The sequence below is a fragment of the Yoonia maritima genome, assembly GCF_043641945.1.
In the GTDB taxonomy this organism is placed as follows: domain Bacteria; phylum Pseudomonadota; class Alphaproteobacteria; order Rhodobacterales; family Rhodobacteraceae; genus Yoonia; species Yoonia maritima_B.
Map to the genome: position 1 here is coordinate 1 of NZ_JBHZRX010000003.1, position 57671 is coordinate 57671.

General features: G+C 52.9%; 49 protein-coding genes and 1 tRNA gene. 29 read left to right on the top strand and 21 right to left on the bottom strand.

Annotated features, from left to right (window positions below; translation table 11 throughout):
• Nucleotides 1–84 precede the first annotated feature (84 nt).
• Nucleotides 85–606, top strand: coding sequence for a hypothetical protein (locus ACHUEV_RS06630; RefSeq protein ID WP_394178279.1), 522 nt, complete (start codon nt 85–87; stop codon nt 604–606).
• A 275-nt stretch (nt 607–881) separates the two neighbouring features.
• Here ACHUEV_RS06630 and ACHUEV_RS06635 read toward each other — a convergent pair whose 3' ends face one another.
• The 4 genes from ACHUEV_RS06635 to ACHUEV_RS06650 all read right to left on the bottom strand — a co-directional run bounded on the left by ACHUEV_RS06635 (nt 882) and on the right by ACHUEV_RS06650 (nt 5753).
• Nucleotides 882–2291, bottom strand: coding sequence for an RtcB family protein (locus ACHUEV_RS06635; RefSeq protein WP_394178280.1), 1410 nt, complete (start codon nt 2289–2291; stop codon nt 882–884).
• 41 nt (nt 2292–2332) lie between these two features.
• On the bottom strand, nt 2333–2890 hold the full coding sequence (locus ACHUEV_RS06640; protein ID WP_394178281.1) for an RNA 2'-phosphotransferase: 558 nt from the start codon (nt 2888–2890) through the stop codon (nt 2333–2335).
• 254 nt (nt 2891–3144) lie between these two features.
• Nucleotides 3145–3220, bottom strand: a tRNA-Gln gene (locus ACHUEV_RS06645).
• 976 nt (nt 3221–4196) lie between these two features.
• Nucleotides 4197–5753 carry a vWA domain-containing protein gene (locus ACHUEV_RS06650; RefSeq protein WP_394178282.1) on the bottom strand — a complete coding sequence of 519 codons (1557 nt, stop codon included), beginning with the start codon at nt 5751–5753 and terminating at the stop codon, nt 4197–4199.
• A gap of 175 nt (nt 5754–5928) precedes the next feature.
• On the opposite strand from ACHUEV_RS06650, the gene rtcR reads away from it, so the two are divergent.
• Both rtcR and ACHUEV_RS06660 read left to right on the top strand, forming a co-directional pair.
• Nucleotides 5929–7503, top strand: coding sequence for an RNA repair transcriptional activator RtcR (gene rtcR, locus ACHUEV_RS06655; protein ID WP_394178283.1), 1575 nt, complete (start codon nt 5929–5931; stop codon nt 7501–7503).
• 299 nt (nt 7504–7802) lie between these two features.
• Entirely contained in the window at nt 7803–8036 is a 234-nt protein-coding gene (locus ACHUEV_RS06660) for a hypothetical protein (RefSeq protein WP_394178284.1), read from the top strand.
• A gap of 728 nt (nt 8037–8764) precedes the next feature.
• Here the strand turns inward: ACHUEV_RS06660 and arsB are convergent.
• The 4 genes from arsB to ACHUEV_RS06680 are packed head-to-tail and all read right to left on the bottom strand — an operon-like array spanning nt 8765 to nt 12937.
• Nucleotides 8765–9823: an ACR3 family arsenite efflux transporter gene (arsB, locus tag ACHUEV_RS06665; RefSeq protein ID WP_394178285.1), complete on the bottom strand. Its 1059-nt coding sequence runs from the start codon at nt 9821–9823 to the stop codon at nt 8765–8767.
• Nucleotides 9820–11097, bottom strand: coding sequence for an organoarsenical effux MFS transporter ArsJ (arsJ, locus tag ACHUEV_RS06670; protein WP_394178286.1), 1278 nt, complete (start codon nt 11095–11097; stop codon nt 9820–9822). The genes arsB and arsJ overlap by 4 nt, the downstream gene beginning before the upstream one ends.
• Nucleotides 11094–12092, bottom strand: coding sequence for an ArsJ-associated glyceraldehyde-3-phosphate dehydrogenase (locus ACHUEV_RS06675; RefSeq protein ID WP_394178287.1), 999 nt, complete (start codon nt 12090–12092; stop codon nt 11094–11096). The genes arsJ and ACHUEV_RS06675 overlap by 4 nt, the downstream gene beginning before the upstream one ends.
• On the bottom strand, nt 12089–12937 hold the full coding sequence (locus ACHUEV_RS06680; RefSeq protein ID WP_394178288.1) for an arsenate reductase/protein-tyrosine-phosphatase family protein: 849 nt from the start codon (nt 12935–12937) through the stop codon (nt 12089–12091). Before ACHUEV_RS06680 ends, ACHUEV_RS06675 begins: the two co-directional genes overlap by 4 nt.
• 714 nt (nt 12938–13651) lie before the next feature.
• Between ACHUEV_RS06680 and ACHUEV_RS06685 the strand changes: the two genes are divergently transcribed.
• A complete protein-coding gene (locus tag ACHUEV_RS06685) occupies nt 13652–13912 on the top strand; it encodes a DUF1963 domain-containing protein (RefSeq protein ID WP_394178289.1) in 261 nt (86 codons plus the stop codon).
• 187 nt (nt 13913–14099) lie between these two features.
• On the opposite strand, the gene ACHUEV_RS06690 is transcribed toward ACHUEV_RS06685, so the two are convergent.
• The 3 genes from ACHUEV_RS06690 to ACHUEV_RS06700 are packed head-to-tail and all read right to left on the bottom strand — an operon-like array spanning nt 14100 to nt 18488.
• On the bottom strand, nt 14100–16154 hold the full coding sequence (locus tag ACHUEV_RS06690) for an oxidoreductase (protein ID WP_394178290.1): 2055 nt from the start codon (nt 16152–16154) through the stop codon (nt 14100–14102).
• A gap of 16 nt (nt 16155–16170) precedes the next feature.
• Entirely contained in the window at nt 16171–17223 is a 1053-nt protein-coding gene (locus ACHUEV_RS06695; protein ID WP_394178291.1) for a flavin reductase family protein, read from the bottom strand.
• Nucleotides 17220–18488 (bottom strand): aromatic ring-hydroxylating oxygenase subunit alpha, encoded by a 1269-nt coding sequence (locus ACHUEV_RS06700; protein ID WP_394178292.1) that lies wholly within the window; start codon nt 18486–18488, stop codon nt 17220–17222. Before ACHUEV_RS06700 ends, ACHUEV_RS06695 begins: the two co-directional genes overlap by 4 nt.
• 144 nt (nt 18489–18632) lie before the next feature.
• Here ACHUEV_RS06700 and ACHUEV_RS06705 point away from each other — a divergent pair, with 144 nt between their 5' ends.
• The 14 genes from ACHUEV_RS06705 to ACHUEV_RS06770 all read left to right on the top strand — a co-directional run bounded on the left by ACHUEV_RS06705 (nt 18633) and on the right by ACHUEV_RS06770 (nt 34635).
• Complete coding sequence (locus ACHUEV_RS06705; protein WP_394178293.1) at nt 18633–19547, top strand: LysR substrate-binding domain-containing protein; 915 nt, start codon at nt 18633–18635, stop codon at nt 19545–19547.
• 329 nt (nt 19548–19876) lie between these two features.
• On the top strand, nt 19877–20431 hold the full coding sequence (locus tag ACHUEV_RS06710; RefSeq protein ID WP_394178294.1) for a Hint domain-containing protein: 555 nt from the start codon (nt 19877–19879) through the stop codon (nt 20429–20431).
• Complete coding sequence (locus tag ACHUEV_RS06715) at nt 20407–20751, top strand: Hint domain-containing protein (RefSeq protein ID WP_394178295.1); 345 nt, start codon at nt 20407–20409, stop codon at nt 20749–20751. The genes ACHUEV_RS06710 and ACHUEV_RS06715 overlap by 25 nt, the downstream gene beginning before the upstream one ends.
• A gap of 246 nt (nt 20752–20997) precedes the next feature.
• Nucleotides 20998–22422 (top strand): circularly permuted type 2 ATP-grasp protein, encoded by a 1425-nt coding sequence (locus ACHUEV_RS06720; RefSeq protein WP_394178296.1) that lies wholly within the window; start codon nt 20998–21000, stop codon nt 22420–22422.
• 2 nt (nt 22423–22424) lie between these two features.
• Nucleotides 22425–23366 carry an alpha-E domain-containing protein gene (locus ACHUEV_RS06725; RefSeq protein WP_394178297.1) on the top strand — a complete coding sequence of 314 codons (942 nt, stop codon included), beginning with the start codon at nt 22425–22427 and terminating at the stop codon, nt 23364–23366.
• 12 nt (nt 23367–23378) lie between these two features.
• A complete protein-coding gene (locus tag ACHUEV_RS06730) occupies nt 23379–24176 on the top strand; it encodes a transglutaminase family protein (RefSeq protein WP_106359303.1) in 798 nt (265 codons plus the stop codon).
• Between the two features lie 52 nt (nt 24177–24228).
• Nucleotides 24229–24963, top strand: coding sequence for a proteasome-type protease (locus ACHUEV_RS06735; protein ID WP_394178298.1), 735 nt, complete (start codon nt 24229–24231; stop codon nt 24961–24963).
• A gap of 1671 nt (nt 24964–26634) precedes the next feature.
• Nucleotides 26635–27345 (top strand): DUF1194 domain-containing protein, encoded by a 711-nt coding sequence (locus ACHUEV_RS06740; RefSeq protein ID WP_394178299.1) that lies wholly within the window; start codon nt 26635–26637, stop codon nt 27343–27345.
• 339 nt (nt 27346–27684) lie between these two features.
• Entirely contained in the window at nt 27685–28608 is a 924-nt protein-coding gene (locus tag ACHUEV_RS06745) for a LysR family transcriptional regulator (protein WP_394178300.1), read from the top strand.
• Between the two features lie 120 nt (nt 28609–28728).
• Nucleotides 28729–29733 carry a Bug family tripartite tricarboxylate transporter substrate binding protein gene (locus ACHUEV_RS06750; protein WP_394178301.1) on the top strand — a complete coding sequence of 335 codons (1005 nt, stop codon included), beginning with the start codon at nt 28729–28731 and terminating at the stop codon, nt 29731–29733.
• 108 nt (nt 29734–29841) lie between these two features.
• The gene (locus ACHUEV_RS06755) at nt 29842–30405 is read left to right on the top strand and encodes a tripartite tricarboxylate transporter TctB family protein (RefSeq protein WP_394178302.1); all 564 of its coding nucleotides are present in this window, start codon (nt 29842–29844) and stop codon (nt 30403–30405) included.
• A complete protein-coding gene (locus ACHUEV_RS06760; protein WP_394178303.1) occupies nt 30405–31910 on the top strand; it encodes a tripartite tricarboxylate transporter permease in 1506 nt (501 codons plus the stop codon). Before ACHUEV_RS06755 ends, ACHUEV_RS06760 begins: the two co-directional genes overlap by 1 nt.
• Nucleotides 31910–32740, top strand: coding sequence for a shikimate dehydrogenase family protein (locus tag ACHUEV_RS06765; protein WP_394178304.1), 831 nt, complete (start codon nt 31910–31912; stop codon nt 32738–32740). The genes ACHUEV_RS06760 and ACHUEV_RS06765 overlap by 1 nt, the downstream gene beginning before the upstream one ends.
• An 8-nt stretch (nt 32741–32748) precedes the next feature.
• On the top strand, nt 32749–34635 hold the full coding sequence (locus ACHUEV_RS06770; RefSeq protein WP_394178305.1) for a bifunctional sugar phosphate isomerase/epimerase/4-hydroxyphenylpyruvate dioxygenase family protein: 1887 nt from the start codon (nt 32749–32751) through the stop codon (nt 34633–34635).
• A 100-nt stretch (nt 34636–34735) separates the two neighbouring features.
• Here the strand turns inward: ACHUEV_RS06770 and ACHUEV_RS06775 are convergent, their stop codons facing one another.
• Nucleotides 34736–35494 (bottom strand): hypothetical protein, encoded by a 759-nt coding sequence (locus tag ACHUEV_RS06775; protein WP_394178306.1) that lies wholly within the window; start codon nt 35492–35494, stop codon nt 34736–34738.
• Between the two features lie 599 nt (nt 35495–36093).
• Between ACHUEV_RS06775 and ACHUEV_RS06780 the strand changes: the two genes are divergently transcribed.
• Nucleotides 36094–38196 carry a dynamin family protein gene (locus ACHUEV_RS06780; RefSeq protein ID WP_394178307.1) on the top strand — a complete coding sequence of 701 codons (2103 nt, stop codon included), beginning with the start codon at nt 36094–36096 and terminating at the stop codon, nt 38194–38196.
• Nucleotides 38197–38318: 122 nt separating this feature from the next.
• The gene (locus tag ACHUEV_RS06785) at nt 38319–38675 is read left to right on the top strand and encodes a roadblock/LC7 domain-containing protein (RefSeq protein ID WP_394178308.1); all 357 of its coding nucleotides are present in this window, start codon (nt 38319–38321) and stop codon (nt 38673–38675) included.
• A 114-nt stretch (nt 38676–38789) separates the two neighbouring features.
• Here the strand turns inward: ACHUEV_RS06785 and ACHUEV_RS06790 are convergent, their stop codons facing one another.
• The 4 genes from ACHUEV_RS06790 to ACHUEV_RS06805 all read right to left on the bottom strand — a co-directional run bounded on the left by ACHUEV_RS06790 (nt 38790) and on the right by ACHUEV_RS06805 (nt 43331).
• Complete coding sequence (locus tag ACHUEV_RS06790; RefSeq protein ID WP_394178309.1) at nt 38790–41681, bottom strand: ATP-binding protein; 2892 nt, start codon at nt 41679–41681, stop codon at nt 38790–38792.
• Nucleotides 41682–42212: 531 nt separating this feature from the next.
• Entirely contained in the window at nt 42213–42425 is a 213-nt protein-coding gene (locus ACHUEV_RS06795) for a hypothetical protein (RefSeq protein WP_394178310.1), read from the bottom strand.
• A gap of 98 nt (nt 42426–42523) precedes the next feature.
• Nucleotides 42524–42892 (bottom strand): response regulator, encoded by a 369-nt coding sequence (locus ACHUEV_RS06800; RefSeq protein ID WP_394178311.1) that lies wholly within the window; start codon nt 42890–42892, stop codon nt 42524–42526.
• Nucleotides 42870–43331 (bottom strand): MarR family winged helix-turn-helix transcriptional regulator, encoded by a 462-nt coding sequence (locus ACHUEV_RS06805; protein ID WP_394178312.1) that lies wholly within the window; start codon nt 43329–43331, stop codon nt 42870–42872. The genes ACHUEV_RS06800 and ACHUEV_RS06805 overlap by 23 nt, the downstream gene beginning before the upstream one ends.
• 215 nt (nt 43332–43546) lie before the next feature.
• Between ACHUEV_RS06805 and ACHUEV_RS06810 the strand changes: the two genes are divergently transcribed.
• Nucleotides 43547–46105: an ATP-binding protein gene (locus ACHUEV_RS06810; protein WP_394178313.1), complete on the top strand. Its 2559-nt coding sequence runs from the start codon at nt 43547–43549 to the stop codon at nt 46103–46105.
• 168 nt (nt 46106–46273) lie between these two features.
• Here the strand turns inward: ACHUEV_RS06810 and ACHUEV_RS06815 are convergent, their stop codons facing one another.
• Nucleotides 46274–48823, bottom strand: a complete 2550-nt coding sequence (locus tag ACHUEV_RS06815; protein ID WP_394178314.1) for a PAS domain-containing protein — start codon at nt 48821–48823, stop codon at nt 46274–46276.
• Between the two features lie 491 nt (nt 48824–49314).
• Here ACHUEV_RS06815 and ACHUEV_RS06820 point away from each other — a divergent pair, with 491 nt between their 5' ends.
• The 4 genes from ACHUEV_RS06820 to ACHUEV_RS06835 all read left to right on the top strand — a co-directional run bounded on the left by ACHUEV_RS06820 (nt 49315) and on the right by ACHUEV_RS06835 (nt 51604).
• Nucleotides 49315–49506 carry a PLDc N-terminal domain-containing protein gene (locus tag ACHUEV_RS06820; protein ID WP_394178315.1) on the top strand — a complete coding sequence of 64 codons (192 nt, stop codon included), beginning with the start codon at nt 49315–49317 and terminating at the stop codon, nt 49504–49506.
• A gap of 89 nt (nt 49507–49595) precedes the next feature.
• Entirely contained in the window at nt 49596–49793 is a 198-nt protein-coding gene (locus ACHUEV_RS06825; protein ID WP_394178316.1) for a CsbD family protein, read from the top strand.
• A 70-nt stretch (nt 49794–49863) separates the two neighbouring features.
• On the top strand, nt 49864–50361 hold the full coding sequence (locus ACHUEV_RS06830; RefSeq protein ID WP_394178317.1) for a Dps family protein: 498 nt from the start codon (nt 49864–49866) through the stop codon (nt 50359–50361).
• Between the two features lie 34 nt (nt 50362–50395).
• Entirely contained in the window at nt 50396–51604 is a 1209-nt protein-coding gene (locus ACHUEV_RS06835) for a DUF2254 domain-containing protein (RefSeq protein WP_394178318.1), read from the top strand.
• Between the two features lie 20 nt (nt 51605–51624).
• Here the strand turns inward: ACHUEV_RS06835 and ACHUEV_RS06840 are convergent, their stop codons facing one another.
• From ACHUEV_RS06840 to ACHUEV_RS06850, 3 genes are all read right to left on the bottom strand, one after another.
• Nucleotides 51625–51963, bottom strand: a complete 339-nt coding sequence (locus ACHUEV_RS06840) for a phage holin family protein (protein ID WP_394178319.1) — start codon at nt 51961–51963, stop codon at nt 51625–51627.
• Nucleotides 51963–52286 (bottom strand): ElaB/YgaM/YqjD family protein, encoded by a 324-nt coding sequence (locus tag ACHUEV_RS06845; protein ID WP_394178320.1) that lies wholly within the window; start codon nt 52284–52286, stop codon nt 51963–51965. The genes ACHUEV_RS06840 and ACHUEV_RS06845 overlap by 1 nt, the downstream gene beginning before the upstream one ends.
• 69 nt (nt 52287–52355) lie before the next feature.
• Entirely contained in the window at nt 52356–53171 is an 816-nt protein-coding gene (locus tag ACHUEV_RS06850; protein ID WP_394178321.1) for a response regulator, read from the bottom strand.
• A 127-nt stretch (nt 53172–53298) separates the two neighbouring features.
• On the opposite strand from ACHUEV_RS06850, the gene ACHUEV_RS06855 reads away from it, so the two are divergent.
• The 4 genes from ACHUEV_RS06855 to ACHUEV_RS06870 all read left to right on the top strand — a co-directional run bounded on the left by ACHUEV_RS06855 (nt 53299) and on the right by ACHUEV_RS06870 (nt 55855).
• Complete coding sequence (locus ACHUEV_RS06855) at nt 53299–53454, top strand: NepR family anti-sigma factor (protein WP_394178322.1); 156 nt, start codon at nt 53299–53301, stop codon at nt 53452–53454.
• Complete coding sequence (locus ACHUEV_RS06860; RefSeq protein WP_394178323.1) at nt 53441–54019, top strand: RNA polymerase sigma factor; 579 nt, start codon at nt 53441–53443, stop codon at nt 54017–54019. The genes ACHUEV_RS06855 and ACHUEV_RS06860 overlap by 14 nt, the downstream gene beginning before the upstream one ends.
• Before the next feature lies 1 nt (nt 54020).
• Nucleotides 54021–55577 carry a phospholipase D family protein gene (locus tag ACHUEV_RS06865; RefSeq protein ID WP_394178324.1) on the top strand — a complete coding sequence of 519 codons (1557 nt, stop codon included), beginning with the start codon at nt 54021–54023 and terminating at the stop codon, nt 55575–55577.
• 104 nt (nt 55578–55681) lie between these two features.
• Nucleotides 55682–55855, top strand: a complete 174-nt coding sequence (locus ACHUEV_RS06870) for a DUF1328 domain-containing protein (RefSeq protein ID WP_394178325.1) — start codon at nt 55682–55684, stop codon at nt 55853–55855.
• Nucleotides 55856–55916: 61 nt separating this feature from the next.
• On the opposite strand, the gene ACHUEV_RS06875 is transcribed toward ACHUEV_RS06870, so the two are convergent.
• The gene (locus tag ACHUEV_RS06875) at nt 55917–57641 is read right to left on the bottom strand and encodes a sensor histidine kinase (protein WP_394178326.1); all 1725 of its coding nucleotides are present in this window, start codon (nt 57639–57641) and stop codon (nt 55917–55919) included.
• Nucleotides 57642–57671: the final 30 nt, after the last annotated feature.

Below are 57671 nucleotides of genomic sequence, written 5' to 3' on the forward strand. Positions count from 1 at the left end.
TAGATTGGGTGCCGCACCACCGCAAAGGCTGCTTTGGAACCACTTTCCCTGCTGCGGCAGTTTGCATGAAAGTCGGCTATATCCATGCTTGATCAGGCGCACCCTAATGCGGTCGCGGAAGTAGTATCCTTGGAGGCACTGGCGCAATTGCAGCAACTTGCCGATATCGGGCAGGCCGAGATTTTTCATGATGTATTGTACCACGGAACGGCAAACATGAAGGATGCGGTAGCTACTCGCATCGCCCCTCGAATTGTAGACTTCCTTTCGGCTGAGCAGGCCGGTGCGAGGAACGCTCTAGAGTATGCAATCCGTATCATTGAGGAGGAAGGCGGGGCAGTATTTCGTCAGCAGGCAAAGGATGCGCTAGAAGAAACACTTAGGGACGGAAGCCTTTCGACGGGCTTCGCGCTGTCGCTTCTCGCAATAATCGACGCAGAGGCAGGTTGCCGACAACTTTTGCTGAAAACCGAAGATCTGGGTAGTGCCGAAAGCCGTCAAGGCGCGATTGATGTATTCGCATCGGTCTTTGGTGACCGTCACTCTGGACGTGTGCCTGACTTGGTGGGAGAACAGCAATGTGTGATGACGACAGGAAAAACCTAGCAAAGCTAATCACCCAGGTTTCTGAGAACCTTGGAGGCGAGGCAATGTTATTCGACGGAAGTGATGTGGCCCGCAGCGACACGCCCAAGAAAGAAACAGCTAAGTCGTAAAAACAATGGAGCGCCCCAGATCTTTGGGGCGCTCTGATTTCATTTTCCGCAAATATTATAGCAACTTATTGTCGTGCTATGCTTCATTTTGATGAAAACGTGGATCAGCCCATTCATGCTCAGACCTCAATCGATTGCCAACCTTCGGACTATCAAGGCGCCGCATTAGCGGCGCCCTTTCTTTTTCTTGTTCATCCAGAACGGCGGTACGTCACCTGCCATCATGCACCCGTAGGGATCGATGTAGTCGACGATTTCGGCCAGATCGAATTTATTGATCTGCCGCACAACGTTGGACGCGTTCTTGTAGGATGACGGCAGTTCCGATGCGTCGATACCGCCCGCTGGGAAGCGAATATCGAGACCCTTCGTTTCTGCCGCAAGCGCTTGTTCTGGTGTGACTTCACCCATCCGACGCTTGTGTTCAGAGCGCGAAAAATTGCGCCCTGCCCCATGTGGAGAAAACCCCAAGGCATGGTCAGCATCCTTGCCACGGACAACAAGCACGGGTTCAGACATGTTCAACGGTATCAACGTCAGCCCAGTGGCGTCAGTTGCATAACCATCCCACGCAGGAGTCGCCCCCTTGCCGTGGTAAAACAGATCACCCCGCTTGAAGACGAAGTTATGTTCGTTCCAGAACCGCTCGCCCGGTTGTGCGCCAGAGCCTTCGACTGTCGCCTGATGAAGGGCATTATGGTTCGCCTTGGTCCATTTGCGGATCAACTGCAACGCTGCCCAGTATTCCTGGCCGTCTTCCGTATCTGCCGGAATCCACGCGTTTTGCTTCATCGTCTTAGGCGACAGTTTACGGCGGTATTTCTCGGCCACTTCCAAGCCCAGCTTGTACAATATCGCCCCCGGACCACGAGACCCGTGGTGGGTAACAATCGCCGTTCGACCAGTGTTGCGCGAACGCCCAACAAACAAAAAGTGGTTCCCGTCACCTTGCGTTCCAAGGTGTTCAACGGCCATGCGGAGGATCTTGGGGTTATTCAAGAACCGGTTCGCCCGGAATTCATCCGTCAGCTTTTGCGACAGGGTAAAGCGCTTGCCATTCTGACGCCCACCAGGGCCGAAATGTGTGACCTTTTCTGCCGCATCCAAGACGGCCTTTGGATCAATTTCACCCAAATCCGTCATCATGACAGAGCAACAAATATCGGCCGAATGCATGCCAGGATGGATTGCGTTTTTAGCCGCAACAACACCACCCACTGGGATCGTTCCCAAGGGGCCAGCCGGACAGGCATCTGGCATTACCGCCGCCGCCGTAACCGTTGGCGTGCGTATCACAGCCATCATCGTTTCGCGCACCATCTCAAGGTTCTTTACTTCGTCCGCGTCATCAGACGCTTCGATGTTGAAATGGAACGGCACGTCCCCCGCCTTTTGTAGCGGTATCGTTGGCGGAGCAGGCGGTGGCTTCATACCGTCTAGCTTGGTTTGGATTTGCCCAATGTCGTATCCCGCCGCAGCAGCTGCCTGCGCGATTTCAAGCACCCGACCAAATTCTGGTCCGGGGATATGCCCCCACTCTTTAAGGTGCTCACCTGTGATTTCAACGTTCGTCATTTTCTTCTCAATTCATATTTTTGGCCGTGGGGCCGATAAGTCTATTCTGGTGGTCGAATAAATGTTGGGGGAACGTGATCCGTAAGCCAGACCCCATTGTCTGCTTGGTAAAACGCGTTCCCATTTGCATACATTCCGGCACTGTCGACCAGCAGCACAATCGGATCTCCATGTCGTGATCCGACCGTCCTTGCGGTGTCTTTATCCCGCGACAGATGAACATGCTGGCGACCATTTGGGACAAGCCCGTTACGCATTATGCTGACCACACTCTGCGTCGCAGTCCCGTGGTACAGGATTTCAGGCGGTTCACGCGATGGAACACCCAAGTCAACGCCGAGTGAATGCCCCTGAGCCGCACGAATGCGCGCGCCGTCAGCAGTCAGCGTAAACCGGCTTTTGTCGCTGGTTACGACAATAAGTTCGAGCTGCTCTTTACTGACTGGCAGCCCGTTAGCGTCAAGCGCGGTCAGCAACAGCTCTGTGTCGATCCATCCATTTGCGTCAAGTCTAAGACCCAGCATTTCAGGCGTATGTCGCAAAACCTGCGCCAAAAGGCGGCTTACTTTTTGCAGGTGTTTCTTTTCTTTATTCGTCATCGTTCCAATTCTCAAATCAATCCACGTCTGGAACAAGGTGTTTGCAGGATGAATTTCCGCCACCAGATCTCTCTGGGCTGGACTTGGACCAGCACGGCCCGAAGGCCACCCTTGCGGGCGCGTCTACCTGTAATCCTGCAGGCATTTCCGAACATGGGCCCGGAGGACAAGATTACGTGAGATAGATGCGTTGCCGCGACCGTTTTTAGACGATGTATTCCCACGGGCATTCCCCCGGATGTCTTCTCTCTATTTGGCTGGAAGGGCAGGATTCGAACCTGCAACCTACGGTACCAAAAACCGGTGCTCTACCAATTGAGCTACCTTCCAATACAAGCTCGACTGATAGGGATCGCCCCCCTGACCACCACGGTCCGCGTGGGGCACTCTAACCAGCCTACGCCAAGCTCTGCGTTGCTGTTCCCGGCGACAAGGAAAGGGTGAAACGTTACGCGCTCTCTCCATCTGAGCTATCCCGCCATGGTAGCAGGAGTGGGATTCGAACCCACGACCTCGACATTATGAATGTAGTTCCACCCAGCATTCGCCAGGGTATTCGGATCCGACAACAAGGGGGCGGTGAAACGTTAAAACTGCTCTACCAACTGAGCTACTTGGGAATGGACCCCCAAGGCGAGGTTCGAACCCGCGACCAATTGTAGTTCCACCAGCATTTGCCGGATATGCGTTGAATGCAGACACACGCAGTACGAGGTCCAGCCCATGCCAAAGAGCACCCGCAAGAGTGAGGGAGTCGAACCCTCAAGTTCCTCTGATTGTGCCTCCGCGTGTGTCAGCATTCAACGCAAAGTGTTTTGTCTTGGCGACAAGAGTAAAGAAACAGTCTCGGGGTCCCGCCCCCGTTCCAAACGGAACGGTTTGCCGTATGGGCGCACGCAAGGAGGGGAATTGAACCCGCTCGGATGATCCCGCATTTGGTGCGATGTAGTTCCTTTGGCATTCGCCAAGATAATTTCTAGGCCTTGGCAACAAGGATGGGATGAAACAGTCACATGCGCGTCATTTGCAAGCAAACCGCCTTCACGTCCCTCATGTAGTTCCATCAGCATTTGCCAAGGTATTTATCTATCGGTCCCGGCAACAAGGCGGGGTGAAACGATAATGAGCTACATCATTTGCATGATGGCGAGATTTGAACCCGCCCCTCCGGCATGTCAGCCGACGCTCTAACCTGTAGTTCCACCAGCATTCGCCGGGTTTTGTTCCTTTCAGTTCATTGTCATCAGTGGCGCACTCACGCCGGAATTATCTGGTTGGGTCAGGCTTATCCGCCTGCCCCACTATTTTAGACCTCAACAGCCTTGATCTGGCCGACCCAGTGGTCTGTGCCCATCTCGCCGCTCGCAAAAGCTGCAATTTGGTCAAAGACCGAGTCTGAGAACCCACCGATGTTCAGCACATCGTCGCGTTCGTTCGCCTGTGTCGTCCCGTATGGGGCGATGTCGATGCAGACCAATTTGGCCTTTGGGTTTTTGCGTTTCAGCTTTTCCCAAGCGCGCATCATCACCGTTCCGTTGTTTCCATACGCCGCATGCGCCCAAGACTGGTTGTCCGACACCATGATCACCAGATCAGGGGCACGCCCCTTGACCAGCAACCAATCAAGCGGTGCCGCACAGTTGGTCCCGCCGCCCCACTCATCCGCCAAACGGTTTGCGTTTGTTAGGATCGTATCGCGTGGTTCCATCCGCACTTCACGGACCCGCACTTCGAACGGCAACACGGTCGCCGATGGGTTTTGCCGCAAGATTGCAGCCGACACGAGGCCTGCTACATCCACAAAACGCGTCGCTGTGGTGGCGCCTTTACGGTAACCAGTCACAGCGCCAGACATCGACCCAGATACATCCGGGCAAACGACAACCTGACCACGCAAGCGTGGTACGTTGCGCACCGATAGTTCCATCGCGTCATGCAATGCATCACGGATTTCGATCGGCATGTCCGCTGACAGCGCTTTGTAGGCCGTCATCAGCTGGTACGGGAACACCCGCGCCTTTGCGATCCGGTCGGGATCACGCAGGACTGCCGCCACATGCTGACGCATCTTCGGCATCGCAAGCACCCCATGACGCAAAAACGTGTTCAGGTTCATACGGGTCATCTGCCATGATGCATTCTCGGCGATCTTTGCCCACTGTTTCGTAGACAAATCTAGCTGGGTCAGCATCTGGAACGGCACATCGGGAACAACCCCTTTGCCCGTATCTTTGAACCGCAGGAAATCCTGCACATTTTGCGGCAGCAAGGCCACGTCACACGGTTTCCCAATGATCCACGCAAACAGCGCTTCACGTGCCTTTGACGCAGGCTTTGGGTGCACCATCTTGATCACATCCCCGAACGACGGGTCATTTCCAACATTAGCCTGCAAGATCGCCCGGTCGGACGCATCATTCAGCCAGTTGGCAACCATCCGCTTTGGCGCAGATCCAAGCGATTTACGCCCCGTTTGCCCAGACCGCATGATCTGCACAAACGTCCGCAGCATTTTACCGTTGTCCACAACACGCCCAAAGACACGTTGAAACAAGATCGGGTCACGCCCAGCCAAGACCGCCAACAGCACAGCTGGCATGTCCTTCATATGCCCGTGTTTACGGATATAGACGGCTGTTTGCGCCAGAAATGACGGATCAACCTTGTTCGCCAATTCCAGCGTGCGGGTTAGTTCCTGCAACGGGTCTTGGTAATATGTTGCACCAAAGGTCCCAGTCATCGCGACTTGGGCCAGGGCATGTGCATCTGAATATCGGTAGGCCGGTGCGTTCGCTGCATTGGTTGCATCCGCAGCAGGAAGCAACCGACCCTTGATTGATGCAAACACGGATTTGTTTGCCATTTCATTCGTCCTTCACTTGTTTAGTGGGGACGTTTTGGCTGATATCTCGACCATTACGAAATAAAATCGAAACCAACATAAGTAATTGATAATAAATATTTTTTATATTCTAGGCAAAAATATCTCGCCCATCCACAATCCATATGTATAGTATTTTATAAATTTGGATATACGCATGAAGAAAAACGTTGTTATTGGCTTTCTCGGTACTAATCTTGACGCAGGCAAGCGGCGGCGATGGCGGCCCTCTGTTCAGATCGCCCAGCATTCGGACTTTCCGATTGCTCGGTTAGAGCTTCTCCACGGGCGGCGCTGGTCTGGCCTTGCTCAAAAGATCAAAGCTGAAGTCGAAGGCAACAATCCGCAAACAGAAGTATTGCTGCAAGAACTTGAAGTACGCGACCCATGGGATTTCGAAGAAGTATACGGCGCAATGTATGACTTTGCCCGCGACTACGGCTTTGATTATGAACGTGAAGACTACCATGTCCACCTGACCACCGGGACACATGTCGCACAGATTTGCTGGTTCCTGCTTACCGAAGCACGCCATATTCCAGCCAAGCTGGTGCAAACCGGACCACCGCGTGGCGAACTTGAAGGACCTGGCACACTTCAGGTCGTTGACCTCGACTTATCGAAATACAACGCCCTGCAGCAACGGTTCGACTTAGTCACCAAAGAATACAATACTTTGCTGAAGGGCGGGATCGACACTCGAAACGCTGCCTTTAACACCATGATCGACAGGATGGAGGTGGTGACTTCAAACTCCGACGCGCCTTTGCTGCTGATGGGGCCAACGGGCACTGGCAAATCGGATCTGGCTGCACGGCTCTACGAACTCAAGCTACAACGCCGCCGGATCAAGGGACGACTGGTGCATGTCAACTGCTCGACTCTCAAAGGTGAACGCGCGATGTCTACGCTGTTCGGCCATCGGCGTCATGCAATCCCCGGCGCAGGGGCAGACAGATCAGGCTTACTGCGCGAAGCAGACGGCGGCGTATTGTTCCTAGATGAAATCGACGAGCTAGGCCTAGACGAACAAGCAATGATCCTGCACGCGATCGAAACTGGCAAATACTTCCCGCTCGGTTCTGACTACGAAGTGACCAGCCGCTTTCACCTGATCGCTGGTGCAAGCCGGGATTTGGCTGAAATGGTCGCGGCAGGGCGCTTCCGAGCAGACCTATTTGCACGCCTTAACCTCTGGACGTTCACCCTACCCGCACTCCGGGATCGCCCCGAAGACATCCCGCCCAACATTGCCTTTGAAATGGACCGCGTCGAAAAACTGCTGGGCAACCGGATTACATTTAACGCCGACGCCCTGACTGCGTATCAGAAATTTGCGACTGACCCATCCACCTTGTGGGCGGGCAACTTTCGCGATCTTAGCGCATCCGTGCAACGTATGTGCACGTTAGCACCGCAAGGGCGGATTACCCTTTCGATGGTACACACCGAAATAGAGACAATCACCGCGATTTGGCACAACGCCAGCCGGGATCCTGACATGCAGCTGCTCAGATCACTTCTCGGATCAAAGGCGAATGACATCGACGAATTCGATCGGGTGCAACTCGCCGCGGTAATCCGCGCATGCCAGCAAAGCGCTAGCCTAAGCGCCGCTGGACGGCGGCTTTTTGCAGCCTCTCGTGCGACCAAAACCAGCCGTAATGATGCTGACCGACTGCGTAAATACCTTGATCGCTTTGGGTTGGAATGGGCCACCTGTAGAGAGTAATTGCTACGCGCCAATCGATCCCAGGCTGCAACAACTCTAAAGCCGTTGCCAAAACGCAAGATCTAACAGACTTGGGAAATTTAGGTTTGCTGGAATCAACAGTTGCCCTTAGGTGAGCCGAACTCGACGGTCTCTAAGACCCAAATCGTACCTCAAGCCAAGAAAGGGCACCACATGACTATTCATCGCAACGCCCTTCAGGGGCAGATCACAGCTTAAGCCAGCAACTGGCCTGACATGATCTAATACGCTGACCAGATGGTCGGCATATCTAAATTTCGATTATCGGGTACTAGTCTATGGGCAATTCTGTCGTGGATGGTGGCACGCCTGCTGTTTCCAGCGGTGCCACCGTCAAAAAATTCTATACATCTGCGGCCTGGATCGAGGGCCGCGCAGAACAACAACTTGATCATGTTGCAGGTTGGGCGGGCGTGCGCCGCGTTGAGGCCTTTCCTGATCTACACCCCGGAAAATACGGCCCATGGGCTGCGCTGTGCTGGCCGACCGTATCTAGGGCCGATAGTGACTGATTGACTGCCTGAGACGTAATCTTCTAGGTCTATCGCCTCGGGACCAAAGGAAAACCTTCGAGTCGCAAAAGGCAAAGCTAGTGCGTCGCAGTTCTAGAATTCTCTTTAAAATCAGACGGTCGTCCTCATAAGAAAGGTAAAACTATGTGTCGCCCCACACACATTGTGAAACGGCACATAGTTCTGCCCTTTGCGACAGACCCTTTCCTTTTTCGATACATAGCTTTGATGAGTTGAGATGCTTTCTGTCATTGTTTCGCTTTCAAAACTGGTTTTGAACAAGGCGTTTCAGCGCGCCTGCCTATAAAACTTGCTCCCGGCGAGGGTTGCATCAATTCGTTCTGGCACGAAATCTTCGATGCCGAAGCTGACCGGATTGAGATTGCCATACAAGGAGAGCATGCGCGGAATTCGCCTTTGAGCGAATGATCAGCTTTCGCGAATTGTGCTTTGAAGCGCGAATTTTCCCAACGAGAGCTTGTAGGAGGTCTCGAATTCAGGGCATCGAAGGCAACCATCCGACGCCGCCATATCAACCTCAACGCTACGCTGGCTGCGCGAGAGGCCGATGTTATCAATGCGATAGGCGAAGTTCTTTCCGGAGTGATCGCCAGTTGGGTCCCTAGTCAGCGCGTCTGGAAGCATCCTTCCGTAGCAGTCTCTATGGGTAGTAATAAACATATACCTCCGTGGCGCATCAGTCGGTTCTGTTTCCATCGCCGCCTAGCTTAGGTGCCTGGCCGATTTGCCGAAGGCATCTCAGCCATTGTTTCGGACACTGGTGCGAACCGTTCCCGTGTGCGATTTGCGAAGGCCACAAGCGAGAGCATCACAGGCACTTCGACAAGGACCCCGACGACGGTCGCGAGAGCCGCTCCGGAATTCAGCCCAAACAAGCTGATGGCGACGGCGACGGCCAGTTCGAAGAAGTTCGACGTGCCGATCAAGGCGCAAGGGGCCGCGATCCGGTGCGGCACCTTCAGCGCATAGGCAGCGCCGTAGGCCAGCGCAAAAATTCCGTAGGATTGCAGCAGGATCGGCACCGCGATCAGGGCAATGACCTGCGGTCGGTCGAGGATCACCTGCCCCTGCAAACCGAACAGGATCACCACGGTCGCGATCAGGCCGATCACCGACCAGGGCTTGACCCGCGCCTGAAAGGCGTCGATCCGCGCCTCGCTGCCCAGCTTTTTGCGGGTCAGGAACCCGGCAAGAAAGGGCAGCACAACAAAGAGAACCACAGACAGAACCAGCGTTTCCCACGGCACCACAATATCCGTGACACCCAGCAGGAAGGCGACAATCGGCGCAAAGGCAAAGACCATCACTACATCGTTCACCGATACCTGCAAAAGCGTATAGCTCTCGTCACCGCGGGTGAGCTGCGACCAGACAAACACCATCGCCGTGCAAGGTGCCGCGCCCAGCAGAATGAGCCCAGCGAGGTATTGTTGCGCGTCTTCGGGTGCGATCAGCTTGGCAAAGACAACCTCAAAAAACAGAACACCGAGGGCCGCCATCGTAAAGGGCTTGATCAGCCAATTGACGATCAGCGTGATCGCCAGCCCTTTTGGTTGCTTGACCACGTCGCGTAGGCTCGATGGATCGACGCCCACCATCATCGGATAGACCATTGCCCAGATCAGGATAGCTACGACGAGGTTCACGCTGGCCACTTCAGCAGCCGCAATGGCATTCACAAGGCCGGGCGCAGCGCTGCCAAGGGCGATCCCCGCGACCATGGCCAGTGCGATCCAAAGCGACAGATAACGTTCAAATGTACTCATGCAACAACACTCTCTTTTTGTTCACTGGTCAGGCGACCCGATACAAGTGCGGCAGCGGCAACCATGCCAGTCGCCGTCCCCAGCATAAGGCTCAGTCCGCCAACTTGATAGGTCACTCCCGATAGGACCGTGCCCGCCAATCGCCCGCCTGCGTTGGCCATGTAGTAAAACCCCACATCCATTGTGACACGGTCAGCCTTTGTGAAGGCCAGAATCAGATAGGAATGCAGCACTGAATTCACCGCAAACAGTACCCCGAATGCGAGCAGACCGACCACAAGTAACATGGTGAGCCATGTCTGCGGTCCTGAGGCGGCCAATGCGGCAACGGTCAGCAAGGCGGGAACAACTGTCAGACCCCATGCCCAGCCACGTGCGGCACCGATCAAGTCAGTCTCAGTCCGACTGCTGGCCCGCAGCAATCGCGGTGCGGCGGCTTGCACGGCCCCGTAGAGAATGACCCAAAGCGCCATGAATGTGCCGATCAGGAAGAACGCCGCGCGATTGCCCTCTGTCGTGCCGTCGGACAAGACGGCGTAGAAATAGATCGGAATGCCCACGACGAACCACACATCCCGCGCGCCGAACAGAAACACCCGCGCCAGCGACAGCCAGTTCACATTCGCCGATTTTGAAAAGACCTCCGAGAATTTTGCGCTCTTGCGCCCTTTCGGCAAACCCGCGGGCATCAGGATCAGCACCGCCACGAGGATGACGAAGAGAACAGCCGCCATGCCCAGCACGGCCGCCTGGAACCCAAGCGTTGCAAGGAGCGCGGCCCCGAGAAGAAACCCAAGACCTTTTACCGCGTTCTTCGAGCCTGTCAGGAGCGCCACCCACCGGAACAATCCGTCCCCTTCTTTGGGTGCCAGAATCTTGACTGCGGATTTAGAGGACATCTTGGCCAGATCCTTGGCCACGCCGCTTGCCCCTTGTACCACCATTACGAAGGCCACCGAGGCCCCGATCGCCCAGGTCGGGTCCAGTTGCGTCAGCGCCAGAAGAGCCAGCACCTGAATGCCCAGTCCCGCATAGAGGGTTGAGGTCAGTCCAAAGCGGGCTGCGATCCAGCCAGCGGTGAGATTTGTGATCATGCCGGCGATCTCATAGAGCACGAAGAGATAAGCCAGTTGCACAGGGCTAAACCCGAGCGTGTGGAAATGCAGCAGCACCAGCATCCTAAGCGCCCCGTCGGTAAGCATGAATGCCCAATAGGCCGCCGTGACGGCGATATAGGCTGACAGCCCCTCGGGGCGCGTCGCAGTATTGGTCACAGGCTGTCTCCGACCATTAACGCCACATCGACAAGGCGATGGGCATAGCCCATTTCGTTGTCATACCAAGCGTAGATTTTCACCTGCGTGCCATTTATGACCATCGTGGACGGTGCATCGACGATGCTGGAACGTTCGTCATTGGTGTAATCGGTCGAGACCAACGGGCGTTCCTCGTAGCCCAGAATGCCGCTCAACGGCCCTTCGGAGGCAGCGTTAAACAAGGCATTGACCTCTGCGGCCGTCGTCTCGCGCTCAACCTCAAAGACGCAATCGGTCAGCGATGCGTTCAGGAGCGGAACGCGGACCGCGTGGCCGTTCAGACGGCCCGTCAGTTCCGGGTAAATCAGCGTGATCGCCGTCGCACTACCCGTCGTTGTTGGAATCAGTGAGTTCAGCGCCGAGCGGGCACGGCGCAGGTCCTTGGCGGGCCGGTCCACGATGGTCTGGGTGTTCGTCACATCGTGAATCGTGGTGATCGAGCCGTGCTTGATGCCCAGATTTTCATGGATCACCTTTACCACCGGGGCGAGGCAGTTGGTTGTACAACTCGCGGCAGTCACGATGCGGTGCGCCGACGGGTCGTAGATATCGTGGTTCACACCATAGACGATGTTCGCCGCATCGCCATCTTTCACGGGGGCCGAGACGACAACCTTCTTCACGCCTGCCTCAAAATATGGTGCGAGCTTGGTTTCCGTCTTGAAGACGCCCGTGCAGTCGATCACCACATCCACACCTTCCAGCGGCAGGTCTGCAATGTCGCGCGTACCAATAAAAGGGATGCGGGTGCCATCAACGCTCACACTCTCCGCATCATGGGCGAAGTCCGCGTTCCAGCGTCCATGCACCGTGTCGAACTCCAGCAAATGCGCGTGCATCTCAGGATCGCCGACAGCATCGTTGATCCAGGCGATCTGCGCACCGCGTGCGAGCAATGGCTTCAGGGCAAGTTTGCCAATACGGCCAAGGCCATTCAGGGCATAGACAGTCATGTGGCGGGTCCTTCTTTTTGTGATTGGCCCAGATCATCGACAGCTTTTTGCAGGGACATACGGTCCAGCGATGCCATGGGCAGATTGGTGAAACCGGTCATTCGATTGCGCAACGCACCGTAGGCCTGATGGAAAGCAAGGTTCTTTTCCGCGTCAGAACCTTCGACCTTTACCGGATCGGGCAACCCCCAATGGGCAGTGACGGGCTGACCCTGCCATGACGGGCATTCCTCGTTTGCCGCCTGATTGCAGACGGTGAATACGAAGTCGAACTTCGGTGCACCGCTCCCCTGAAACTCGGAGATGTTTTTCGACCGAAGCACCGATACGTCGTGGCCCTTCTGTTCCAGCACTTGGAGCGAGAAAGGGTTCAACTCCGAGCGGGGTTTGGTGCCTGCCGAATAGGCCACAAACCGATCCCCCGCCATGTCGCGTAGGATGGATTCAGCAAAGATCGACCGGGCAGAATTTCCGGTGCAGATGAACAGGACGTTAAACTTGCGGGCGCTCATGGCAGTCTCTCCAAGAGGGGTTGGGTAAAGGTCGGGCGAACAGATTTCTGGGCGGCCCCGGCAGCAGTCGATGATGAGATAGTCAATGGTCTCGCGGGCCGCCTCCATGTGAATGGCGTAGCGCAGGGATGTCCCGACGCGCTCTTGCGTCAACAAACCGGCGTGCATCAGCGCGTTTACATAGGTGGACAGCGTATTGGGTTTCAGCCCCAGCGCCTGCGCCAGCTCGGTCGCCGGAACGCGGTCGGGGTAGCGGCGCATCAGCAGCCGGAACACAGCCAGCCGTTGCGGGTGGCCTAGGATCGAGAGGCGGTTGGGAATCAATATTTCCATAGTTCATGAATATATGAATTATTGACAGGTGCAAAGTGAAGCTTTTGTAAAAATAGCCCAGAGCATCTATTTTTGGCGGCTCAAGCGGCGCGTTTACTTCAGACCAGGACTACGCGCAGCAGGACTTGCCTTCTTGGATCGGCGGGCAAGGCATTCGAAGGGCGTCTGGCTTGCCCCCCTGAGCTAAATGATAAATATGACGCGGTTCAGCCGCGTCTCAATAGATGTATGAAAGCATCTGAAGACTGACATTGGTGCAGAGTGCAGCGAATGACCGGATTGACCCTAAACTCCCGGATTGCTGGATTGCAGCTAAAGTCCGCTTTCGAGAAGTGGCAGTTTTGTGAACAGCAAACCGGCCCTGAGCTGCCTTTCGACACTGGTCTGAGATGGTGTAGGCGCAGCCTGCATAGGGAATTTCAGACAATATCCAACTACATACAAAGGGCATGCTTCGGTTCTTTGCTGATATTGACAGTGAAATAATTTGGGGCAGCGGGTTTACCCCACCACGATGCGCCAGAAAACTTGCCCGCGAGCAACCACATGCCGGTGATTTGGGCTTTGCCCCCGTTTAGAAGATAACACTCCGTTCCGCGTTTATTGCCGATGGGTGATAGAGAGGCCTCAGATAGCCACATGGTCGCAGCGTGACGACATACCAGGTGATTACGCTTACAACTTCCCTACATAAAGCAGCGGTGGGATAGGATGATGAAAGAGATTGCGGATTTCAGCGCTGCGACACTCGCCTCTAAAGAGCCTAACCGTTTCTTGTGGCATTTCTTGTTGGGTGCTTATGATGGTAGGAAGAATGCAACAGGTGGCTATGGTATTCATCTTGCACAGTTCGCTTCCGATGGTGATATGGATTTTATGTCTTGCGATTGCGGCGTCATTGACTTTTCGATCAATCCCGAAAACTTGCGCGCCGGGCGACGGGATCGTGCATGGGCCGCAACAAAAGGCAACTAACATCCTGAAAACGTTCACCTTTAGTACGGCCTTAAAAGGGTCGTTGTGACGCTGCCAAATTCGCCGTTTTTGTAGGGGAATTCAATCAGTCAAAGGCCTTCAAATCAACACGAGTTTTTCAGCAGATTTAGCCCAATCCGACGCTTGCTGCAAAAGGCTCAAATTTCTGATTTTAATTTTGTCTTACCTAGACGGCAACAGTCAGCCGTAGCGCATCGTAAATTGCTGCGTGCGTGTTACGGGCGGACACGGCGTCTCCAATCCGGAAGAGTTGGAAGGAGCGCTCCGCATTGCGTACAGTAGTTTGCGGTCGCACGCTCAATAAGGCGTCGTGATCAACTGCACCGCCGTTTGACGAGTGTGGTCGTAGTTCGTGGTACAACTCGTCTAGCGGCGTCGTGCCGTAGTTCACCACAATCTGATCGTAATCGGCGTACGTGACCCTTTCGGAAAAGTCGGTGCCGATGGTTGCGCACAGCCGATTACCCTTCTTTTTCACGCCGCGCAGGCGTTTGGTGACCGTGAAGGTGATCTCATCACGCTGCAGACTTCGCATATAGGGAACGAGGTTCATCGCCATAACTTCGGGAGCGAAGGTGCGATCGGGGGTCATGATTTCTACGGTACAACCACCGGCCACGGCCATCTCGGCGGCCTGCAATCCGCTGTGGTCCCCAGCTTCGTCGTAGATCAGGACCGATCCGGCTGGCTTCACGTCGCCAGACAGGATGTCCCACGCGGAGATGACGTGATCAGGTTCATCCCCTTCATAGAGGGTCGTGTTCGCAATGCCGCCTGTGGCGACGATTACAACGTCCGGTGTCTCGGCCAGTATGTCCTCTGCCTCGGCGTAGATATTGAAGCGTAGTTTCACGCCTGCCGCCTCGCACTGGGCAACGCGCCAGTCGATGATTTGCATCATCTCTGCCCGACGCGGGGACCGCGCCGTCAAGAGAATCTGACCGCCCGCGCGGTCGCCCGCCTCAAACACAATGACTTCATGGCCTCGTGCACCAGCGACACGCGCCGCTTCCAATCCCGCCGGGCCAGCGCCGACCACGACGACCTTGCGGCGGTGGGCACTTGATGTAATCGTCTGTGGCATCGTCAACTCGCGACCTGTGGCAGCGTTGTGGATGCACAGTGCCTCTCCTCCCTGATAGATACGGTCGAGGCAGTAGTTCGCGCCGACGCAAGGCCGGATTTCATGCTCGCGCCCCTCTACAATTTTGCGGACGATATGGGGGTCGGCCATATGCGCCCGTGTCATGCCGACCATGTCCAGAAGCCCGGAAGAGATCGCGTGCCGGGCGGTGGCCACATCCTGAATCTTGGCCGCGTGAAAGGTCGGCATTCCGGTGGCGCGCCGCACTTCTCCCGCAAAGTCCAGATGCGGAGCCGAAGGCATACCTTGGATTGGAATGACATCTGTCATAGCAGGGTCGGTGTGGATGCGACCCCGGATAACATTCAGGAAATCGACCTGCCCGGTATCCCGCAACAACTTCGATATCTCTATCCCTTCTTCGGCCGTGATACCGCCTGCCTGCGCCTCGTCCGCAGTGTAACGAATGCCAACAATGAATTCCCGCCCGACGCGCTTTCGCACTGCCGTCAAAACGTCGGTGGTGAAACGAAGCCGGTTTTCAAGCGTGTCCGCGCCATAGGGACCGTCCAGTTTATTGGAAAGCGGCGACCAGAACTGGTCCATCAAGTGTCCGTAGGCCTGAATCTCGATCCCGTCCATGCCGCCAGCTTGCATGCGTTCGGCGGCGGTCGCATAGTCTTCGATCACGCGCTCGATGTCCCAGTCTTCCATCATCTTGGGGAATGCGCGGTGTGCCGGCTCCCGATGCGGCCCAGACGAGATTGAAGGCAGCCAGTCGCCCTTGTTCCAGCTCGTTCGCCGACCCAGATGCGTCAGTTGGATCATCGCCGCACACCCGTGTTCATGCAAGGCGTCCGTTAGCTCCCTGATCCAGGGGACGACCTCGTCGCGGTAGGCCAGAATGTTGTTGAAGACCGGCGGGCTGTCGCGCGACACGGCTGCCGACCCGGCTGTCATCGCAAGTGCCACGCCGCCTTTCGCGCGCTCTTCATGATAGGCGCGGTAACGGGCCTTGGGCATTCCGTCTTCGGGGTAGGCCGGTTCATGGCTTGTGGTCATAACACGGTTCTTGAGCGTCAAGTGCTTCAACTTATAAGGCTGCAGGAGTGGATCGGTAGAGGTCTGGTCTGTCATCGGGCACGCACTTTCTTCAGCAATCGAGGGTAATATCAGTCAGCGGACGGCTGACGCAGGGGAGAATAAAGCCGCGATCAATCTCGCGCTGACGGATACCGCCATCATGTGCCATCGTGACCTCGCCCGTGTGCTTAAACGTTTTACAAGTACCGCATATGCCGCGTGCACAGGACGACGGCAGCGGTAGACCGGCGGCTTTCACTGCCTCTAGGATCGTGCTGGTTTCGGCGCAGTCGAATGTCTGACCGCTTCGGGCAAATGTCACCGTCCGAATCTGAGTATCTGCGCCAGCCGTTGAGTCCGAAATCGGGGAAGAAAAGTCGAAGCATTCCTCGCCATAACGCTCAGCAGGCACTCCGACTTTTAGCGCGGCACTGCGCACCATTTCCATAAATGGTTGTGGGCCGCAGCATAGAACTGTGCGATCCACCAAATCGGGAATGGCGCGGGCCAACAGGTCTGAATCGGGGCGGCCGTTACCTGGGCTACGGGTCAGGATGGGCAAATGGGTCAGCCGTGGCATCCGACGCGACAGGTTCGTGATCTCCGCCTCGGCGATCAAGTCTGCGGATGTGGGGACGACCTGCACCAAGATGGCATCAAGATCGATACCTCTATCGGCCGCGGTGCGCAGGATCGATAGCATTGGGGTAATGCCGCTACCTGCCGCGATCAGCGCATAGTTCGCGCCGGGTAAATTCGCGGGACCAAAGCGCCCGGATGGGCCGAAAGCTTCGATTTCGGCGCCCGCGATCAGCGTTTTATGTAGGGCCCCTGAGCCGAGACCGACTTGCCGCTTCACCGAAATCTCTATCCCGCCGTCGCGTGCGGCGGATGATGTGATGGTGTAACACCTTTCGATCCACCCATCGGACGTATCAATGCGGAACGTCATGAACTGGCCCGGGTCGTGCTCGATCCGGCTTCCGTCCTTTGGAGTCAGCAAAAAGGTACGCGTGTCTGCTGACTCGTCCCACACGGCGCGACAAACCAGAACGCCCCACTTGTCCGGTGCGAACCGGCGACGGCGACGTGCGCGCCAGTCTGCTAAATCCACTTCCGTCATGCGCTGTATCCGTTCGCCTGCATCCGGGCGACGTACCAAGAGGCAAATTCGTCCAATGCGCGTTCGGTATACTGGGAATAAGGGCCGGGACGATAACCGGGTGACATGGCCCCTTGATGCGCAAGCGCCACGAGATGCGCATCCTCATTATTGGTGGAGGTCCAGACAGATGTGAGATTCGTCAGATCATAATCCTCGCCTTCGATAGCATCCGCATGGACCAGCCACTTGGTTCGCACCAACGTCCGACCCGGCCCGATTGGAACGGCTGTGGCAACAACCGCATGATCCGACATAACGTGGTTCCACGAATTGATACCCCAAAGGTGCACGTCGCCCATCCAAGGCTTGTCCGCTTGGCCCAACGGTATCTGAACAGCGGCGCGCGTGTCCGGCGTCTGGCTCTCGCCCAATCCTGCGATGATCAGCCGCTGAGTGCGGAAATTAGTCACCCAGCCGACAGTGTGTTCCACTGCAGCAAAGGACATATCCTCTTTGTGCCAGTACTCCTCGTAGCTGGCATAGGCATCCAAGAGGGCATTCGCCTCGGCGCGCTCGGTTTCAGTCAGGCCCTCGGGATCGTAACCGAAATCTGCGGCATGGAACGACAGGCTCAGCTGCGGATGGTTGGCCGCGCAGTGGTAGCATTCGCGGTTGTTCTCCATCGTCAGCTTCCAGTTCCCCTCTTCGATCACGTCCTGCTCGAAGGCAACCCTTGCGTTGCGCAGGTCGTAAATGCCAAGTCGCGGCTCCATGATCGCTGCCAGTTCTTCAATATCGGCGGGCGGATTGTCGGACAGGCAAACGTAAAGGAGACCGGCTACATCGCGCAGGGCAACTGGCTTAAGGTGATGAAGCGCGCGGTCGAAATCGAGACCCATGTGAGGGGCAAGCGCCAAAGCGCCATCCAGATCATATGTCCACTGGTGATATGGACAAACAAGCTTGCCCACGACCGAACGACCAGGCGGGACAAGACGCGCGCCCCTGTGTGAGCAGACGTTATGGAACGCGCGCAACTCATCGTCGTCGTCACGCACGATGATGATGGAGGCAAGCCCGATATCAAGAGCGATAACATCACCTGCTTCTGGGACATCGCAGGCAACGCCTACGGCGATCCAATGTCGACCAAAAATGACCTCGCAATCCGCTCGCCACACTGCGTCGGACGTATACAAGGGGGCGGGCAGACTGTGCCCAGGCTGGCGCGAAGCCAAAAGCTTACCGATGTCGTCGACGTGTGACGTCCCTGTATCCAGCATCCTTGAACCTCGCTAATACACTTCGCACCGCAATGGGGTGGGTCTAGCTGAACTGTGATCTTGACTACATTCTCTGACAACTGCACAAATTCACGCAAACCCATACGCTCAGGTTATCAAATTTACTGACATAGGTACCATGTTTTGGCGCAACAGATACGTCGCAGTGTTCCATCCCTGACCGCGCTCGTGGCGTTTGAGGCCGCGGGTCGGCACAAAAGTTTCACCAGCGCCGCCGCTGAACTTGGTGTGAGCCAAGCTGCGGTCAGTCGACAGATTTCGGCTCTCGAGGCTGATTTGGGCGTGGCCCTATTCATACGGGCCAACCGCCGCGTTCGCCTGACCAATGGCGGCGAGACTTTGCACGAAGCGGTGACAGGCGGGTTCGAAAAAATTACGGATGCCGTTGCCCAACTACGTACAGCGAATGTCGATCTCACTGTCAGCGTGTCGGTGGCGTTTGGGCATTTTCGCCTTCTGCCAATCCTATCTTCGTTTCGTTCCACGGCGCCAAAGGTCGGATTACGGGTCATTTCTGAAGATGACTGGCGTGCTCCGCATGACCGCACGATTGACATTGCGATCCGTTACGGTCGTCCACCCTTCGCGGGAATGTCAATTGTAGGGTCCCTGACCGAAACTGTGGTGCCAGCGTGCGCGCCAGACGTCGCTGAAACGCTCCGTGACCTCTCAATCGAGGAGCTGGTGCGCCAGACAAATGTGGCACTGATCGAAAGCTATGCGCCAGAACCGAGCTGGCTCAACTGGTCCCAATGGTTATCGCTCAGCGGTTGGACCGGCGGTCCCGTCCATCCCGGCCTGAACTTCACTAACTACTCAGATGCGACATATGCGGCCATGGCTGGGCAAGGGGTTATCCTCGGCTGGACCGGCCTATTAGATCGGCCCTTTGCCGATGGCCGGTTGGTTGCGCTGGACCTGCCCAAACTTGAGCCGGAAGAACGACACTATGTGCTCGTCCCAGAGCGCCGGAAACCATCATCTGCCGTTGATGCATTCACACGATGGTTTAGTGAGGGAGCATTCCGGTCGAAGTAACCTACATGCAAAGCGCCGATTCAAAATATCGGGACCGGGCGCCGTAATTCATAAAAAGCCGACATTTAGTTGCGCGTTCAGAGCGGCAACAACGTCCCGCTTACCGGACCTTGGCACAGCATTCAGCGTATGTCTGCTTTGATTGATGAAGACGCCCTGCCCCAGCCCCTTCAATCGAAACACGGGCCCATTGAATTCACTGGCATCCCGGTTTCAAAATTGAGGCAACGTCACAAATTCGTGCCACAGGGGCAAGCAAGGGAACGGCAATATGTGCACTTTATACACTTTGTTCAAAAGCTTTATCGGATCGGAATTAGGCTAATCTATTGCATGACCGGATTCGTACGTATCTACTGACGAAACCGGCCATAGGCGTAATACAGGCCGCCATCGATGCGTCTGCCGATACGGATCGCGACGGCATCAAGGATGTCGTGGGTGACGTGGTTGGTTTCGACGCCAACGACGCCGATATCGACGGCGCGGGCAACTTTACGCTGGCTGACACTGATAATGACGTTGTCCTAAATGGTTCTGAAGCTGTCCCTCTCGTCAACGATTTAGATTATCGCGATATGACCTGTTTCACACAGGGCACGCTGATCAAGACTATATCCGGCGAAGTGCCCATCGAGGAGCTCGAGCAAGGAGATTTAGTGCTGACAGCCGATGCTGGTTATCAGCCGCTGCGCTGGATAGGGCGCAAAGAGGTTTCGGCCTCCCGCCTCGACAAACAACCCAATCTGCGTCCCGTCTGCATTAGTAAAGGTGCACTTGGCACAGACATGCCATCTACTGATCTAGTGGTTTCTCCCCAACACCGCGTCTCTTGGTGCGCTCAAGGATTTCGCAGCGAATGTTCGGAGACACTGAAATACTAGTAGCCGCCAAGTTCCTCGAGGCACTCGACGGGGTGTCAATTAGTGAGAAGAAAGATGGCGTCGAATATTTCCACTTACTTTTCGACCGGCATCAAGTTGTCTATTCAAACGGAGCTTGGACTGAGAGCCTCTATACTGGACCGGAGGCCCTTAAAGCGGTTAGTAGTGAGGCCCGCAAAGAAATCCTGACGCTTTTTCCTGAACTTTTCGATATGCACTACCAAACGCCCGCTTGCCGTCAATTGACGAATGGACGCAAGGGCCGCAAGTTGGCACAACGGCACCAGAAGAACAGTGTCGCATTAGTCGAATGCGTGTAGAGTTGTTGGAGGTGGTTGCTTTTCCCGAGTGCCAACCGATGACTGACATAAGCCGCGTCTAGTTTCACTAGCGTTCTTGCGGTTCGCCGCGAAATTCCAGTCTGTCATGATCACTCGGAGTACACACACGCGAACAACGCATTCTAGAAGTGCAATATCCAGTCACTTCGCATTATTTGGTATATCTAACTTAGGCCATTTCAGTATTCGTGTTGCAGATTGGTATGAAGGCGGTACGCTAGAGTTATGGATAGTAAAAAACACTTTGATGAAATGCTTTTGGCTGAGGACGGCGTCAGGCAGCCCTATCAAAAGTATCAAGAGTGGTTTTCAAACGAAGACCCTAATCGGCTCATAAAGAAATCGAAAGAGGCCGAAGCTTTTTTCAGGCGTACTGGTATTACCTTTAACGTCTATGGACAGGCGGCAGCGCAAGAACGGCTGATACCATTTGACCTGATCCCACGGATCATTTCGAACCGAGAATGGTCGCGCCTTTCTAAGGGTATTGAGCAGCGTGTCAGAGCGATCAACGCATTTTTGCATGACATTTATAATCGCCAAGAAATCTTGCGGGCTGGCATCATCCCTGTCGATTTGGTTGCGCGCAATGCGGCATTTCTTCCGCAAATGATGGGTTTCACACCGCCGGGTGGCGTGTACACCCACATTGTTGGCACCGATATTGTTCGGACTGGCGAAGACGACTTTTTCGTATTGGAAGATAATGCGCGAACCCCATCGGGCGTGTCTTACATGTTAGAAAACCGTGAAACGATGTTGCAGATGTTCCCAGAGCTGTTCACCCAAAACAGGGTTCAGCCGGTTAGTAATTATCCAAAGAACCTGCGTCGTTCGCTTGCCGCGTCGGCACCAGCGAATTGCGAAGATAAGCCGACGGTCGCGATCTTGACCCCGGGCATTCACAATTCAGCGTATTTCGAACATTCATTTTTGGCCGATCAAATGGGTGTCGAACTGGTTGAAGGTCACGATCTACGCGTTGTTGACGGCCATATCGCGATGCGTACCACGCGCGGCTATAAGGTCATTGATGTTCTTTATCGACGTGTCGATGACGAATATCTTGATCCGCTGAACTTCAACCCGGAATCGATGTTGGGCGTGCCGGGAATAATGGACGTCTATCGTGCGGGTAACATCACCATCGCAAATGCGCCGGGAACGGGGATTGCTGATGACAAGGCAATCTATTCCTACATGCCCGACATTGTAGCCTTCTATACAGGCGAACAGGCCATCCTTAAGAACGTTCAAACTTGGCGCTGTTCTGAGCTGGATTCTCTCAAGTATGTGCTTGATAATCTGTCAGATCTGGTCGTCAAAGAGGTCCACGGCTCGGGCGGATACGGCATGCTCGTCGGGCCGGCGGCAAGCAAGCGCGAGATTGCATCGTTTGCAGCTAAACTGCGCAAGAATCCCGACAACTACATTGCGCAACCTACCTTGTCATTGTCGACCGTCCCAATCTTCGCAAAGAAGGGACTCGCGCCTCGACATGTTGACCTGCGTCCTTTCGTTCTTGTGTCGACTAACAGCATCGATATCACACCCGGTGGTTTGACACGCGTCGCCCTGAAAGAAGGGTCATTGGTGGTTAACTCAAGCCAAGGCGGCGGCACAAAAGACACTTGGGTTTTGGAGGACTAGGCATGCTTGGAAAAACAGCTGGCGGCCTTTATTGGATGCTCCGCTTTCTTGAACGCTGTGAGAACACAGCACGTCTGATTGAAGCAGGGTTTCGTATTGCGTTGACCCGATCAAATGACGCCGAAAACGAATGGAAATCAGTGGTTACCACGGTGGGTGTTCAACCGGGTTATGAAGCCAAATACGATGGGTACCACGCGACCAACGTTGTTGACTATTTGCTGCGTGATCCCAGCAACCCGTCGAGCGTGATTTCAACCGCAGAAAAAGCACGGACAAACGCGCGTATGGTCCGCACCGCGTTAACAACCGAAGTTTGGGAAGCGGTCAACGAGAACTGGATGTCGTTGAAGGCGATTATGGCACGACCCGTCGCTGAAACTGACCTGCCCGCCGTTCTTGCGGAAATCCGCAAACACAGCGCGTTAGTGCGCGGTGCGCTGCACGGAACAATGCTACGAAACGACATCTATGATTTTGCCCAGATTGGGACGGCGTTAGAACGGGCGGACAACACAGCGCGTATTATCGATGTGAAATACTACACGCTGTTGCCATCCGCGAGCTTTGTGGGCTCACCACTTGATAACGTCCAATGGGAAACGATCTTGCGGTCAGTTTCGGCGCATCGGTCTTTCCGCTGGCTTAACCAAGGTGACATGACCTCTTCAAATATCGCGGACTTCTTGATCTTGGACGCACGCTTTCCTCGGTCATTATCCTTCTCAAGTCGGATCGTTGAAGAAAACCTTGAGTTTCTTGCCAAAGACTATGGGTTTCGCATGCCTTGCCACGACATGATCGATGTTCAACGTAATAAACTGCGCAACCACGACATTTCGTCAATCTTTGAGGAAGGGCTACACAATTTCATTACCGATTTCATCCGGGACAATAATGCGATCGGGGCTCAAATCGAACAAGACTACAGGTTCAATGAATAGTCAGGTGGTGGCATGAAACTGAAGATTACACACAGCACACAGTACGAATATGATGAACCTGTCAAATACGCGCTTCAGCAGGTTCGACTAACGCCTGCTTCAGATCCAAACCAGACAGTCCTCAACTGGAAAATTGATATCGAGGGCGGCTCTAAAGAGCTCGCATTCTGTGATCAATACGGAAACGAGACGCTCTTGGTCCAAGCTAAACCAGGGACCAGCCAAGTAGTAATCAATGTCTCGGGCGAGATTGAGACCCATTCATCTGACGGCATCTACGGCAAACGATATGGGGTTGCACCATTATGGCATTTCGTAACCCCTACCCCCCGAACAATGGCTGGCCCGGGTATACACAAGCTATCGAAGATTGTGGATGCTGATGGGGATACGCTTAGTAGCCTGCACACCCTTTCTCGGGCGATTTTGGAGGCAGTGCCCTACAATATGAACCCAACTTCGGCAGGCACAACAGCAGAAGAGGCACTGAACGCAAAAGGCGGCGTTTGTCAGGATCACGCGCAGATATTCATATCTGCCGCCCGACATGCGGGCATCCCGGCCCGCTATATCAGCGGCTACCTTTTGATGGATGACCGTGTTGATCAAGACGCAAGCCACGCATGGGCCGAAGCCCATGTGCCTGATCTGGGCTGGGTCGGTTTCGATGTCTCAAACGGCATTTCACCCGACGAAAGATATGTTCGCATCGCTGTTGGTTGTGATTCACTCGATGCTGCCCCAACGTCGGGGATGCGTTTAGGTCAAGCGGCTGAATCCATGATTGTGTCGCTTCAAATTCAGCAATAAATATACTCCATTGCGGTTAGCATCTGTCACCGCGGAAATTTGGAACTGAGAAATGACCTACTGTGTTGGCCTAAAACTAAACGATGGCCTTGTGTTTATGTCGGACACCCGCACGAATGCGGGTCTTGATAACTTCTCAGTAACTAAGAAGATGTTCACTTGGAGTGTTCCGGGAGAACGGGCCATTACGATCATGACCGCCGGCAACTTGGCAACGACACAGGCGCTGGTCAGCGTTCTAGAAGAGCGATCAAAAGCACCTTCTGATCGGAACCCAACGATCCTAGAACAGCCAACTATGTTTCAAGTCGCACGGCTTGTTGGCTCAACGTTGAAAGAGGTCATCGCCGAAAGCGGAGGCGACGGTCAAGACGCAAGCTCTGCCTTCCGGGCATCTGTCATCTTGGGCGGTCAGATCAAAGGCGGCGCACCGACACTCTTCCTGATATATCCAGAAGGCAACTTCATCGAAGTCACCGATGACGCGCCATTCTTTCAAATCGGTGAAACGAAGTATGGCAAACCAATCCTAGTGCGGGCCTATGACCCCGACATGAGCTTTGACGACGCCATCCGACTGCTACTCGTGTCATTCGATTCCACGATCAAAGCAAATTTGTCGGTCGGGCTGCCAATCGATTTTCACACTTACAAGCTCGACAGTTTTGAAGCCTCCGAGCAATCCCGTATTGAAGTTGACGACCCATACTTTCTATCCATCTCCGAAGGCTGGGGCGAGGCACTTCGCGCTGCCTTGGGACATCTTCCCAGTTTTCGTTCAAAGTAGTTTGTTTTCAAGCCGATAACCGTGGAATCGACCTGATCATCGTTATTCAAGAATATGCTCACCTAACAATGGTAATACTCGAAAAGCTTCACTAATAGTGACTGCGAACACTGCTCGAGACAGTAGACGGGAAATGAAATTAGCCAATCCGCCGCATTCTAGGACTGCAAGACACAACCTCATACTTGAACAGTTCATTGAGCCAAACAACGTGGTTTTACATGCGATACCCGCCCACACTTGGAACACTCCTGCCCCAAACAAAACTTTCTTCACTGATTTCTTCAAGTAAGTCTACTGACTTTTGGTCGTGCCCTATGGCCGCTTTCGCACCATCGAACAACTTGAGATTGAAGTTTAACTGTCTTCCCAAAAATCAGATAGCGCATCATGTAACGGTCGCGCTGCGAAGTCACCTATCCAGTCTTCTTGATCGTCTCGTGATCAAATTACGAACCCTTTTGTTTGATCCATTATGATATGTGAGGTCAGCATTGCAGGCAGTAAACACTGCCTTTTCTAAAGAAATACCTGCTAGTCTAGATACACAGTCAAAACTGGGATGCTTTTCGAACGGCAGGTCTTTGCTGCACAATCAATATGGATACTCAGCGTAGCGAAAGCATCTTCTCAGGCATGCTTGCATGAGCGATGTAATCGGCCAGCACCGGACCTTGGGCAGAATGGTCAAGGCTACGGTGCAGCTTGCAAAAACGGATGGTGTCGAAAGCTCATGCTCCACGCGGCGTCACAATGCGCCATACTGCCGTTGTCTATCACTGCTAGGAAAGGAGCTACCCAATGCAAGTTACAACAGTCGGCATCCATCTGGCCAAACATGTTTTTCAGGTCCATGGGATTACCTAAGGTGGGGAGGTTTCTTCAATCGAGCAATCAGGCGCGCCCAGCTTATGCAATTCTTCAGCAATCTAGAACCTTGTCTAATTGGCATGACCGTGTGGATCCATGGGCCATTGGCCTGCTTGAACGAAAACCAGCTCGACTGGCAACTGTGGCAATGGCGAACACCACCGCACGAATAATCTGGGACACTCTGTTGTCCGATAAGCCGTTTGAGACTTGGTCGCGGAAACCATCAAGGCCAGAAGCCACGTATGCTGCGCAAAAAGGCAGAACATACGTCTGCTTCTGACCAGTGCAGAATTACGTCAAAAATATCTTGCTATGCAGGAGCTATCCACACATGCCATTGGAGATACAGTGCCGAATTTAGTCTGGCCGGATGGCGGCTATCCGGACAAACCCGCTGTTCACTGCGCCTTCACCAAGCCCCTATTCTGATACCAGCAAGTATCGCAGTTAAAGTATCGCTCACATTCGTCGCCGCTGCACAAGCAGTTGATCAAATCGATTATCGGAAGATTTGGAAGTGGTCGTCAACATGCATGCCAAACAATACAATCTATGGAGTTATCGGTGGCCAAGTACTCCGTGCAACACGACTACTAAACATCAACAAGACGATCATTATGGACAGACCACACCAGCCGCCATTCGTTTCTCATGCAGTACTACGCACTGTAGGCTCGGGCTAGGCATTCGCGGCAATACTCAAGATCGCGCTTTTCATTCGCCCGCAGCGAAGTGTCGCCAGAAAAAGTGAACATACACGCCATTGTCATGCAGCTTAAGCTGAGTAAGCTGACTGTCATGAAACATTTCATTTTTGCATTTTTCATCTCTCTCCCCCTTCCCGCTGCCACGCAGGAAACAGAGGTTGGGTTAGAACTGGTTCTGCTGGCAGATGCCTCCGGTTCCATTGATCAAGCCGAGCTGATTTTTCAACGTCAAGGCTACGTTGATGCCATTCAAGACCCGATGGTATTGGATGCCATCGAAGGTTCGCTTTATGGCAATATCGCGATCACCTATGTCGAGTGGGCCACCAATCAGGTCGTTGTGGCTGAATGGATGATCGTAGATGACGCCGAAAGCGCTGCGGCCTTTGCCAATGCCATTCTGGAACCACCGCGCCAAGCCTTTGGACGCAACGCCATTGGTTCAGCACTGCTGGAAGGCAAACGTTTAATCGAAGAGAACGACATCTTCTCGCCCCGGCAAGTGATCGATTTCTCTGGCGACAGCATGGGCAATTCATCGGGGCCACCGATCTTATTGGCCCGGGATGAAGTACTGGCGGCAGGCATAACGATCAACGCATTGCCAATCCTACGACCAGAAGACGGGCGACGCGCTGGTGCCAACCTAGAACAGCTTTATGCCGATAACATCATCGGTGGCCCCGGATCTTTTATGGTGACAGCCGAGGACCGGGCTAGTTTTGCAAAAGCCGTGCGGCGCAAATTGATCCTTGAGATCGCTGGGTTGACGCCTGAAACCTACGACATTGCTAGCCGATAATGACGCTCATCTCTGCCGCCAATGTCGACGGTGGAGGCGCGCTTTTGTCGAATGCGCATCTGGGACAGCGTTTGATGAACCACAAAGAAATAACTTATCTCAATGCGTGAAAGATTTCATTAGGTCTGCCATGGTTTTTGCCGCCACACCTCATATCGATGACTTCGAAGTAAACCACCCGAAGCAAAACAATGGCGCTAGCGTGAACATTTCTCGAGTTTATTCTGCATATCAGTCCCTACCCGGATAGAACGCTTAAGAAGGTCCATCGAATAACGTCAGATATGTTTTTGTGCATTTTATAACCTGATGTTAAGCGTGCATCGGGAGGGAATGCCAATGCACGAAATCACTTTGCGTCAGGTCGAAATGATCCGCGCCGTTATGTTGCGCGGTACGATTAATGGTGCTGCAGAGCATTTGGGCGTTTCTGCGCCGGGCGTTAGTCGCTTGATTAAACACACAGAAGAGTCGCTGGGTATTCGGCTGTTTGAACGTCGCGCCGGTTTGTTCGTTCCTGCGGTAGAGGCCGGGCCAGTGTTTGATCAGATACGCGAGGTCTACAAAGGCGTCGAAAACCTTCAGAGTGCGCTGACCTCGTTGAAAAAGGGCGAGGATGTGCGGCTTTCTATTGCGTGTGCGCCGTCTGTCGCGCAATTCATTGCGGCACGTGCCATTCGCACGGTGCGCCGGCGCTATCCTGATTTGTTTGTTGATCTCAACCTTCTTAAAATCGAAGAAACCCCGGATTACCTTCTTCTTGAGCGGGGTGAGTTCGTGATCATGAGTTCCCCGGTCAGCAACCCGGGTGTTGAGAGTGAAGAAATTGCAGCAGGAAAGATCGTTGCGATCCTGCCCGAGGGTCACCCACTGGCGCAAAAGGATGTTGTGACCATCGCCGAGCTTGCGCAAGAGCCACTGATTGGTGTGGACCCTGCCGACCCATACGGCGCGATTATGGCCCGCCCATTTCTCGAAGCGGGGATCGAGCCCAACTATTCAATGCGCGGTCGTTTTGCGCAGACAGTGGTAAGTTTTGTCCGTCACGGGTTGGGTGTTGCCCTAATTGACGAGTTTTCCGTGGCCGAGGTCTATATGCCGGGCCTTGTCCGTCGCCCCGTCGTCGAGACAACCCCGATTTCGATCTATGTCGTTGCAAAGAAAGGAAGGGTTATGTCCAACTTTGCGGAATTTGCGATCCGCCAGTTCGCCAAAGAGTTGTCAGAGTCGCATGACCACTGGCGCGAAGATAGTCCAAATTAACACAAGGTTAACATATGCACCAAAACAGCATTTGACGTTACGGTGAAGGCGCGATGATAATTGCCTGTGACGGTCGAAATCGCGTATTTCGTTCGCAGGTTATTCAAGGGAGGAGACCCAATGAAACGTATTATCCTTGGCGCAACATCTGCGCTGGTACTGAGCCTTGGTGCAGCACAGGCCCAAGATTACCCAACCAAAGAGATCCAAGGCATCATCCAATGGGGTGCTGGTGGTTCTACTGATACAGTGATGCGTGCAGTCACCCCGCATGCCGAAGAGGTTTTGGGTGGTACGGTTGTCATGCAAAACATGACAGGTGCTGTTGGTGCAATCGCGCTGAACTATGTCGCTGACGCGGATGCGGACGGCTATACGCTGTTGATGGGTGCCGAAAACCCGATGCTTTATAAGATCATGGGCCTAGGCGAAAAGGACTATTCTGAATTCACCCCGATCAGCATTCTTGCACGTGGTACGCCGCTGTTGGTGGCGAATGTTGACGCGCCATTCAACGACTATGCCGAAATGATCGCATATGTTCAGGCAAACCCCGGCGAAGTACGCTTTGGTGCGACCGGTCCAGGTGGTCTGCCATCTGTGGTCACAGCGATGATCAACACAGTTGAGGGCGAATTGGACGTGATCGCTGTGCCTTATGACGGTGACGGCCCAGCTCTGACTGCCCTGCAAGGTGGCGCAATTGACGTGATGCCTGCTGTTTTGGGTGCTGCGATCGAAGGTGTTCGCGCTGGCAACATGAAGCCGCTGGCGGTGTTCGATGTGGCCGAAAACGACAAGCTGCCGGGTGTACCTGCGGTGACTTCGTTTAATGCAGGTTATGAAACCTACCTTCCTTGGGGTCCGTTCTTTGGTGTGTTTGCGCCAAACGGCACACCTGATGACGTGGTTGCCAAATTGGCTGACGCCTATGCGCAAGGCGCCCAAAATGCTGACTTTGTTGAGCTGATGGACAACCGTGGCTTTACGCTGATGGGTATTTCTGGCGATGAGGCAGAGGAATTCCTGAGCAAATGGCAGCAGGGTACGGCTTGGCTGTTGGACGACGCTGGTCTGACCAAAGCATCCCCAGAAGAGTTCGGCATCGCACGTCCGGGCGAATAAGCTGGGCTGCGGCTAAATTCGTCGCACGAACAAAAAGCGGCGCCGCCTTCAAACCAGAAGCGCGGCGCCTTTTCGTAAGGAGCAGGCCGTTGGCCTGGGGAGGACATCATGACAACACCAGAACCCGATCACCATGACGGGACATCCGACGCCACGCCAGGCGGATATGAAAGTAATCGCCGTCCGGGTGAATTGGGCTTTGCCGTTATCATGCTGATTGCCAGCGTTGGGCTGCTATGGAACGCCTACGGTATTTCCGGGTTCGAGGCATTGTCCGCGCCGGGCGCGATACCGATGGCCACCACTTTGGTCATGTCTATCAGCGCTTTGATCGTTGTCGTCCGTACGGCGTCACTGCCGCGCGTTACGACCGAAACATTGGCAAAGGACATTTTGCCGATTGTCGTGATTTTGTTTGTTTGTTTTCTGATTGGTTATGCCGTCTTGCTGCGCCCGCTGGGTTTTTTGCCTACCTCGGCCCTGTTCTTGATTATCGCGATTAAGTTGCTGTCAAAACGCAGCTGGCGTTTTACGCTGACAGTGTCGCTGGGCAGTTTGCTGGCGATTTGGCTGATTTTCCGGATTGTGTTTACCGTTTTGATGCCCGCTGGCATCGTCCCAGAGGCCGAATTTATCCAATTCTTCCGTGACCTTTCCGGAGGAGCCAACTGATGGACACGTTGATTGCTTTTCTGACGGTGTTTTCGCAGCCGCAGCTTTTGATGCTGGTGGGGCTTGGTACGTTTGCTGGCGTATATGTCGGTGCTATTCCGGGCCTGTCAGTGACGATGGCGGTTTCGATCCTGATTTCATTCACTTTTTCATGGGATGTCTACCCGGCCATTTCGTTAATGATTGGTATCTATATGGGCGGCGTTTATGGCGGTTCGCGCACGGCGATTTTGCTCAATATTCCCGGTGCGCCGTCGGCCATTGCGACCGCATTGGACGGGTATCCGATGGCGAAACGCGGCGAAGCGGGTACCGCGATTGGTGTCACCACGGTGATGTCCTTTATCGGCGGCTTTATCGGGATTGGCGTTCTTGCTTTGGCTGCGCCGTTTGTGTCCGACTTTGCGCTAAAGTTTCAGCCGCGCGATTATATGTTGCTGGCGGTGCTTGGTATTTTGTTGGTTGGGTCGTTGTCGACTGGCAGCCTTGTCAAAGGGATCTTTGCAGGCGCGTTGGGTATTGCGATTGGTGCCGTTGGCCGCGATCCGCTGACATTCACGGAACGGTTCACCTTTGACCTGCGGATGATGGAAGGCGGGATTTCATTTATCGCTGTGATGATCGGCATGTTCGGCGTGTCCGAGGCGCTGATGCAGCTGCATCATGTTGATAAAACCGCTGTGCGCCAAAAGATCAGCCGGATTGTTCCGTCGTTTGCCACAGTGCGCAAGCATCTGCCCTTGTCCGTGCAGACATCGACCATTGGGGTTGTCATCGGCGCGTTGCCCGGCACTGGTGGTGATATCGCTGCGTTGATGGCCTATGACCACGCAAAGCGCATCACAAAAGAACCCGAGCGTCCATTTGGTGATGGCGCAATGGAAGGGTTGGTTGCCCCTGAGACCGCCAATAACGCGGCGATTGGTGGCGCATTCATACCAATGATGACACTGGGCATTCCCGGTGACGCGGTCACCGCAATCATGATCGGTGCGCTGTTCATTCATGGCCTAAACCCCGGACCGATGTTGATGATTGATCAGCCGGATATGTTCTGGTTCATCGTTGGCGCGCTTGTGACTGCAAACTGTTTCATGCTGCTGTTCGGTCTGACCGGGATCAGGTTGTTCACCAAGATTGTCGAGATGCCGCGCGCAGTGCTGATCCCTTTGATCATGCTGCTATCAATCGTCGGTGCCTATGCGGTGAACAACGCGATCAGTGACGTGTATTGGATGCTTGGCTTTGGCGTCTTTGGCTATTTCATGCGCCACTATGGCTATCCGCTGGGGCCGGTGATCCTTGGGGTGATTTTGTCACGTTTGTTGGACGACAACTGGCGCCGTGCGATTATCTCAGAGCGTGAAGACCTTGGCCGGTTCTTTGGTGGCCTGTTTTCAAGCCCGCTATCAACTGCGCTGTTCGTTGCGGTTGTTTTGATCTTTGTCTCGCAGACCCCGCTGTGGACCCGTGCGAAATCCATCGTGATGCGAGGAAAGGCGTGATGAAGGATATTCGTCTAGGCTTGATCGGGGATAATATTTCCCGGTCGCGCTCGCCGTTGCTGCACCGGCTGGCTGGTGATCAAAACAACATTGCTGTTACCTATGACCGGCTCGTTCCCAAGGACCGAAACGAGACATTCCAGCAAACGTTGGCCTACTGCCAGACAGGTGGCTATCGCGGAATTAACGTGACGTACCCCTACAAAGAACGGGTTATGCCGGCCCTGCGGATTGATGACCCGCTGGTGCGGGCAATTGGGGCAGCCAATACCGTCGTTTTCGAAGGCGACGCGGCGCTTGGGCATAACACTGATTACTCAGGGTTCATGGCCGCCTATCAGCGTGTTCGCCAAGATGTGAAACCGGGTCCGGTGTTGATGATTGGTGCAGGTGGTGTTGGGCGCGCTGTTGCCTTTGGGCTTGCTAAACTGGGTGCCGCAGAACTGCGATTGGTTGATCGCGATACTGCCAAAGCCCAAGCATTGGCCAAAGCCCTTAACTCCATCGCCCCCGACCTGCAGATATCCATTTGTGATGACGCGTCCGGCGCGGCTGACGGTGCCGAAGGCCTGATAAACTGTACACCGGTTGGCATGGTCGGGTATGATGGGACACCGTTACCGTCAACTGCGATGGCCAATGCAAAATGGGCCTTTGATGCAGTTTACACGCCCGTGAATACCCAGTTTCTCAATGATGCAGCGGCCCAAGGCCTGACTGTCATTTCAGGATGGGAACTGTTCTTTTTTCAGGGTGTGCATGCTTGGCGCATTTTCTCGGGGCAGACGGTTGATGAAACACGACTACGCGATGATCTTCTTCTTAGTTAGGAACCGTCATGAAAACGTCCATTGCCACCGTATCAGTCCCGGGAAATCTGCGTGAAAAGCTAGAGGCGATCGCCGCAGCCGGGTTCAGTGGCGTTGAGATTTTCGAACAAGACTTTATCGCGGATGATGGCAGCCCAGCCGATGTCGGACGGATGATCCGGGATCATGGGCTTGAGATCACGCTGTTCCAGCCGTTCCGCGATTTTGAAGGTCTGCCAGATCCACTGCGTGCCAAAGCGTTTGAACGCGCGCAGCGAAAGTTTGAGCTGATGCAGGAACTTGGTACTGACCTAGTGCTGTTTTGTTCATCTGTTCATCCAGAAAACCTGGGTGGGATTGATCGCGCGGCCGATGATTTTGCTGCATTGGGCGAAGTTGCCGCCGAACACGGTATTCGCGTCGGGTACGAGGCGCTGGCCTGGGGCCGCCACGTGAATGACCATCGCGACGCGTGGGAAATCGTCCGCCGTGCAGATCATCCAAATATCGGCCTGATCCTAGATAGTTTTCATACGCTGGGTCGGGGGATTGCCCCAGATACCATTCGCCGGATTCCGGGAGATAAGATATTCTTTGTACAGCTCGCCGATGCGCCGCGTATCGAAATGGATTTGCTATATTGGTCGCGGCATTTCCGGAACATGCCGGGCGAAGGCGATCTGGATGTACTGGCGTTTACGCAGGCGGTGATGGCGGCAGGCTATCGCGGGCCTATCAGTCTTGAAATTTTCAACGACCAGTTTCGCGGTGGCAGCGCAAAAAGCGTCGCGCGTGATGGGTATCGGTCTTTGCTGAACCTAATGGACGACGTGCGCCGCGCAGAGCCTACGATATCAGTGGATATTGCCGATTTTCCTGCGCGTGGCGATTTGCAGGGCGTGGCCTTTATCGAATTTGCGTCGCGCGGAGAAGAAGCACGCGCGCTTGAGGCGCTTTTGCGTGGGCTAGGCTTTGCACAAGTCGGCCAGCATATTTCCAAGGCGCTGACTCTTTGGCAGCAGGGCGACATTCGCATTCTTATCAACGAAGAAACTGCCGACCTTGCCGCGTCTATCTTCCTAACGCATGGGACGAGCATCTATGATATTGGGCTGTCGGTCGGTTCTGCTGCAGACACTGCGGCCCGCGCAAAGGCGCTTGGTGGTAAGCCATTTGCCCAAGCGCTAAGCCAAGGGCAGATCGAAATCCCGGCGATCCGGGGGCTGGGTGGCAGCGTTTTGCATTTTCTTGACGGATCGCAAGCGCTGTCGGATGTTTGGACCGCCGAATTTAAACCGGTTGAACAAGCTGATCAGGGCATTGGCCTGACGCGGATTGATCATGTCGCTCAGACCATGACCTATGATGAAATGCTAAGCTGGTCGTTGTTTTACACTTCGCTGTTTGACATGAAAAAAGCAGTAATGGTCGATGTTACCGACCCCGATGGGTTGGTGCGCAGTCAGGCCCTTGAAGGTAAGTCAGACGCATTTCGGATCACGCTAAACGGTGCTGAGAGCCACCGAACTTTTGCGGGGTCATTTCTGGCGGATAGTTTTGGTGCGCCTGTGCAGCATGTTGCGTTCGCGACCGATGATATTTTTGCAGCGGCAGAGCAGTTGGCAAAAGCCGGTTTCGTACCGCTACCAATGACAGAAAACTACTATGCCGATTTGGAGTCCCGGTTCGACATTGCGCCTGATCAATTGGCCGCGATGCGACGTCATAACATCCTGTATGATCGGGATGAAAACGGCGAGTTTTTCCAACTGTATTCACGACCCTTCGCAGGCGGCATGTTCTTTGAATTGCTAGAACGGCGCGGCGGCTACAACGGATACGGCGCACCAAACGCACCGTTCCGTATCGCCGCACAAAAACGGCTGCTGCGTGCAAAGGGTATGCCACGAAACTGAAAGCTGACTTGGCAAAGAACCCCACTAAATGCACCAGTGCGACAAAACTTAGCCTTGCCTCCAAGGCAACTCAATTAGATCCAACTATGTGGTGGCTTCGTTACGTTAGGATGAACCATGGACCGATGTCATAGAAGTCTTGCGCAAAATATCCATTGGTCTGGACAAGGTTTCCTATGGTGTTCGAATAATTCACATCCCCGTTAAAGCCACCACTTAACGCGTGTTCCCAAAAATCCGTGCCGGTGCCGCCGATACGATGCACTACATTATTCTCAAAACCGATGTTTAACACATCAGGATTTTCCGTGATCTTCGGCACGGCAAACGCGAAGTAATCTGAATTATCAAAGAAACCACCATAGGCATCCTCCTTGATCGTCGCCATGTTATTCACGGCACCCGCGCCAAGGCTATAGCCGGTGATAACAACATCTTCGCCGGACATCCCCTGATCCAGCGTGAACTCTGCCACTGCACCCAGCAGGTAATCGAATTCGCCAACATAATCATCCGCTAGCATGGCCGGGTAATCGGCTATATCCAGCACCCCATTCGTACCGGCAAAAGTTACTGAAATCTTGATAAGGTTGCCGGTCTCGTCATACTTGCCGACGATCTGCGCTTCGGCGTCACTGCTGTTTTGACCCGTGTAAAAGCCGGAGCTATTCATCCTCTCTGGGTCCACCCCCAGCGCTATTGGATCAATCAGCATCCAGCCTTCTGGTAGCTTGGGCGCAGACGGTACGAAGATGTCGAGTAGCGTTTCGAATTTGGCGAGGTTCGCATAGCTGGCAAGCTGATAAGCCTCTGCAATATCAGCGGACGCATCACGCCCTTTATAATCAAAAATTCCCATACGTTCCTCCCTGTACGGGCCATTATTTGTCGGGCCGGATGTGGTCAGGATATGAGAACAGTCACCTGCAAGTTGTCGAACTAAATTTTAGATAACGTAATAAAATTCCGAAATGCAAAAACATACAGCAACATTATTAATAATAATCTAATTTAGCGCGTGCTTTTGCAACGGTTAAATAACTACCAAATACTGTTAGAAAATTGGAAGTTCGTGAACACGACACGCCACCAGTTGAACTTGATTGATAGACTGCAGGTACAATTTCTGTGCCGCAGCATAAATTAAGGCGATATAATATGAAGGTGCAACGATACCGCCATGTAGGACACTGCGACAACGTTTCACGTGAACAGAAAACACTAAAATAATGCTTTGCAACTTGTAAGATACCAAGGTCCAAACTCACACATATTTTCGACCATATAAGTCGTAAGCCGAGTCCTTGCGCTTAACGATAAGAGCGACTATCGTTTACCAAATTCAACCTAAGCGCGCACATCGTTGACCGAGATTAATACGCATTTCACCTGTGAGGTAAGTCGGTGGTTCCTATTGAAGTTTCTGAAGCAATCCAATCGAGTAACGAATATTTATTAGTGTCGAGCCTTTCCGAAGGCGTGACCGAATCTGCGACTGAGGAGCTGAAAGTAGAGGGCTACCGAAAGCTGCATTTCGATCAGAATCGTGAATATTTGCACAGTGTGCTTTGTCGTTTGCGCGAAACGGTGGCGTTGCTTTCGCATGATCGCGTCGTGGCGTTAATCAATGAACTCGACAATTTCTCGATTGATGTGTCCCTGATTGGGCAAGTGAAGGCGGGGAAAACCGCGTTAACAAATGCGTTGATTGGCAAACCCGAAATGTTGCCTTCTGACGTCAATCCTTGGACATCCGTGGTCACGTCCGTACATATCAATACGCCAAAACCCGCAGGCAAAACGGCGGTGTTCAATTTCTTTACCACCCAAGAATGGCTGAACATGGTGGAAACCGGTGGCACGCTAGGTGAAATCGCAAGCCGCAGTGGCTTTACCGACGAAGTAGAAGAAATGCAGGCGCAGATCCGTGAGATGCAGCAGCGCACGGAATTGAGGCTAGGTCACAATTTTTCGATGCTCATGGGCGGCAAGCATAGTTTCTTGGGCTTTTCATCGGAAATGCTGCGTAAATATGTGTGTTTGGGTGACGAGGGCGACGGTGCTGTTCCTGATGGGCGCTATGCGGATGTCACGAAATCTGCAGATATTTACATCGACAGTGCAACCTACCGTGTTCCGACAATTATTCACGATACGCCGGGCGTAAACGACCCCTTTCTAATGCGCGAGGCAGTCACGCTTGAAAGCCTAAGCGGTACAGACGTCTGCGTGCTCGTTTTGAGCGCGCAGCAATCGTTCAGCACCGTTGATGTTGGCCTATTGCGCACGATCCGGTCGATGAACAAGAACCGCATTATTTTCTTCGTGAACCGCGTTGATCAGCTCAGCAATCCATCTGAGCAAATCCCCGAAATCGACAGCTACATTCGTGAAGTGCTGCGCCAAGAAGACCTTCCTACCGACATTCCAATTGTTTTTGGCAGCGCGGCTTGGGCAGAGATGGCAGCGTTCGGAATGCATGAAAACATGTCTGAAACATCCATGGAGTGCTTGTCCGAACTCGTTTCGAAACGTGCAGCGACACGCAACGGCAATGGCATGGTTAGTCAACTTGGCACAACAGAGCATACACTTTCCAAAACAAGGGATTTGTCGGGCCTGTTCGAATTGCGCAAGCTTATCGAAACAAAAAGCCTAAGTGATATCGCAATTCCTCATCTCGCCAGCACAGCGAGAAGAGCGCTGGATATCGCACGGACATCGCAAATTTTTCTTGAACAAGTCGACGACACGAATTGGGTTACCCCGCCCGACTTTGATATCGACGCTGCGATTGCCAACCTAGAAGCCATGCAAGACGCGGTCCAAGCTGAATGCGCTAAGGCGACCAAATCCGCAGCCGAGGCCATGATCGAAGAGATGTCGAACGCCTATCAAGCGTTTTCCGACCGTGAACAAGTGGCGTTGGAATCCGAGCTCGCGACCAACAAAAACGTTGAGCGATGGGTTCCCAAGATCGAAAACCTGCGTCGGTCGTTGATTGCGACCTACACCCAATTTGCAAATCAAACCCCCGGTAAAATTGACCAGATTTTGGCCCGCGCGGCTGACGAAGTTCAGGGTATTTATAACGAAGCGCTGAACAATGCGGTCAAAATTATCTCGGTCGAGACACCGGAATCGCACAGCCCTCGAAAAGCTGCATGTCTAATGCGGACGATGCCGCTTGATATTACGTCGAACTGGTTGAAGGATTGGTTGTCCCAACGCGCTAGACGGCCATCCTATATCAGAAAGCTGCGTCAGCTTGTGGCAGCCGAAAAGCGGCAAACACTTGACGAAATCGAAACAGCTTATGTCGCTGACTTTGCTGCCGAAAACAGCATGCAGATCAATTGCTTTTTTGAAGACCACATCAACGGGCTAAAAAACATTGCGATGTTGAACGACGAGGAACAGCGCGCCGAGGCGCTGCGTACGCTTGGTATGGAAGAGGAAATTCGGCTTAGGGTCTCAAGGCTGAAGGGAATTACCGAAGAACTGGCTGAAACGCTGAAACGTCTGGCTGTCGCGAACACCCCGGCGAAATCAAAACCATAAAACGCAGAGGTCACGCCGTGCCCAAAGCTAAAAAAACGAGACCGCAAAAGACGCGAAAAAAGAAGCAAGGCCAAGCTCTTGCTGCGCACCACGATCAATCGAAACCTAGAAAGGAATATGGTATGGCAAATGTTGATATCTCTAAACTAGCTGAAATCGGTGGCTTTATTGGCGCATGTCTTGTCGATAGCGAAACCGGCCTGATGATGGCGTCTGAAGGCGGCGGCAATCTCGATCTCGAGGCGGCGGGTGCGGCAAATACCGAAGTTGTTAAAGCAAAACTGGCTGCAATCGAAATGCTCGGGCTTGACGATGCGATCGACGACATCCTGATTACATTGGGCAAACAATTCCACCTGATCCGCCCGCTTGAGCAGACACCGACAGTCTTTCTCTATGTCGCGCTCGACAAAAAGACCGCCAACCTAGGGATGGCTCGCGTGCAAGTGAAAAGCGTAGAGAAGACGTTGTCATTGTAAGCACATTTAGCATCACGCTGGCTGCAAAACATGATCACTGCAGCCAGCACGCATATGATTAGCGCTAAAGCAAACTCTAACATACAGTTGGCGCGGACCTACGCTCGCTGATTGCTACAATTTCACCACTCTCTCGATCGATTGTAGCAAATCGGACCGGCTGATTGGTTTGCTTAATCTAATGTCCTCGGGCCGCAATCCGTTGCCGTGAACCAATGCTTCGTTCGCATAGCCGGACATAAATATCACGGGTAGGTCGTGCTGAATTGCGCGTACGGCTTTTGCCAGATGGGTTCCCATTAGCTCTCCGGGCATAACGATGTCGGTAAGCAAAAGGTCGAAATTTGGATCCGCTAGGAAAACGGATAAAGCCTTGTCGCCGCTTTCAGCGACGGTGACCATGCAGCCTTGCTTCTTGAGCGTCGTAGCGATTATCTTCGCGACTTCTGCCTCGTCCTCTGCCAGCAGCACTCTGACCCCTTGGAATGGAAGTGTGCTAACAGGGCTGTCCACTTCCATTTTAATACTCTGACAGTCTGTCTTTGCTTTAAAATATACTCGGAAAGTCGTGCCGATACCTTCTTCTGAGTATACATGAACTGTCCCGCCGGATTGCTTGATAAATCCTTGGATCATTGAAAGCCCAAGTCCGGATCCAGTCCCCACTGCCTTGGTCGTGAAGAAGGGTTCAAAGATGCGGTCTGCGATTTCTTTTGGAATGCCGTGTCCGCTATCTGTCACCGACAACACAACGTATTTGCCCTGCTGAAGGGTCTCGTTCGGTGCCTCAACCAGATCTGACCCTACGACTTTGTTTGAAGTCTCGATGGTAAGCTTCCCACCTTGCGGCATGGCATCGCGAGCATTCAAAAGCAGATTCAAGATTAGGCTTTCGGTCGATCCGTGATCAACTTCGATCTTCCACAAGTCCGGGTCCAGTCTCGTCCGTATCGAAATATTCTCGGGTAAAGTGCGATTGATCCAGTTCTGAACACCAACGATAGAATCGTTGAGGTCGAATACAGACGGTGCCAGCCGGGCCTGCCGTGCAAAGCTGAGCATGTTTTTAGTCAAATCCGCGCCACGCAAGGTAGCGGTAATCGCTGCGTCAACGAATTCAGATTGCTGTTGCTCATTCAACTCATCTTTCAGGATTTCAAGGTTCCCCAAGATGACCGCCAAAAGGTTGTTAAAGTCGTGCGCCACACCCCCTGTCAATTGCCCGACAGCGTCTAGTCGTTGGCTTTGAATCAGTGCCTCTTCTGCCGCATGTTTTTCTGTGACCTCGATCAGAATACCTTCCAGTTCGACCTCTCCTGATGGTGTCATCACTGGGCGTCCCCGTTCGAATAACCAGATTGGGGGTTCCGAGGGATCTCGGAAGACCGGATATTCAAATTCATAGCTCGTCCAGTTTTCGATCGCAGCCTCCACCACCTCATTCATCATTTGAAAATCGTTATCTTTTAGCGCGCGTTGATACGGTGACACGGCATCGCCATCAGTTTCGTCGCTTTGATCATCAAAGCCAAAAAGCCGATTAAACCCAGCACTGGTATAGACTGGCGTCCATTTTACATCGTTTTTGACGCGGTATAGCGCGCCCGGAATGTTATCCATGAGATTGGCAAGCTGCTCGCGGCTTTGCCGCAATTCGTCTTTCCGCGCTTCTTGATCAGTGATGTCCAGCAAGACGCCGGTTGTTGCAACAAACCGTCCATCGTTGCTGAAAACTGGTTCGCATAACTCGTGAAGTGTACGAATTGAACCATCATCACGGACGATCCGCGTAATGATTTCGTATCCTGTTTCGTTCTTATGGGCGTCTTCAATCACCTGCCGGTAAGTTGCCCGATCTGCATGGTGTATCCAGCTCAGGTCTTTCTCGTATGGTGCGGCACCAGGGCTTGGAGCTGTCCCAGCAGGCAGCTTGTTTGCGACAGTCCGTTCAATGAGTTCTTCTGGCGTTATTCCATAAATATCGGCCAACTCAGGAGAGCAGTATGTCATCCTGCCTTCAATTTCGTCCCAAACCCAAGAACCGACTTTAGCAAGCCGGGCCGCATTACGGTATTTTTGTTCACTTGATCGAAGCTCGGTCTCGGCCCTTAACCTTTCGGTAATATTTCTTGCGACCCCCCAATAACCAGAAAATGCTCCGTTCTCGTCAAGAATGGGACGCCCAGAGAGTTCCCAAAAAACCTTACTCCCGGTTGGTACCGAGATAGAAAAAACCAGATTATCCAAATCCACTCGATCAGCGACCAGATTCTTCACCGACGTCCATGATCGGTCTACCGGTTCAAGACTTTCTATGTCCCACAGTGTGCGTCCAAGAAATTCATTGAACGTTCTGTCACCCGTCGGGGCAGTTCCAATAATTTCGGTGATCAGGTCACTCGCGTCAGTCTGCCACTGCCAATCAGTTGCAAGGTTGGTGTAGAATTCTAGTCGCCGTGTTTGCAGCTTTGCTTGCTTTTCAGCTTTGACGCGCTCGTAGTTTTCAAAGGTAAACGAAATGAGACTGGCGACTGAAACCGCAAAGTCTTGTTCTGCGGTCGTCCAAATCCGTTTTGGACCAGTGTGTTCTATACATAGCAGGCCGATCATCGTTCCAATGTTGTGGATTTGACAGTCGAGCATTGATGAAATGTCGTGCTGCGCTAAATAGGTCTGGGCTAGCTCTGAACATTGAGGGTCCTGCATCGTGTCGTCGATGCTAAGCTGCACGTTTCTTTTTATCGCCTGGAAATACTGACTAGCCTGGTTCTGACGAATAGTGTCGCCAGAGTGGATCGTCTGTAGCGATTGGCTCCATTGTAGAAGAGCCTTGAGTTCGGTTTGTTCTGGGCTCAGTTCCCAAATGCTCACTCGATCAACCGACAATACTTCTGATATTGTCGTGCAAAAGAACTTAAGAGCATCTTCGAACTTAAGGCTAGAAAACTGCCGTTCGTTGATCAGTTTTCTTAGTGCCTGTTGGTATTTCGAGTAATCCGTCGTCAAAGCCTCCCCCTTCGCCGGTCATTCTTTGAATTCGTCAATGTACCTGATACCCCTAAGAGGGCACCCGCCCAATGCAAGAAAGTTATAGACAAGTTTCACTCTATTTCCGAATGGTAACTTTTTAAGTGGTTTCAAAGATGCCCGATTTTCGGAACGGCCAAGAAGCCGTTGCTCCGCCGCAGGCCGAATTTGCCTGCGGTCTTTACGGACTGACACATTAGCCAATAAGCGCCGTGAGTGGTGAGCGTTTGCTCAGGAACGCCATTAGTTGTGTCGTCGTCTGAATTTGCGCCTGACAGAGGAGGTGACCACTTTGAATAATTCAGAGCTGTGGTCTTTCGTCAGGGTATTCTCATTATCGTGTTCGACAATTCACCAAATTGTTTCGGTCAATTGTTGAGGAATTAAGTGAAGCCGTGCGCAACTGATTAAGAAATCAGGTGAGGGGGTGCGCACGGCTTCCGGGGGAGGGTAAAAAAGTCCGGTATTGGCCGGGTTGTTTTTTAGTACCGCCAGGTCCGCTTAGGTATTTTATTGCACTAAGCTGAGTGCTGGGCGGGATGGCATTGGGTTCTTTTGAATTGTCTGAATTTCATCGGCAATTACGCTCAGGTCAGCCGCGATACCAACTAACGGACGAACAGGAGTGTTTAATCGTGAAGCATTTACGCGCATCAGATAGATTGAAAGACCTTCAAGAACTTGACGGGCTTCTTCTAGGGCATCGTGACAAACGTTATCCACTGGTAAATCCTCCATACTGTCGGTATCTATGGATTTAATATATGTGCCACTAGCACATAAAGTCAATAAATAATATTCCGGATGTCTAATTTAACCAATTAGGTAATTGAATTCAGTACGTTCATTAACTCAGCTTTTCGGAATGGTTTCTGCAAAAAGTGTATCGCGCCACTTATTTGCCCCACAGCATGCGTCGATTCGATAGAAAACTTCCCGTCCCCGCCAGAAATTAACACTGAAGGTACATTCGGTCGCTTTGCCGCGAGAAGATCAAGTAGGCCGGTGGAGTCCTCGAAACCTAGCCAAAAATCAACCACTGCGACGTCAAACTCGGTCGGACCGTTAATCATATCAATCGCGGCGGCTTCGGTTTCTACGACGTGCACCTCATAGTCAGAGTTGTTCAACATCTTGACGATCAGATCACTGATGCCCGGATCGTCATCAATTAGAAGTATTGACTTCATTTTCACTCAAATCCTCTTTGACGGGATACATTGCCAGCGATCGCACCAGCTTAACGAACTGTTGTCTGTCATTTTCGGGGAGACTGCCGATACGTGACGCAATGCCAAGGATCGGATCCAATTTCAAAGCCTCATGGCCGGCTTTGGTAAGTGTAAGAGTTTTGCTTCGTGCATCTTGCAAGTTTGCGGTTTGTTCAACCAGACCGCGCTTAACTAATGTAGAGATCGCACGCACCACTGGCCCATGCGTCAGGCCAAGGAAATTGGCGAGCATGCTCATAGTGCATTGCGCGTCGGGCGTCCGCTGCAAATAGCGCAGGATCGACCACTGCAATGGCTGGATCGCCGTTGACGATCTTTTTGTATATGTTTCGCGCACAATCTTTTCGATAAGGATTGCTGCGGCGAAGTTGCTCTGCATTTTTTGACCAACCTTCAAATTGTAACTCAGTACCGCAAACTCAACGGCACTGCTTACGAATGTGCATTATAAATAAGAACATGGCAAATCCGTGACGGGCGGTTGTAGCCTAGTCGTTAGCTTCACCTGTCAGACTATGATCTCAAAACATTTAGTCCCCAAAGTCAGTTGTTGATTTGTCGTCGCTCAACCGTGCAATGTAAACCATGCTACTTTCACAGCGGTAAGTTAATATGGTCTTGTATGTTCTGAATAGTTTCGCGCTTTTGATTTTAGCGGGCGTGGGCGTATTCTATGTTTTATCTAATGAGAAACTCAGACAGCAAAGACTAGGACAGCAAGCTATGATCGGTTTGGTCATGGGTGTTGTTGTTTTTATAGTCTCATCGGACGCATATATCGTTGAAAACATGCATGCCCCATTGGATTCAAAGGTGGGTCCGCTTGTGTTTGCTGGGTACCTTGGCGGTCCAATTGGGGCGTTCGTTGCGGCGGCGATCGGCTCAGTCGCTCGTATCAGTATCGGTGGTGACAATACTTGGCTTGGCGTCGCCTACTTCTTTGCTACGGCGCTTGTCGGCGTGGTCGTGGCGCGGTTTATCCGCACCGACGAGAAAACAAATGTTCCGCAGAAAGCTGTCTATTACCTTATTGCAGGCGCGCTATTCATTCAGTTCATTACTATGCTCCTTGCGACTTGGAATAATGAAGGGACACCGCAAACTGGCCCACAGGTAATTTTGTTGATGTCGGCTGCCAACGCGCTTTCAGTTTCTGTGATGTATTTCATCATTCATCGTGCACATGCGATTGCGTCATCGACCATTGCGGCGAAAGAAAATGCGTTTCGTCTTCAACTCGCAATGAATGCTGCCAAGATTGGCATTTTCGAACGCGAAGCAGGTAGTGATTATGTGCGATACGATAAGGGGTTGGCCCATATATGGGGCCTACCAGAGCATCCGGGCGTGGTCCCTGCCGAAGAGGCAAAAGCAATCATTTTCGAGGAGGATCGCCCAGCCGCGTTTGACGCAATGGCCGCGACGTGGGCGGGGCGACCACCAGAGGCCCCAATATTTTTTCGTATCAAGCGACCAGATGGTGAAATTCGTCATGTCCAGGCGAGTTGGGCAGTAGAGCCTGTTGGAGGCCACAAAGTGGAGCGTGCGCGCGCCATCTATCTTGATCTGACCGAAGTCTACCAATTGCAGCGACAAAAAGAAGACGCCGAAAACAGGCTGAGTAAGATCATTGAAGATCTGCCCATTGCGTTTCTTAGTTTCGTGTACTCGCCAACCGCTGCCGTTGAATTCAAATATATTAGTCCGAATTGTCGTAGCATTTGGGGATACACAGAAGAAGAGTTTTGGGATGATCCGACACTGTTCAGTAAGCTTATACATGAAGACGACCTTCCCGGGCTAAGGGTCGCGGTCACAAGTACGACAGAAACAGGAGAGCCGTTCAGTAAGCGGTTCAAGATCACAGCACGCAACGGTGAACTAAAGTATCTGGATGTGCGCGCTAGCGCTTCGACGTCGTCCGATGGTCGTATGCAAATTGATAGCTTTCTTCTTGATGTAACCGCCGAAGTGGAAACCCAAAAGAAACTGGACAGACAAATTGCAGTCGCGCAACAGGCGCAAAAAAATGAAGCCATCGGACAATTGACCGGCGGTGTAGCACATGACTTTAACAACCTGCTTGCGATTATTATCGGCAATATTGAACTATTGCAGGATACGCTCACGGACAAAGATCAACTTGACCTCGCCAATGCTGCGATGACAGCAAGCGAAAAGGGGGCGGATCTGACACGCAGCTTGCTTGCCTTTGCGCGCAAGTCCACCCTTACGCCTAGCCTGATTGACCTGAACAAGACTGTTTTGGAAACGAAAAAATGGACTGCTCGGGCTATCCCCTCAAACATCGAAATTGAAACTCACTTGTTGGATGGTTTGTGGGCGGTCAAAGCTGACGCAGGCGCCACCGAAAGTGCGTTACTAAACCTCATCCTGAACGCGAGGGACGCCATTTCCCAAAGTGGGACGATTACGATTGAGACCAACAATATAGTGCTGCTCGAGAGCGATGTGGCCTTCATCGACATGGCGCTCAAGCCCGGCCGCTACGTTCTATTGTCGGTGCGCGATACGGGAAAGGGCATCCCGCAGGAGACGCTCGAGGATATTTTTGAGCCATTCTTTACGACAAAATCTGTTGGCAGCGGGTCCGGCTTGGGTCTTTCAATGGTCCAGGGGTTCATGCAGCAGTCCGGTGGTGCCGTTCAGGTCAGTTCCAAGGCAGGTGCCGGTACGACCGTTCGGCTCTATTTCAGAGCGAGCGAGGAGGCGGTTCCTTCTGAGCGTGAAGAAAAGAAGCCTTCAGTTGCTGCGCTAAGCCAAGAACGGATATTAGTCGCCGAAGACGAGCCGGACTTGCTCAGCGTCATTGTGAACACATTAGAAATGGCGGGCTATCGCGTCACCGCCGCCCGATCAGGTGACGAAGCGTTAGAACTCTATAAGGCGGACCCTGCCTTCGACTTACTCCTGACTGACGTCGTAATGCCGGGCCAGCTTCGCGGCACTAAGCTTGCCGAAGTCATACGTGAGATCGAACCTTCACTCCCCGTGATCTTCATGTCTGGATACGCTGGTGACGCGACAGAACTAGACGAAGGTGCGCGTCCAGAAGACACAAAACTAATGAAACCCGTCCAACGACAATACCTACTAAGCGCAATAGCGAAATCTCTGGGTACGTATGGTGTTGAAAGGCGTGGCGATTGAAGTCCAGCGGTCCCTTGAGGTCACGGCGACAATGTCTATCGGAAGGGACGTTGGAGCATTAATCCTGACTGGTCATGCTATTGGGTAACGCGTACGAGTCAATCTTAAACTGGCAAGAGGGCCTCGCTATCCGAAAGCTCGCTCTCGCCATGACTTGCTCGTCTCAAATTAACCGGGTTTCACCGCAACCACTTTTGCCAAGGCCGCCAGTAGGTCAGCGCGTTGGACGGGTTTCATCAGCCGGATGTCTTCTGGGCGCAGCCCATTTCCGTGTACTGTAGCTTCGCTTGCGTAGCCGGACATGAACACAACGGGCAGGTCAGAGTTGAGTTTTCTAAGTGCCTTAGCGAGGTGGGTTCCCTGTAGTTTGCCGGGCATTACAATGTCTGTCAGCAATAGATCGAAATTTGGATTAGCCTTGTATACCTCTAGCGCTGCATCCCCCGATACTGTCGCGGTCACATGGTAACCTGCCCGTTCAAGAATATTCACCAAGGTCTCTCGAACAGCTTCCTCATCTTCAGCAATCAATACGCGTCGTGCTGTCACGGAAACGTCGTTATCAAGACTGGCTGGCAAGCCAACTTGCGCTGGTTTCACCCCAGTCGCGGGGAAGTAGAGTTTGAATGTCGTGCCTTCGCCTTCTTCTGAGTAGACTTGGACCGAACCCCCAGATTGTTTCATGAAGCCAAGGATCATAGCCAATCCAAGACCCGAACCAGACCCGGGCGCTTTGGTTGTGAAGAACGGTTCGAAAATTGAGGCAAGATCGTCCTTATTGATCCCCTCACCCGTATCACTGACAGCAAGCATAACATAGCGACCGGGTTTCATGTCTTCTTGCCGCGAGTCGATGTAAGCTTCGTCGATGCGGATATTGGCCGTTTCGATTGTCAGGTTCCCATGCAGCGCCATAGCATCGCGGGCGTTCAGAATGAGGTTCAGTAGTGCACTTTCTAACGAACTGCGGTCTGCTTGGATCGGCCACAGGCCGGCCAGTAGAGATGTCTCAACCGTAACGCTTTCGGGCAGAGCTCGGCCCATCCAGTTCTTGGCCTCGCGAACCACGTCGTTAAGGTCTAGAACCTCTGGTTTCAGCCGGGCTTTGCGTGCAAAAGACAAAAGGTTCTTCGTCAAATCTGCGCCACGTAAAGTAGCGGCGATTGCAGAGTCTATCAGTTCTTTCTGGGTCGCAGGGTCATTATCGTCCGCAAGTAGTTCAAGATTACCTAAAACGACTGCCAGCAAATTGTTAAAATCATGGGCGACACCACCAGTAAGCAGACCGATGCTTTCGCTCTTTTGGGCGCGGTAGGCGATATCGCGTTCTTTTTCGCCTTGCTCTTGAATGTGAACTTCGCGGGTCACGTCCAGAATGATTGCTTCAACTATATCGCGCCCATCAGAATGGGTGGCACCACCATGGAAGTCTAACCAACGCGTCTCACCTTCACGGGTGGTAATCTTGAAACGGTGCGAAACAGATTCACCAGTATCGATGGCGCCTGCTAACAGCGCCAAAAAATCGTCCGCGTCGTCAGGGTCGTGGGCCTTGTAGAGCAATGAACTGTCTTCATAGAACTCTTCGTCGGTATAGCCCCAGACGGCCAGACATTTAGGGCTGATGAATGTCGGCTTTGGCCTTTTCCGTTCTGTCATATCTGCTTGAAGCATTACACCAGGCAAATTTTCAGCGATGAGTGCCAAGCGTTCCATCGATTGCACGTGTTTTTGTTCGCTTAATCGAATGTCAGTAAGGTCCGACTGAACGCCAATAATGCGCGTTGGCTTGCCGGTTCGATCGCTTTCACTAACCCAATAGGCACGGATATAGCGCAAATCGCCATCCGGCCTCACGACACGAAAATCAATCAGGCCACGATCAAGCTCTTTGCTGTCAGACTTTTGAATGACCGATTGTACATTGGGCAAGTCGTCTGGATGGATCAGTTCTGCCCAAGTGGTCAGTGGCACCAACCCGGGTTCTACATCTAACCCGTAGGTTTCTATCATGGCAGCGTCAAAGTGTATGTTCGTTTCCCCGACCTTTCGTTCGAACATGCCCATGCCCGAATACTGCTGAGTCAACTTCAACCGTTTGGCCAACTCAGCCGACCGCGACGCTTCAGTCGCGAAACTCGCCGCATAGTTCAGGATCTGCCACGTCAGAAGAATAGAAACCCATCCAACCGCGATGAGAGCTGACGCCACCTTTGCCGCAATCAAATAGCCGTTATCCACAGGGATGGCTGCACCGGCGACCGCAATGGTCACGGTGAACAAGAACGGAAATGCACTTAAAAGAAACGCAATCACTGACCGCGGTATGGTTGGCCAGTCTTTGGGTGGGAACAGATAGTGGCCAATTACCCCAACCGCCGGAATAGCTAAGTTTATGTAAATCCCCAATAATGGGATCGGTCCGGCGTTTGTCGTCGCGTAAACGGCTGCGATTACTCCGGTGATCAGGCCGCCAATAGGACCGCCAAGATATCCGGCAAAAATCAGAGGCCCCGCATTAGCATCAAGAGGCACATTCCGGGGCGGCGCAATATAGGCGTTAATCCCCAGAGAAATGACCAAAATACCAAGCACAATGCCAATCAGCGCTTGCTGCAAACGCCTCCGGGATTTCAGTCTCTCCGATATGAAGATTGCATAACATAAAACGCCAGCAAAAAGCAGTGAGGTCAGGCTTTGGAAAATTGCTACAAACATGAAACCTCTAGCCAATGACAACAGACTTTTCGTACAGTCGCCGGACAGTGGTAGCGTGAATGGCAATGGCCCGACACACTCAAGATACTGGAGTTATCAGATTAATCCACAGTTGGTTTTACCAAGAAGTAATCCCGAACGAGACTAAGCTAGCGTTAGAAACGGAACTCGGTATCAGGGTCTAGTCATAAATCTTTATATCTGTGACTAGCGCGCACTCAGCGACCATAAAAAAGACATTTGCCCAGGTATATGATGCGTTTCCACTGCGCTGGCTTTAGAGCATGCCAGATTTCTAATTATCGTGAGATACACCGCTAAGACATTACTGAAGATTGATGGCGAACGCCTAGATCCCTAATTTGAGCAGACGCAGCAATCGAGACTGTCACTCCTAGGACCCGTTTCCTCGACTAAACCGTTTCTTTACGGAACCAATCTGCTCCCACTGCATTCTATTCCCGAGAACCATGAACAAATTGGAGAATGCAATGTTGGAAGTTACCGGAATAGGAAGTCTGCTTGTCCTCATCCTTGATGTCGTGGCGATCGTGTCAATTGTGGGTTCCGGCAGTTCGACGGGCAACAAGGTCTTGTGGGTCTTGCTTGTTCTGATCCTGCCGCTACTTGGCTTTATTATTTGGCTGATCGCCGGGCCACGTGCCAGCAAGCGACTTGTCTAAGTAGCCGCTACCAAACCTCAAATCATCAACAGCACGTCACGTTCAGCGTTTAGCTGCTGAGCGCGTGCATTCACACGAAAGGAAAACCAATGAACTGGGACCAAATCGAAGGCAAATGGAAAGAGCTGACAGGCAACCTAAAGGCAAAATGGGGTGACCTGACAGACGATGACATCGCTGAGATCGATGGCAACCGTGAGGCATTGGAAGGTAAAATCCAAGCCAAATACGGCAAGACCAAAGAGCAAGCGAAAGAAGAAGTTGACGCGTTTAGCAACCAACTTTGACCTCACATTAAGGCGGCATTCATTGCCGCCTTAAATTCTGCCCCTGACACCGAACGCAAAGGAGAGCGCAATGAAATCTGCACTTGCCGAAAAACCACAAGAGCATGACGTGAACACGGGTGTCTCCGACCCTCAGGCAGTCGCCGACGGCCTAAGCGAGGTGTTAGCGGATACCTATCGCGTCTTGATCAAAACCCATGTCGTGCATTGGAACGTCGAAGGGCCGATGTTCTATGCGGTCCATAATCTGACCGAAACGCAGTATGAAGAACTATTCGCGGCTGCGGATGTGATCGCGGAGCGTATTCGCGCCCTTGGGCATCTGACCCAGATGTCATCAAAAGGTTTGCTTGCTGAATCCGTGGTCAAGGATATTTCATCGCCGCAAACGGCAGGCGAGATGTGCCAAGATCTGGCCAACGACCATAGCAAGATCGCCAAGCGGCTTCACAAATTGATCGAGGCTTCGGGCGATGCTGGTGATCCCGTGACCGAGGACCTTGCGACAGCGCGATCCGCTTTCCACGAAAAGGCGGCATGGATGCTACGATCGATTTCGAAAAGCTGATGCCTCAATGGATTTTATCGAGTAAGCCTGTGTCATGAGCGTCAGTGCACGGGTCACCAAAGTTATAGACGACGTAAGAGCCAGCTATTGGTTTATTCCGGCTGTGCTTGTTCTTTCTGCGATGGTCCTTGCTCAGGCAACGGTCATCGCAGATCGCAATCCTGACCTTATTCCATTTAAGCTTAGCTTCCTCGCGACCAGCGCCAGTGTCGATGGCGCGCGGGCAGTCCTTTCAGTGATCGCGCAATCGGTAATCGGTGTTGCCGGTGTGATGTTTTCCATCACAATGGTTGCCGTGACATTTGCGTCTGGCCAATACGGTCCACGATTGATTGGTAACTTCATGCGTGACCGCGGCAATCAGTGGAGCCTCGGCATCCTGATCTCGACTTTCACCTATTCGCTACTGATCTTGCGCGCGGTTCAAAGCCCGCAGGCGGCCGATGCGACGATGTTTGTGCCCCAAGTCTCCATCTTTGTGGCGCTCATACTCGCGTTAGGGTCCGTTTTTACGGTGATCTATCACGTCCATCATGTACCAGAAACGATCAGCGTCTCGAATATTATTGCATCGCTTGGGCGCCGGTTCATCGCCGAGATGAAACGATTGGAGACTCAGGATAGTCATCCCCCCGTACCGCAACAAAACGGGCCGTCGGTTGATGTTGCGATGCATACTGCGGGTTATGTCCACGGAATTGCCGCAACGCGTCTTTCTGATCTAGCGACTGACAATGGTTGGATAGTCGAGATACTAGCCGCGCCCGGCGTGTTCGTTCACGCCCAAATACCTATGATGCGCGTCTGGGGCCCGTCGGATCTGTCTGACGAAGAACGTTCGGCGCTAAGACAATGCGTCGCGCTGGGAGAAAGCAAAACCGAGGATCAGAACATCTTGTTCATAGTAGAGCAACTGGTCGAGATCGTCGGCCGCGCGATGTCACCTGGTATTAACGATCCATTTACTGCGATTAGCTGCATGCAGTGGCTAGAGGCTGGCCTTGCGGCAGCATCCAAAAACACTGATGGCTTAGGCGTTATCACTGAAAAGAACATCAGCTTAACACTTATTTCATTTGAACGCTTGCTAGACGCCGGACTAGGTAACTGCGTGCCGTATGTGTGTGACGATGCATTGGCCCGGGCAGAGCTGGAACGATTGCTTGATCAGCTATCCGCACAGGCCAATGTTGAGAATAAGAAAGCCGTTCAGCATTTAATCACAAGGCTAAAGGCCCATTAGAAAAACTGTGGCGTGATAAATCAGGGCGCGCGTTTTGCGCGTGCGCCCTGCTCAAGCCCTTGGATGAACGACACTGCAACCAATTGCATCGGTGATAGGTCGTTTGTGTTGGGGTGTTGGCCGTTGGCACGGTGCAAAGATCGACGCGATTTTGACGCCAGGCCCATGCCGATCAGCGCTAGGCCGAAATAGACAAGGCCAATCACTGTTGCTGCGAATAGTGGCGATTGTAGTTCGGTCATCAGCATCCAAGCAGCTGCGGTCAAGAAACCACCCCCTACCATCGCGAGTACTGCGCTGGCCGAAAACAGAGCCGCCTTTTGGGCGGTCTCTGCTATTTTTCTCTCGACGCTAAACATTAGCGACGCGATGCCAGCATGCCGACAACGAAGCCAAGACCTGCAGCAATGCCTACGGCCGCGCCGGGGTTTGCACGGACTGCGTTCTCAGCCTCGGCATAGCTTGCCTCTGCTTTTTGTTTGGCTGCGTTTGCAGTGACTGCACCAGCTTTTGCAGCGTTTGCTGCTGTGCCGATTGCCGCAGTTTTAAGCTGTGTGCCTTGGGCTTTGCCATAGTCAGCGACAGTTGCCGTCAGGTTTGCGATGTCTTCGCGCAAAACGGCCATCTGTTTGTTAATGTCGCCGCCAAGATCGGAGACGTTGCTTTTGGTGGACTGTGCCATTGGTATTCTCCAGTGTTTGTTTCGTTCACCAAACCAACCGGCAACAGTCCCAAAAGTTCCACGTTTTCTTTAGGAAATCGTGATTTCTTCGCTTGAGGAGAAGAACATCGCCTGACTAACAGCCGAGCGAACCTGCTCCTCTGTATACGGCTTACTGATAAGGAATGCTGGTTCTGGGCGTTCGCCCGTTAGCAGCCGTTCTGGGAACGCTGTAATAAAGATAACAGGGATATCGCCTGCCCGTTTCAGGATCTCATTCACCGCATCAATCCCAGAAGAACCGTCTGCTAATTGAATGTCAGACAGGATCAGGCTTGGCCGTTTATCAGCCGCCATTTTAACAGCTTCGCTATGCTTGCGCGCCACGCCAGTTACGTTGTGACCCAGTTCTGTTACGATCTGTTTGATGTGCAGCGCGATGATCGCTTCGTCTTCGATCACGAGGATATCGCCGGCGACTGATTGTTCCATCTCGTCGAGCGCAACCCGCAACAGGTGGTTAATCTCATCCTGATCGGTTTCCATGATCTCGGCGATCTCTGCGACAGAAAAACCTTCGATCGTGTGAAGCAATAGCGCTTCGCGGGTGTTCACGGTCAGGCGTGCCAAATGCGCCAGCGCTTTGCCAGACAGACCCGTTGAATCATTCTGCACGGGTTCACCTAGACTTTGCCAAATGCGGTGGAACGCCCCGAACAAGGCCACCTTGTGGCTGGATGCTTCATCAAAGATGCTGCGGTCCGTTAAGAGTGCTTCTAGCGTCATAGCAGCATAGCGGTCGCCGCTTTTTTGTGACCCTGTCAATGCACGCGCATATCGGCGCAGGAATGGCAAAAGTTCAGCTACAACCAGTGACAATTGCTTTTGTGATGCATCGGATGACATTTAGTGTCCCTTTTTTTCAATTTCTTTGGAACCAAACGCGGCAAGACTAGTTTGGTTCCATGAGATGTGATTTTTATTCGAAGCTGGTGAGGCAATAGGTAAGCATGGGCAGACTAGAGGCAGAACGATGAACAAAGACAAGAAGGAAAGCCGTGCAGATAACCTGATCAAGGAAAATCTTCGCCGCGCATTTGAGGATAAAGCATCAGAGGAGCTACCTGCAGAGCTTGTTGCTCTGTTAGCCCAATTGAGGGATCAGGATGACCATAATGGCGCAAAGTGACTTTGAGGGAACGATGGATCCCCGTGATGAACTGGTCACCCATTTGGGTGTCTTGCGTGCGTTTGCCCTAAGCCTATGCCGCAATTCCGCCACGGCTGATGACCTTGTCCAAGATACGGTTATGAAGGCATGGAAATCGATTGGATCATTTGAGCAAGGTACGAACATGCGCGCTTGGCTGTTCACGATCTTGCGGAACACCTATTACACCAACCATCGCAAAACACGTCGCGAAGTTTCCGACACCGATGGACATTTCGCAGCGACGATGTCGGTCAAACCCGAACATGACGGTGCGCTGGCGATGACTGACTTTCTTGTCGCATTTCATCAGCTTCCCGATGAACAACGCGAAGCGCTGACATTGGTCGGGGCATCCGGCTTTGCCTATCACGAAGCCGCAGAGATGTGCGGAGTCGCGACTGGCACAATGAAAAGCCGTGTGAACCGTGCACGCCAGCGATTGGTCGAACTGCTTGAACTGTCCGACGAAGATTCAATGGAGCTGACCGACACCGGAACAATGGCTGTATTGACCGCACATCTTCCTGTTCGGCGGGCCTAACGTGACGACGAATAATGCGGCTGACATCACTGTTCTTGTCACCGCGAAAGAAGCATACCCCGCATTCGAGGCGTTGTTTCTAGCCGCAGAGCGCAAAATTGAACTTGGCTTTCGTATTTTCGACCCGACGACAAGATTGCGCTCTGACGCTGCCCTTAAAATCGGCGACAGCTGGGCGGACTTGATCGTCGCGACGCTAGACCGTGGCGTGTCGATTGACCTGTTGCTTTCCGATTTCGATCCGATTGTTGGGTTCGACTTGCACCGTTCAAGCTGGGAAAGCCTGCGCATACTGCAAGGGCTGAATGACAGAACAAAGCCCGGTGCCGCGCAGATTACTGTTCGTTGCCAATTGCATCCCGCCGTTGGTGGGATCATTCCGCGTATCCTGTTCGCGCCTAAAACCCGCAAAAAGTTGCGTGAAATCGCAACATCATTAAATGAACAATCAGATATCAAAGGCCGGCTACGCGACGTCCCCGGCCTAAAGACCATGCTTTCTATCATCAACGACAGGATCAGCCTGCGTCCTTGGCTTATTCCGTCGCTGAACCCGGTAACCTTGCATCATAAGATGGCCGTCTTTGATGGCACCACAACCTATATTGGCGGGCTTGATCTGAATGATCGGCGCTACGACGATCAGACGCATAATCAACCAGCGCAAGACACTTGGCACGATGTCCAACTGATCATGCGAGACTCCGATGTGGCAGAGGACGCTTCGAGCTATTTGAAGGCCCTGCCAGATGTGATCGAAGGCGACACCAATCTACCTAAGACGAAATCGCGTTTCCTTAGAACGCTATCACGCAAGCGGCAACGCAACACATTTGCTTTGGCCCCAAAGAACATCGCCGACGACCTGCTGCAGGAACATTTGCGCCAAATAAAATCCGCAAAGACGTTGATCTACCTTGAAACTCAGTTCTTTCGGGATCGGCGGATTGCGTCTGCTTTGGCCAAGGCCGGACGCACCAATCCTGAACTGAAACTCCTCGTATTATTGCCAGCTGCACCAGAAGACGTCGCATTCGAGGCCTCCCGCGGCGTTGATGCGCGATATGGAGAATACCTTCAGACCCGCGCAATTCGCAGGGTCCGCCGCGCGTTCGGTGAACGTTTCTTGACCGTCAGCCCCGTCCAGCCAAGGCGACCAAGAAAAGACGACCAATCAACAGAACGGGCCACGCTTGCGGGCGCGCCTATCATCTATGTGCACGCCAAAGTTTCAGTATTTGATGAAAGCGCCGCAATCGTTTCTTCGGCAAACCTGAACGGGCGCAGCATGAAGTGGGATGCCGAGGCAGGCGTGGTCTTAAACACGTCAACTGATGTCAAAATGGTCCGAGACAAAGTGTTTCAGCATTGGCTGCCCGATACCGCCGGCCCCGAGTTTTACCACCCGGACACCGCATTCGCCCGTTGGAAGCAGCTTGCCTTTAGTAATGCAAACCGTACACCCGAAACCCGCAAAGGGTTTATCGTACCCTACGCATTGGCGCCTGCAAAAGCACATGGACTGACGGTGCCAGGTGCGCCCGAAGAAATCGTTTAGCGGTCCTGTGTTCATCCTTTCCTTGTTTTTCCGGGAACCATTAACCCCTTCGGCTGTTGTCTAATCACAAAGGCAAAACGAAATTATCCCGAAGGAGAAACACAATGCTAACTTGGGCACTTACCTTTCTAGTTGTTGCACTTATCGCTGCAGCACTTGGTTTTGGCGGCATCGCTGGCGCATCTGCTGGTATCGCGAAAATCCTGTTCTTGGTCTTCTTGGTTCTGTTTGTCGTGACAATGGTCGCGCGCGCAGTACGCGGCCGTCCACCAGTCTAAGAGACAGCTAACATTCTCACTAAGAAGAAGGGCGGCACGTTCATCGTGCCGCCCTTCTTCTTTATTCTTTGTGCCTTGCCGTTAGCTCTTCGACGGGAAAGCGAACACTGACTGTAAACCAATCGCCATCGTCCGTTTTTTCCATCTCACCATACAATTGCTGGCAAAACGCCTCGAGAAGCTGACTACCCAGTCCAGTCGATTCAACTTCGTCTGGTGGGGTGACAATTGTTGGCAAAGTATTCTTCACTCGTATTTCGGCCATATCACCATCAAGCGATCGCAGTTCCACAGTCAGCTTTGGCTGCGCGCCTTCTTTGGACCCGATGTATTTAAGCGCATTGGTCAGCGCTTCCGTCACCATAAGCGATAGCGGCACTGCCTGATCTGGATTGAGGTGCAGCTCATCAAACTGGGTTTTCACATCAATGGCCTTAAGATCTGCCGCGCCGATACGAACGACCTGCTGGACAATTTCTGCCAGCAATTCATCAACGCGCACATCAGCAAGGCCCGTCGTCTGATAAAGCCCACGGTGAATAGTCGCGAGACTGATGACCCGATCATGAAGCCCGCGCATCAGCTGGTGCACCTCGGGGGACTTTGACCCGCGCATCTGCATGTTCATGATCGACGCGATGAGTTGTAGGTTGTTCTTTACGCGGTGATGTACCTCGCGCAGCAAAGCATCTTTTTGCCGTACAGTATCTTCCAACAATGCCTCATCGCGCATCAATTGGTCTGTCATATCGATATGCGCTTGCGCCACCTCTCGGAGCTCTTGCGGAGCATGACGAAAGCTTGAAATATCGGTCCGACGACGATCCTCTGCAAAGTCTTGCATCGCGTTTCGTAATCGTAGCACGTGACCAGTCACCAGCAATGATGATGCAAACCAAGCAACCCCAAGGCTTGCCAACCACATCAACGCCGGGAACAATCCCGGGCTACTCAGGTAAAAATTGTTGTTGCTGATGCTTGCCTCTGGCCAGGTTCCCAATGCGTATACCTGACCATTCAAAATCGGAATAACCGAATAGGTACGCAAAGTACCCGTGCGATCAACGCGCGTAAAAGGTTTCACGCGACCTAAGTATTCAACGACCTTTCCATCAACAGGAAGAACATCATCCGCGTCATCAAGCGGCACAGTCGACGTGAGGATTTGACCGTCCCAGTTCAGGGTCAAGAATGCAACATCATTAGCAAAGCGTTCAGAAGCAGGCGTAAGTGCGCGATGCGGCACGGACACCGCGGCAAAGCCAACCAATTCGCCCGTTTCAACGTCGTACATAGGTGACGTCGAATAAAGAACTGATGTCCCCGAAACCGGCGCATTTCGGTTCACCAGCACCGTCGTACGCGGGTCCGCGATCTGCGCTTTCAAATCTTCGGTCAGACCAAAACTAAAAGGCTCATCCGCATTGGAGCAAGGCACATAACCCGTCAGATCATAGTAGCCAGCAAAGGAAAACGGTTGCGCATCCACGATACGTTTCATCGATGCAACGCAGGTGTCTGGGTTTGCCATCAACGACGGCATCACCTCTGCCAGCGCAATTGCCGCACCTTTCGCCTCTTCAATAAGCGCCAGCTCACGCGAAACCACACGAAGCGTTTCCCCATCCAAAGCCGCTTCCGACTGCAAGCGCGCCTCACTGATCACGCTTTGCGACCGAAGCACCGACACAATCGCTAACGGCAACAGCGCGACAGCCAGCACAACGGCGAAACGAATGCCCAGCTGGTCCAACGCCGACCGAACACCCCTTAGTACATTCATCATAATCTCACGCACCTGCCTGCTGACTTTGGT

What these genes read in the sequence shown, in the direction of transcription:
- ACHUEV_RS06630 (WP_394178279.1), top strand. Translation starts at nt 85, where the DNA reads ATGCTTGATCAGGCGCACCCTAATGCGGTCGCGGAAGTAGTATCCTTG.
- ACHUEV_RS06635 (WP_394178280.1), bottom strand. Translation starts at nt 2,291, where the DNA reads ATGACGAACGTTGAAATCACAGGTGAGCACCTTAAAGAGTGGGGGCAT.
- ACHUEV_RS06640 (WP_394178281.1), bottom strand. Translation starts at nt 2,890, where the DNA reads ATGACGAATAAAGAAAAGAAACACCTGCAAAAAGTAAGCCGCCTTTTG.
- ACHUEV_RS06650 (WP_394178282.1), bottom strand. Translation starts at nt 5,753, where the DNA reads ATGGCAAACAAATCCGTGTTTGCATCAATCAAGGGTCGGTTGCTTCCT.
- rtcR (WP_394178283.1), top strand. Translation starts at nt 5,929, where the DNA reads ATGAAGAAAAACGTTGTTATTGGCTTTCTCGGTACTAATCTTGACGCA.
- ACHUEV_RS06660 (WP_394178284.1), top strand. Translation starts at nt 7,803, where the DNA reads ATGGGCAATTCTGTCGTGGATGGTGGCACGCCTGCTGTTTCCAGCGGT.
- arsB (WP_394178285.1), bottom strand. Translation starts at nt 9,823, where the DNA reads ATGAGTACATTTGAACGTTATCTGTCGCTTTGGATCGCACTGGCCATG.
- ACHUEV_RS06675 (WP_394178287.1), bottom strand. Translation starts at nt 12,092, where the DNA reads ATGACTGTCTATGCCCTGAATGGCCTTGGCCGTATTGGCAAACTTGCC.
- ACHUEV_RS06680 (WP_394178288.1), bottom strand. Translation starts at nt 12,937, where the DNA reads ATGGAAATATTGATTCCCAACCGCCTCTCGATCCTAGGCCACCCGCAA.
- ACHUEV_RS06685 (WP_394178289.1), top strand. Translation starts at nt 13,652, where the DNA reads ATGAAAGAGATTGCGGATTTCAGCGCTGCGACACTCGCCTCTAAAGAG.
- ACHUEV_RS06690 (WP_394178290.1), bottom strand. Translation starts at nt 16,154, where the DNA reads ATGACAGACCAGACCTCTACCGATCCACTCCTGCAGCCTTATAAGTTG.
- ACHUEV_RS06695 (WP_394178291.1), bottom strand. Translation starts at nt 17,223, where the DNA reads ATGACGGAAGTGGATTTAGCAGACTGGCGCGCACGTCGCCGTCGCCGG.
- ACHUEV_RS06700 (WP_394178292.1), bottom strand. Translation starts at nt 18,488, where the DNA reads ATGCTGGATACAGGGACGTCACACGTCGACGACATCGGTAAGCTTTTG.
- ACHUEV_RS06715 (WP_394178295.1), top strand. Translation starts at nt 20,407, where the DNA reads ATGTTCGGAGACACTGAAATACTAGTAGCCGCCAAGTTCCTCGAGGCA.
- ACHUEV_RS06720 (WP_394178296.1), top strand. Translation starts at nt 20,998, where the DNA reads ATGGATAGTAAAAAACACTTTGATGAAATGCTTTTGGCTGAGGACGGC.
- ACHUEV_RS06725 (WP_394178297.1), top strand. Translation starts at nt 22,425, where the DNA reads ATGCTTGGAAAAACAGCTGGCGGCCTTTATTGGATGCTCCGCTTTCTT.
- ACHUEV_RS06730 (WP_106359303.1), top strand. Translation starts at nt 23,379, where the DNA reads ATGAAACTGAAGATTACACACAGCACACAGTACGAATATGATGAACCT.
- ACHUEV_RS06735 (WP_394178298.1), top strand. Translation starts at nt 24,229, where the DNA reads ATGACCTACTGTGTTGGCCTAAAACTAAACGATGGCCTTGTGTTTATG.
- ACHUEV_RS06740 (WP_394178299.1), top strand. Translation starts at nt 26,635, where the DNA reads ATGAAACATTTCATTTTTGCATTTTTCATCTCTCTCCCCCTTCCCGCT.
- ACHUEV_RS06745 (WP_394178300.1), top strand. Translation starts at nt 27,685, where the DNA reads ATGCACGAAATCACTTTGCGTCAGGTCGAAATGATCCGCGCCGTTATG.
- ACHUEV_RS06750 (WP_394178301.1), top strand. Translation starts at nt 28,729, where the DNA reads ATGAAACGTATTATCCTTGGCGCAACATCTGCGCTGGTACTGAGCCTT.
- ACHUEV_RS06755 (WP_394178302.1), top strand. Translation starts at nt 29,842, where the DNA reads ATGACAACACCAGAACCCGATCACCATGACGGGACATCCGACGCCACG.
- ACHUEV_RS06760 (WP_394178303.1), top strand. Translation starts at nt 30,405, where the DNA reads ATGGACACGTTGATTGCTTTTCTGACGGTGTTTTCGCAGCCGCAGCTT.
- ACHUEV_RS06765 (WP_394178304.1), top strand. Translation starts at nt 31,910, where the DNA reads ATGAAGGATATTCGTCTAGGCTTGATCGGGGATAATATTTCCCGGTCG.
- ACHUEV_RS06770 (WP_394178305.1), top strand. Translation starts at nt 32,749, where the DNA reads ATGAAAACGTCCATTGCCACCGTATCAGTCCCGGGAAATCTGCGTGAA.
- ACHUEV_RS06775 (WP_394178306.1), bottom strand. Translation starts at nt 35,494, where the DNA reads ATGGGAATTTTTGATTATAAAGGGCGTGATGCGTCCGCTGATATTGCA.
- ACHUEV_RS06785 (WP_394178308.1), top strand. Translation starts at nt 38,319, where the DNA reads ATGGCAAATGTTGATATCTCTAAACTAGCTGAAATCGGTGGCTTTATT.
- ACHUEV_RS06800 (WP_394178311.1), bottom strand. Translation starts at nt 42,892, where the DNA reads ATGAAGTCAATACTTCTAATTGATGACGATCCGGGCATCAGTGATCTG.
- ACHUEV_RS06810 (WP_394178313.1), top strand. Translation starts at nt 43,547, where the DNA reads ATGGTCTTGTATGTTCTGAATAGTTTCGCGCTTTTGATTTTAGCGGGC.
- ACHUEV_RS06815 (WP_394178314.1), bottom strand. Translation starts at nt 48,823, where the DNA reads ATGTTTGTAGCAATTTTCCAAAGCCTGACCTCACTGCTTTTTGCTGGC.
- ACHUEV_RS06820 (WP_394178315.1), top strand. Translation starts at nt 49,315, where the DNA reads ATGTTGGAAGTTACCGGAATAGGAAGTCTGCTTGTCCTCATCCTTGAT.
- ACHUEV_RS06825 (WP_394178316.1), top strand. Translation starts at nt 49,596, where the DNA reads ATGAACTGGGACCAAATCGAAGGCAAATGGAAAGAGCTGACAGGCAAC.
- ACHUEV_RS06830 (WP_394178317.1), top strand. Translation starts at nt 49,864, where the DNA reads ATGAAATCTGCACTTGCCGAAAAACCACAAGAGCATGACGTGAACACG.
- ACHUEV_RS06835 (WP_394178318.1), top strand. Translation starts at nt 50,396, where the DNA reads ATGAGCGTCAGTGCACGGGTCACCAAAGTTATAGACGACGTAAGAGCC.
- ACHUEV_RS06840 (WP_394178319.1), bottom strand. Translation starts at nt 51,963, where the DNA reads ATGTTTAGCGTCGAGAGAAAAATAGCAGAGACCGCCCAAAAGGCGGCT.
- ACHUEV_RS06845 (WP_394178320.1), bottom strand. Translation starts at nt 52,286, where the DNA reads ATGGCACAGTCCACCAAAAGCAACGTCTCCGATCTTGGCGGCGACATT.
- ACHUEV_RS06850 (WP_394178321.1), bottom strand. Translation starts at nt 53,171, where the DNA reads ATGTCATCCGATGCATCACAAAAGCAATTGTCACTGGTTGTAGCTGAA.
- ACHUEV_RS06855 (WP_394178322.1), top strand. Translation starts at nt 53,299, where the DNA reads ATGAACAAAGACAAGAAGGAAAGCCGTGCAGATAACCTGATCAAGGAA.
- ACHUEV_RS06860 (WP_394178323.1), top strand. Translation starts at nt 53,441, where the DNA reads ATGGCGCAAAGTGACTTTGAGGGAACGATGGATCCCCGTGATGAACTG.
- ACHUEV_RS06870 (WP_394178325.1), top strand. Translation starts at nt 55,682, where the DNA reads ATGCTAACTTGGGCACTTACCTTTCTAGTTGTTGCACTTATCGCTGCA.
- ACHUEV_RS06875 (WP_394178326.1), bottom strand. Translation starts at nt 57,641, where the DNA reads ATGATGAATGTACTAAGGGGTGTTCGGTCGGCGTTGGACCAGCTGGGC.